Source organism: Streptomyces sp. NPDC043726, from assembly GCF_056436565.1.
Map to the genome: position 1 here is coordinate 451,536 of NZ_JBWKCI010000003.1, position 57,671 is coordinate 509,206.

General features: G+C 70.1%; 52 protein-coding genes and 3 tRNA genes (2 of these 55 cut by a window edge). 25 read left to right on the forward strand and 30 right to left on the reverse strand.

Annotated features, from left to right (window positions below; all coding sequences use genetic code 11):
* The 6 genes from AC068Z_RS10990 to AC068Z_RS11015 form a co-directional block, all read right to left on the reverse strand.
* Positions 1-834, reverse strand: partial view of an AfsR/SARP family transcriptional regulator gene (locus tag AC068Z_RS10990; RefSeq protein WP_478554324.1) — the start only. It extends 1,641 nt beyond the left edge of the window; 834 of the gene's 2,475 nt are visible here — the first part of the coding sequence; its start codon is at positions 832-834; its stop codon lies off the left edge, out of view.
* Entirely contained in the window at positions 831-1,088 is a 258-nt protein-coding gene (locus tag AC068Z_RS10995; protein WP_478554325.1) for a hypothetical protein, read from the reverse strand. Before AC068Z_RS10995 ends, AC068Z_RS10990 begins: the two co-directional genes overlap by 4 nt.
* On the reverse strand, positions 1,085-2,074 hold the full coding sequence (locus AC068Z_RS11000) for a helix-turn-helix domain-containing protein (RefSeq protein WP_478554326.1): 990 nt from the start codon (positions 2,072-2,074) through the stop codon (positions 1,085-1,087). Before AC068Z_RS11000 ends, AC068Z_RS10995 begins: the two co-directional genes overlap by 4 nt.
* 167 nt (positions 2,075-2,241) lie before the next feature.
* Entirely contained in the window at positions 2,242-3,612 is a 1,371-nt protein-coding gene (locus AC068Z_RS11005; protein WP_478554327.1) for a class II 3-deoxy-7-phosphoheptulonate synthase, read from the reverse strand.
* Between the two features lie 597 nt (positions 3,613-4,209).
* Positions 4,210-4,551 carry a LysR family transcriptional regulator gene (locus AC068Z_RS11010; RefSeq protein WP_478554328.1) on the reverse strand — a complete coding sequence of 114 codons (342 nt, stop codon included), beginning with the start codon at positions 4,549-4,551 and terminating at the stop codon, positions 4,210-4,212.
* A gap of 49 nt (positions 4,552-4,600) precedes the next feature.
* A complete protein-coding gene (locus AC068Z_RS11015) occupies positions 4,601-5,266 on the reverse strand; it encodes a ScbR family autoregulator-binding transcription factor (protein WP_478554329.1) in 666 nt (221 codons plus the stop codon).
* A gap of 159 nt (positions 5,267-5,425) precedes the next feature.
* Here AC068Z_RS11015 and AC068Z_RS11020 point away from each other — a divergent pair, with 159 nt between their 5' ends.
* The gene (locus AC068Z_RS11020) at positions 5,426-6,421 is read left to right on the forward strand and encodes a ScbA/BarX family gamma-butyrolactone biosynthesis protein (RefSeq protein ID WP_478554330.1); all 996 of its coding nucleotides are present in this window, start codon (positions 5,426-5,428) and stop codon (positions 6,419-6,421) included.
* 547 nt (positions 6,422-6,968) lie between these two features.
* On the opposite strand, the gene AC068Z_RS11025 is transcribed toward AC068Z_RS11020, so the two are convergent.
* Positions 6,969-7,733, reverse strand: a complete 765-nt coding sequence (locus AC068Z_RS11025) for an SDR family NAD(P)-dependent oxidoreductase (RefSeq protein ID WP_478554331.1) — start codon at positions 7,731-7,733, stop codon at positions 6,969-6,971.
* A 158-nt stretch (positions 7,734-7,891) separates the two neighbouring features.
* Here AC068Z_RS11025 and AC068Z_RS11030 point away from each other — a divergent pair, with 158 nt between their 5' ends.
* Together AC068Z_RS11030 and AC068Z_RS11035 are read left to right on the forward strand one after the other, a co-directional pair.
* On the forward strand, positions 7,892-8,878 hold the full coding sequence (locus tag AC068Z_RS11030; RefSeq protein WP_478554332.1) for an NAD-dependent epimerase/dehydratase family protein: 987 nt from the start codon (positions 7,892-7,894) through the stop codon (positions 8,876-8,878).
* Positions 8,879-9,187: 309 nt separating this feature from the next.
* Positions 9,188-10,408, forward strand: a complete 1,221-nt coding sequence (locus tag AC068Z_RS11035; protein WP_478554333.1) for a beta-ketoacyl-[acyl-carrier-protein] synthase family protein — start codon at positions 9,188-9,190, stop codon at positions 10,406-10,408.
* A 124-nt stretch (positions 10,409-10,532) separates the two neighbouring features.
* On the opposite strand, the gene AC068Z_RS11040 is transcribed toward AC068Z_RS11035, so the two are convergent.
* Positions 10,533-10,616, reverse strand: a tRNA-Leu gene (locus AC068Z_RS11040).
* A gap of 417 nt (positions 10,617-11,033) precedes the next feature.
* Between AC068Z_RS11040 and AC068Z_RS11045 the strand changes: the two genes are divergently transcribed.
* From AC068Z_RS11045 to pknB, 6 genes are all read left to right on the forward strand, one after another.
* Positions 11,034-11,897, forward strand: coding sequence for an FhaA domain-containing protein (locus AC068Z_RS11045; RefSeq protein ID WP_478554334.1), 864 nt, complete (start codon positions 11,034-11,036; stop codon positions 11,895-11,897).
* 10 nt (positions 11,898-11,907) lie between these two features.
* Positions 11,908-12,426: an FHA domain-containing protein FhaB/FipA gene (locus AC068Z_RS11050; protein ID WP_478554335.1), complete on the forward strand. Its 519-nt coding sequence runs from the start codon at positions 11,908-11,910 to the stop codon at positions 12,424-12,426.
* A gap of 96 nt (positions 12,427-12,522) precedes the next feature.
* A complete protein-coding gene (locus tag AC068Z_RS11055; protein ID WP_478554540.1) occupies positions 12,523-14,109 on the forward strand; it encodes a Stp1/IreP family PP2C-type Ser/Thr phosphatase in 1,587 nt (528 codons plus the stop codon).
* A gap of 27 nt (positions 14,110-14,136) precedes the next feature.
* On the forward strand, positions 14,137-15,585 hold the full coding sequence (locus tag AC068Z_RS11060) for an FtsW/RodA/SpoVE family cell cycle protein (protein WP_478554336.1): 1,449 nt from the start codon (positions 14,137-14,139) through the stop codon (positions 15,583-15,585).
* Positions 15,582-17,054 (forward strand): peptidoglycan D,D-transpeptidase FtsI family protein, encoded by a 1,473-nt coding sequence (locus tag AC068Z_RS11065; RefSeq protein WP_478554337.1) that lies wholly within the window; start codon positions 15,582-15,584, stop codon positions 17,052-17,054. Before AC068Z_RS11060 ends, AC068Z_RS11065 begins: the two co-directional genes overlap by 4 nt.
* A gap of 171 nt (positions 17,055-17,225) precedes the next feature.
* The gene (gene pknB, locus AC068Z_RS11070; protein WP_478554338.1) at positions 17,226-19,226 is read left to right on the forward strand and encodes a Stk1 family PASTA domain-containing Ser/Thr kinase; all 2,001 of its coding nucleotides are present in this window, start codon (positions 17,226-17,228) and stop codon (positions 19,224-19,226) included.
* 68 nt (positions 19,227-19,294) lie between these two features.
* On the opposite strand, the gene AC068Z_RS11075 is transcribed toward pknB, so the two are convergent.
* The 6 genes from AC068Z_RS11075 to AC068Z_RS11100 are packed head-to-tail and all read right to left on the reverse strand — an operon-like array spanning position 19,295 to position 23,437.
* Positions 19,295-20,035 carry a class E sortase gene (locus AC068Z_RS11075; protein WP_478554339.1) on the reverse strand — a complete coding sequence of 247 codons (741 nt, stop codon included), beginning with the start codon at positions 20,033-20,035 and terminating at the stop codon, positions 19,295-19,297.
* A gap of 13 nt (positions 20,036-20,048) precedes the next feature.
* Positions 20,049-21,092: a class E sortase gene (locus tag AC068Z_RS11080; RefSeq protein ID WP_478554340.1), complete on the reverse strand. Its 1,044-nt coding sequence runs from the start codon at positions 21,090-21,092 to the stop codon at positions 20,049-20,051.
* Entirely contained in the window at positions 21,089-21,727 is a 639-nt protein-coding gene (locus AC068Z_RS11085) for an aminodeoxychorismate/anthranilate synthase component II (protein ID WP_451718270.1), read from the reverse strand. Before AC068Z_RS11085 ends, AC068Z_RS11080 begins: the two co-directional genes overlap by 4 nt.
* Entirely contained in the window at positions 21,724-21,885 is a 162-nt protein-coding gene (locus AC068Z_RS11090) for a hypothetical protein (protein ID WP_478554341.1), read from the reverse strand. Before AC068Z_RS11090 ends, AC068Z_RS11085 begins: the two co-directional genes overlap by 4 nt.
* Before the next feature lie 54 nt (positions 21,886-21,939).
* A complete protein-coding gene (locus AC068Z_RS11095) occupies positions 21,940-22,638 on the reverse strand; it encodes a class E sortase (RefSeq protein ID WP_478554342.1) in 699 nt (232 codons plus the stop codon).
* A 19-nt stretch (positions 22,639-22,657) separates the two neighbouring features.
* On the reverse strand, positions 22,658-23,437 hold the full coding sequence (locus AC068Z_RS11100) for a DUF881 domain-containing protein (RefSeq protein WP_478554343.1): 780 nt from the start codon (positions 23,435-23,437) through the stop codon (positions 22,658-22,660).
* A 141-nt stretch (positions 23,438-23,578) separates the two neighbouring features.
* On the opposite strand from AC068Z_RS11100, the gene crgA reads away from it, so the two are divergent.
* Positions 23,579-23,833, forward strand: coding sequence for a cell division protein CrgA (gene crgA / locus AC068Z_RS11105; protein WP_362246877.1), 255 nt, complete (start codon positions 23,579-23,581; stop codon positions 23,831-23,833).
* Between the two features lie 280 nt (positions 23,834-24,113).
* On the opposite strand, the gene AC068Z_RS11110 is transcribed toward crgA, so the two are convergent.
* Positions 24,114-25,004 (reverse strand): rhomboid family intramembrane serine protease, encoded by an 891-nt coding sequence (locus AC068Z_RS11110; RefSeq protein ID WP_478554344.1) that lies wholly within the window; start codon positions 25,002-25,004, stop codon positions 24,114-24,116.
* Between the two features lie 127 nt (positions 25,005-25,131).
* Positions 25,132-25,659, reverse strand: coding sequence for a peptidylprolyl isomerase (locus AC068Z_RS11115; RefSeq protein WP_478554345.1), 528 nt, complete (start codon positions 25,657-25,659; stop codon positions 25,132-25,134).
* A gap of 307 nt (positions 25,660-25,966) precedes the next feature.
* Between AC068Z_RS11115 and AC068Z_RS11120 the strand changes: the two genes are divergently transcribed.
* The gene (locus AC068Z_RS11120; protein WP_478554346.1) at positions 25,967-26,662 is read left to right on the forward strand and encodes a DUF5324 family protein; all 696 of its coding nucleotides are present in this window, start codon (positions 25,967-25,969) and stop codon (positions 26,660-26,662) included.
* Between the two features lie 474 nt (positions 26,663-27,136).
* Here the strand turns inward: AC068Z_RS11120 and AC068Z_RS11125 are convergent.
* Positions 27,137-27,209, reverse strand: a tRNA-Ala gene (locus tag AC068Z_RS11125).
* A gap of 183 nt (positions 27,210-27,392) precedes the next feature.
* On the opposite strand from AC068Z_RS11125, the gene AC068Z_RS11130 reads away from it, so the two are divergent.
* A complete protein-coding gene (locus AC068Z_RS11130; RefSeq protein WP_451718250.1) occupies positions 27,393-27,941 on the forward strand; it encodes a helix-turn-helix domain-containing protein in 549 nt (182 codons plus the stop codon).
* A 129-nt stretch (positions 27,942-28,070) separates the two neighbouring features.
* The gene (locus AC068Z_RS11135; RefSeq protein WP_478554347.1) at positions 28,071-29,423 is read left to right on the forward strand and encodes a serine/threonine-protein kinase; all 1,353 of its coding nucleotides are present in this window, start codon (positions 28,071-28,073) and stop codon (positions 29,421-29,423) included.
* A gap of 99 nt (positions 29,424-29,522) precedes the next feature.
* Here AC068Z_RS11135 and AC068Z_RS11140 read toward each other — a convergent pair whose 3' ends face one another.
* A complete protein-coding gene (locus AC068Z_RS11140; protein WP_478554348.1) occupies positions 29,523-30,671 on the reverse strand; it encodes a hypothetical protein in 1,149 nt (382 codons plus the stop codon).
* A gap of 348 nt (positions 30,672-31,019) precedes the next feature.
* Entirely contained in the window at positions 31,020-31,148 is a 129-nt protein-coding gene (locus tag AC068Z_RS11145) for a DLW-39 family protein (RefSeq protein WP_003999697.1), read from the reverse strand.
* 328 nt (positions 31,149-31,476) lie between these two features.
* Between AC068Z_RS11145 and AC068Z_RS11150 the strand changes: the two genes are divergently transcribed.
* The 3 genes from AC068Z_RS11150 (at position 31,477) to AC068Z_RS11160 (ending at position 33,138) form a co-directional block, all read left to right on the forward strand.
* Positions 31,477-31,842: a DUF6344 domain-containing protein gene (locus tag AC068Z_RS11150; protein ID WP_478554349.1), complete on the forward strand. Its 366-nt coding sequence runs from the start codon at positions 31,477-31,479 to the stop codon at positions 31,840-31,842.
* Between the two features lie 115 nt (positions 31,843-31,957).
* Positions 31,958-32,326, forward strand: coding sequence for a hypothetical protein (locus AC068Z_RS11155; protein WP_478554350.1), 369 nt, complete (start codon positions 31,958-31,960; stop codon positions 32,324-32,326).
* A gap of 8 nt (positions 32,327-32,334) precedes the next feature.
* Positions 32,335-33,138 carry a glycosyltransferase family 2 protein gene (locus AC068Z_RS11160; protein WP_478554351.1) on the forward strand — a complete coding sequence of 268 codons (804 nt, stop codon included), beginning with the start codon at positions 32,335-32,337 and terminating at the stop codon, positions 33,136-33,138.
* Here AC068Z_RS11160 and AC068Z_RS11165 read toward each other — a convergent pair.
* Together AC068Z_RS11165 and AC068Z_RS11170 are read right to left on the reverse strand one after the other, a co-directional pair.
* Positions 33,075-33,269, reverse strand: a complete 195-nt coding sequence (locus tag AC068Z_RS11165) for a ferredoxin (RefSeq protein WP_478554352.1) — start codon at positions 33,267-33,269, stop codon at positions 33,075-33,077. The genes AC068Z_RS11160 and AC068Z_RS11165 overlap by 64 nt on opposite strands.
* 90 nt (positions 33,270-33,359) lie before the next feature.
* Positions 33,360-34,583 (reverse strand): amidohydrolase family protein, encoded by a 1,224-nt coding sequence (locus AC068Z_RS11170; RefSeq protein ID WP_478554353.1) that lies wholly within the window; start codon positions 34,581-34,583, stop codon positions 33,360-33,362.
* Positions 34,584-34,984: 401 nt separating this feature from the next.
* Between AC068Z_RS11170 and AC068Z_RS11175 the strand changes: the two genes are divergently transcribed.
* Entirely contained in the window at positions 34,985-38,929 is a 3,945-nt protein-coding gene (locus AC068Z_RS11175; protein ID WP_478554354.1) for an nSTAND1 domain-containing NTPase, read from the forward strand.
* A 213-nt stretch (positions 38,930-39,142) separates the two neighbouring features.
* Here the strand turns inward: AC068Z_RS11175 and AC068Z_RS11180 are convergent.
* The 9 genes from AC068Z_RS11180 to dnaA all read right to left on the reverse strand — a co-directional run bounded on the left by AC068Z_RS11180 (position 39,143) and on the right by dnaA (position 51,883).
* Positions 39,143-39,219: transfer RNA gene (locus AC068Z_RS11180), tRNA-Ile, on the reverse strand.
* Between the two features lie 112 nt (positions 39,220-39,331).
* A complete protein-coding gene (locus AC068Z_RS11185; protein ID WP_478554355.1) occupies positions 39,332-40,054 on the reverse strand; it encodes a DUF3566 domain-containing protein in 723 nt (240 codons plus the stop codon).
* Positions 40,055-40,071: 17 nt separating this feature from the next.
* Positions 40,072-42,657, reverse strand: coding sequence for a DNA gyrase subunit A (gyrA, locus tag AC068Z_RS11190; protein ID WP_478554356.1), 2,586 nt, complete (start codon positions 42,655-42,657; stop codon positions 40,072-40,074).
* Positions 42,658-42,699: 42 nt separating this feature from the next.
* Positions 42,700-44,784, reverse strand: coding sequence for a DNA topoisomerase (ATP-hydrolyzing) subunit B (gene gyrB / locus AC068Z_RS11195; protein WP_478554357.1), 2,085 nt, complete (start codon positions 44,782-44,784; stop codon positions 42,700-42,702).
* A 362-nt stretch (positions 44,785-45,146) separates the two neighbouring features.
* Positions 45,147-45,677: a DciA family protein gene (locus tag AC068Z_RS11200; protein ID WP_478554358.1), complete on the reverse strand. Its 531-nt coding sequence runs from the start codon at positions 45,675-45,677 to the stop codon at positions 45,147-45,149.
* A complete protein-coding gene (recF, locus tag AC068Z_RS11205; protein WP_478554359.1) occupies positions 45,674-46,795 on the reverse strand; it encodes a DNA replication/repair protein RecF in 1,122 nt (373 codons plus the stop codon). The genes AC068Z_RS11200 and recF overlap by 4 nt, the downstream gene beginning before the upstream one ends.
* Positions 46,796-46,836: 41 nt before the next feature.
* On the reverse strand, positions 46,837-47,712 hold the full coding sequence (gene gnd / locus AC068Z_RS11210) for a phosphogluconate dehydrogenase (NAD(+)-dependent, decarboxylating) (protein ID WP_478554360.1): 876 nt from the start codon (positions 47,710-47,712) through the stop codon (positions 46,837-46,839).
* A gap of 145 nt (positions 47,713-47,857) precedes the next feature.
* On the reverse strand, positions 47,858-48,988 hold the full coding sequence (gene dnaN / locus AC068Z_RS11215; protein ID WP_451718213.1) for a DNA polymerase III subunit beta: 1,131 nt from the start codon (positions 48,986-48,988) through the stop codon (positions 47,858-47,860).
* Between the two features lie 906 nt (positions 48,989-49,894).
* Positions 49,895-51,883 carry a chromosomal replication initiator protein DnaA gene (gene dnaA / locus AC068Z_RS11220; RefSeq protein WP_478554361.1) on the reverse strand — a complete coding sequence of 663 codons (1,989 nt, stop codon included), beginning with the start codon at positions 51,881-51,883 and terminating at the stop codon, positions 49,895-49,897.
* A gap of 386 nt (positions 51,884-52,269) precedes the next feature.
* On the opposite strand from dnaA, the gene rpmH reads away from it, so the two are divergent.
* The 8 genes from rpmH to AC068Z_RS11260 all read left to right on the forward strand — a co-directional run.
* Positions 52,270-52,407, forward strand: a complete 138-nt coding sequence (rpmH, locus tag AC068Z_RS11225; RefSeq protein ID WP_015659252.1) for a 50S ribosomal protein L34 — start codon at positions 52,270-52,272, stop codon at positions 52,405-52,407.
* A 21-nt stretch (positions 52,408-52,428) separates the two neighbouring features.
* On the forward strand, positions 52,429-52,800 hold the full coding sequence (rnpA, locus tag AC068Z_RS11230) for a ribonuclease P protein component (RefSeq protein ID WP_478554362.1): 372 nt from the start codon (positions 52,429-52,431) through the stop codon (positions 52,798-52,800).
* Entirely contained in the window at positions 52,797-53,150 is a 354-nt protein-coding gene (yidD, locus tag AC068Z_RS11235; RefSeq protein WP_478554363.1) for a membrane protein insertion efficiency factor YidD, read from the forward strand. Before rnpA ends, yidD begins: the two co-directional genes overlap by 4 nt.
* Before the next feature lie 3 nt (positions 53,151-53,153).
* The gene (gene yidC, locus AC068Z_RS11240; RefSeq protein WP_478554364.1) at positions 53,154-54,422 is read left to right on the forward strand and encodes a membrane protein insertase YidC; all 1,269 of its coding nucleotides are present in this window, start codon (positions 53,154-53,156) and stop codon (positions 54,420-54,422) included.
* A 15-nt stretch (positions 54,423-54,437) separates the two neighbouring features.
* The gene (locus tag AC068Z_RS11245) at positions 54,438-54,950 is read left to right on the forward strand and encodes a R3H domain-containing nucleic acid-binding protein (RefSeq protein ID WP_186287963.1); all 513 of its coding nucleotides are present in this window, start codon (positions 54,438-54,440) and stop codon (positions 54,948-54,950) included.
* Between the two features lie 126 nt (positions 54,951-55,076).
* Positions 55,077-55,793: a 16S rRNA (guanine(527)-N(7))-methyltransferase RsmG gene (rsmG, locus tag AC068Z_RS11250; protein ID WP_478554365.1), complete on the forward strand. Its 717-nt coding sequence runs from the start codon at positions 55,077-55,079 to the stop codon at positions 55,791-55,793.
* Between the two features lie 305 nt (positions 55,794-56,098).
* A complete protein-coding gene (locus AC068Z_RS11255; protein WP_478554541.1) occupies positions 56,099-57,172 on the forward strand; it encodes a ParA family protein in 1,074 nt (357 codons plus the stop codon).
* Positions 57,169-57,671, forward strand: partial view of a ParB/RepB/Spo0J family partition protein gene (locus AC068Z_RS11260; RefSeq protein WP_478554366.1) — the 5' end (the start) only. 586 nt of this gene lie beyond the right edge of the window; the window shows 503 of its 1,089 coding nt (coding positions 1-503); it begins with the start codon at positions 57,169-57,171; its stop codon lies off the right edge, out of view. Before AC068Z_RS11255 ends, AC068Z_RS11260 begins: the two co-directional genes overlap by 4 nt.

The window sequence follows — 57,671 nt, forward strand, 5'->3', positions numbered from 1 at the left end:
CGGGGGCGGCGCGGGCCGCCGTACGACCACCGCCTGGTCCGCCTTCCCGGCGGGCGGCAGGACCTCGCGCAGTATGTCCTGCTGCAGCTTGCGCACCCGCTCGCTCGGCTCGATGCCCAGCTCGTCGACGAGCCGCTGCCGCAGCCGCAGATAGGCGTCGAGCGCCGTGCTGCGCTGTCCCGACCGGTGCGCGGCGATCATCAGCTGGGCGGTGAACCGCTCGTCGAGCGGATGGTCCACGGTGAGCCGGCGCAGCTCCGCCACCAGCGCCTGGTGGCGGCCGAGTTGCAGATCGGCCTCGATCCGCAGCTCCAGCGCGCCGAGCCGGGCCTCACCGATCTGCGCGATCCGCGCGGTGAGCAGCGGACCGGCCTCCAGACCGGCGAACGGGTCCCCGCGCCACAGCGCGAGCCCCTCGCGCAGCAGCCGGGCGGCGTCCTCGGGGGCGCCGGAGGCGAGCGCGGCCCGGGCGCGGGTCGCCCGCTGCTCGAACTCCCAGAGGTCCAGCTCTCCTTGCCGGGCGGTCAGGCGGTAGCCGCCGGGCCCGGTCTCCAGGCGCTCGCCGGAGCCGTCGGCGCCGGGGAACCTCAGGGCCTGACGCAATTGGTAGATGTAGGTCTGCACGGTCTTGCGGGCGAGCCGCGGCGGCTCCTCGTCCCACAGCTCCTCGACGAGGGCCTGCGTGGACACCAGATGGTTGGCGTCCAGCAGCAGTACGGCCATGGCGCGCCGCGCCATCGGGGCGGTGAGGGTGCGCCGCTCGCCGCCCACGTGGATCTCGAGCGGGCCGAGCACCTTGATGCGCAGTTCGGGCAGGCCGGTGGCGGTGGTCATGTCGTCCTCCTCCGGCCCTGGCCCTTGCCCCGCTCGCGGGCGGGCGGATTCTGATGGGTCACGGTCCGCGCGGAGACCAGCCGGCCGGGGCAGGACGCCTCCGGCTCCAGTCCGCCGGGCAGCAGCAGGCCGAGGAAGTGCTCGACGGTTCCGTAGCCCGCCGTCGCACTGCCCGCCGTGGCACCGCCCGCGGTCGTCAAGTCCGCCGCCGTCCGGTCCGCCGCCGTACGGACGGCGTCGGTGGGCGCGCTCACGGCCGGGCTCCCGAGTTCGCGGGGCCGGCGTCCAGGTGGTGGTCCATGGCGCGGCGCTCCTTCCGGAACTCGCTCGGGGTGACCCCGTACCGGCCCCGGAAGAGGCGGCTGAAGTGGGAGGCCCCGTACAGTCCCGCCCGCTCGCCGATCAGCGCGACGGGCAGATGGTCGAGGGAGGCGTCGGCCAGTTCGGAGCGGCAGCGGGCGAGCCGCTCGTCGCGGATCCAGCGGGCCGGGCTGACGCCGAACTCCTGGAAGATCTTCTGGAGATAGCGCAGGGAGATGTTGTGCCGGCGGGCGATCTCGATCGGGCTGAGGCTCGGCTCGGCCAGGTGCTCGCGCACATGGGCCTGGATCCGCAGCATCAGCGCCTGACGGGCGATCTCGCTGTCGGCGCCGACCTCGCGCATCCGCTCGGCGAACAGGACGGCGGTCAGCTGGGCGACGCTCCCGCCGAGCAGGTCCACGGCCGTCTCGACTTCCTCGCCGTGCCGGCCGAGCCCTTCGAGCAGGCTGCTCAGCAGGGCGGCGGCGCCCTGGTCGCCGCTCCAGGCACGGGCGGTGAGCCGCTGGGTGTCCGCGGGGGTGAGCCCGACCAGGGAGTGGGTCACCATGACGTCGACCATCCGGAACTCCTCCGGCATGATCACCTTGAACGGGCGTCCGGTGTCGAAGGAGATCAGCTGCGGCGGCCGTACGACACCGTGCCGGCCGTCCTGGAAGACCCAGACCTCGCCGTGCAGCGGCCGGCACATCCGCAGCCGGGCACCCTCGCCGGCGCCGATCAGCCGACCGGGGCGGACGAGCTCACGCGGCCCGCCCTGCACGAGCGAGACGGTCACCTCGCCGAAGCGATGGCGGGCGGTCGTCCCCTCGAGGATCTCCTGATGGTTCTTGACGATCTGCAGTCCGCCGCGCTCGGCGGGCGGCGGATCGGCGGTGCACCTGCGTACCTGCCGCGGCTTCACCTCACTGACACGTTGCATCGCGTACCCCCTGTTTCCGATGTCGGAGCTCTCGCTGAAGCACTCATAGAGAAACATACCCGCATGCGGGTTTTCTACTTCGATCGAGAGTTTCGATGGATACGAGGGGTCGGGCGGCCGGTGAGGCCGGGTCGGCGCCGGCCTCACCGGGCCAGGGTCGGACCAGGTCAGGCCGCCTGCGCGATCCGCGGCCGCGGCACGGCCGGGACGGCGCGGTCGGCGTACAACTCCGCGACCTGGAAGGCGAGATCGAGCGCCTGGTAGCGGTTGAGCCGGGGGTCGCAGGCGGTCTGGTAGCGCCGGTGCAGATCCGTCAGACCGATCGGGTGGCCGCCGCCCACGCACTCGGTCACGTCGTCCCCGGTCAGCTCGATGTGGATGCCGCCGGGGTGGGTGCCGAGCTCGCGGTGCGCCTCGAAGAAGCCGGTCACCTCGTCCAGTACGTCGTCGAAGTGGCGAGTCTTGTGGCCGCTGGCCGCCGAGAAGGTGTTGCCGTGCATGGGATCGCAGATCCAGGCGACGGGCGCCTCGGTCTCGCCCACGATCTCGATGAGGGAGGGGAGCAGGTCGCGCACCTTCTCGCGCCCCATGCGCGTGATGAACGACAGCCGGCCGGCCTCCCGCTCCGGGTCCAGCCGGTCGATGAGCGAGAGCACCTCGTCCCGGGTGACCGTGGGACCGAGCTTGACGGCGACGGGGTTGCGGACCCTGGCCGCGAACTCGATGTGCGCGTGGTCGAGTTGCCGCGTCCGCTCACCGATCCAGACCATGTGCCCGGAGACGTCGTAGGCGTGTCCGGTGCGGGAGTCGATGCGGGTGAGGGCGGCCTCGTAGTCGAGCAGCAGCGCCTCGTGGCTGGAGTAGAACTCGGCGAGGTGGAACTCACCGGGGTCGGCGCCGCAGGCGGCGAGGAAGGTCAGCGCGCGGTCGATGTCCCGGGCGAGGGCCTCGTAACGGGCGCCGATGGGGGAGGAGTTGACGAAGTCGCGGTTCCACTCGTGCACCTGCCGCAGATCGCCGTAGCCGCCGGTCACGAAGGCCCGTATGAGGTTCAGGGTGGAGGCGGAGGCGTGGTACATGCGTTTGAGGCGTTCCGGATCCGGGCGGCGGGCCTCGGGGGTGAACTCCTGTCCGTTGACGGCGTCGCCGCGGTAGACGGGCAGGGTGACGTCCCCGCGGGTCTCGACGGGCCGGGACCGGGGCTTGGAGTACTGCCCGGCGATCCGCCCGATCTTCACGACGGGGACGGAGGTGGCGTACGTGAGCACGGCGGCCATCTGCAGCAGCGTCTTGACCTTGTCCCGCACCTGGTCGGCGGTGACCCCGTCGAAGGTCTCGGCGCAGTCGCCGCCCTGCAGCAGGAAGGCCTCGCCCTTGGCCACCCGGGCGATGCGCTCGCGCAGCTGGTCGCACTCCCCGGCGAACACGAGCGGCGGGTAGGACGCCAGTTCTTCGAGTACGCCCTTGAGGGCGTCCGGGTCGGGCCAGTCGGGCTGCTGGGCGGCCGGCAGCAGGCGCCAGGAGTCCACGTCCGTCATGCGCTGATCAGCATTCATGTTGGGCTGAGCCTCACTCTTGTCCGGGGAAGGGTTCGTGGGTCCGGGGGTGGGGTCGGGGCGGTTCGCGGGCCCGGGGCCCCGGGGTACGGAGCGGCCCTCCCACCGCCGGGACGCTCCTCGCCGGGGGATGTACGAGGAGGGCACCGGTCGACGGGAGGGCCGCGACTCGGGGGGCGAGCGGCATCCGGCCCGCCTACGGCCCCGGACTCACCGCGATACCCCCGACTCTACGAACCCCTCCACCCCGCTGGTTGCCGCACCGCGCACCACCCTTTGCCGAAACACGCGCGACCGGCCCCGCCCCCGGAACTTCATATTCCGGAGAGCGGGAAGGGGAAGGAGGGATCAATTGGAAGCCTGTATTCCGCCGAAGCACCCCGGGGAGATCCCCCAGGGAGGACTTTTTCCGGCCATACAGAAATGGCGATCACCTGACGGAACCGAGAATTCCGCGAACAAAACCAAAACCACAACCCCAGGAATGACCAATTCCGCGGGAGAGGGACGCGGGCAGACAAAGACCCGGCGCCCACATTCCCGGGCACCGGGCCACCGCCACGCAAGCCGGAACTCGCCCTACCGCGCACCACCCCTGGCAGGTTCGCGCACACCCGCTCGCCGAGCCCGGCCCCGGTGCCGCACCGGCGCCGTGCACACCTCGCCCCCCTCCACCGCCGCCCGCCGCCCCGCCTCCGCCGCCTCGATGATGATCTCGACGTACGGCAGCAGCCGCACCCCCGCCTCCGTCAACGCCAACTGCCGCCGGCTCCGGTCGAACAGCGCCGCCCCCACGGACTCCTCGAGGTTCTGGATCTGTGCCGTCACCGTGGACTGCGCGTAGTTGAGGTTCCGCGCCGCCCGCGTCACGCTCAACTCGGCGGCCACCTCACGAAATGCCCGAAGCTGCTGGATCTGCACTTGCCGCTCCCTTCGAAGGCGGCCTGCGAAGGGCCGCCCCAGAACTGCCTCAGACGGAGCTGTGGACCGCCGCCCCACGCGTCAGGAACTTCCCCCGGTCCGCGGTGATGTCGAGCAGCGCGTACACCTCGGGCCGGGCCAGCGAACGGGCCATCAGGTCGTAGAGCACCGCGATCCGCTCCTCCACGTCGGCCCGGTTCGTCATGACCTCCGACAGCAGCTGCACCCCGGTGAACGCGCCCACCGCCGCCTCCGACACCGGCGCCACCTCGATGCCCGGCACCAACTCCCCGCGTTCCTGGGCCTCTCCGAGCAGCCTCGAGCTGACCTCGATCCAGGCCTGGTACGGCACCTTGCGGTCGATCACGTCATGCCCCTGGTCGACCGCGAGGCGGATGCTTCCCTGGAGCATGCGGTCGAAGGTGAGCCGGTGCGCCACGAGCAGCGTCACGTCCACCCACTCCTGGAGCTTCGGCGCCCCCGGCTCCTGCGGCGGCGCGAAGTACCTGATCTGCTCCGCCACTTGCTCGTCCAACACGGCCTGCGCCAGCTCGGCCTTGGAGGTGAAGTGGAAGTAGAAGGCGCCCTTCGTCACACCGCACCGCTGGTAAACGTCCGAGATCCTCGTGGCGGAGTACCCGCACTCCGCGAACACCTCGCCCGCCGCCTCCAGAATCGCCTGGCGTGTCCTGATGGCTCGATCCTGCTGTGCCACGGGGCCCCCTTCCGTCGTCGTTGTTGATGATGGCTGTCAGCGGGTTCGTATGCGGAACCACCCGCTCTCATTGAAAAACATACCCGCATGCGCGTATCTTACCGGCGGGGTTGGAACCAGTCACCCGTCATGCACCTTCTCGTTCCAGAAGGAAGAGCAATGACCACGAACATTGGTATTCACAGGGGCCGACGCCGCCACGGGGGGATAAGGAAGACCGCGTTTCCGGTCCGGCCGGTCATACCGGCCAGGCCCGTCATCCTGCCGCCCGCGGCGTCGATCGACACCAGGCTCGTACATCGCACGCACCGGAAGGACGTACTGCCCACCGGCATCACCCAGCACGACGCCCTTCACTACACCGTCTCCACGCAGTGGCCCGCGGATCACCGCCGATTCACCGACGCACAGGGCGACTTCCTGCCCTCGCTGGTCATCGAGAGCGTCCGCCAGGCCGTGATCCTGGTCGCCCACGAGGGACTCGGAGTCCCGCTCGGCCACCAGTTCCTCGTCTCGTCCGCCCACCACCGGGTGGACCCCGGCCGGCTGCGCGCGCCCGACGCGCCCGCCCGCCTCGATCTGGACGTCTCCATCCACGACCTCAAGCACCGCCGCGGCGTTCCCTCGTCCCTGGAGGCCCGTGTGGTCCTCCGCGTGAACGGCGAGATCATCGGCACCGGCGGCGGCGAGTGCTCCGTCATGACCGCGGAGGTCTACCGCCGGCTGCGTCGCGGCCGTACCGAGACCGCCTGGCCCGCCGCGCTCGCGGCTCCGCTGCCCGCACCGGTGCCCCCGCACACGGTCGGCCGCGCCCTCGCGTCCGACGTGGCCCTGGCCCCCGGGGAGCGTCCCGGCGAGTGGCTGCTGCGGGCCGATGTGTCGAACGAGCTGATGTTCGACCACCCGAACGACCACATGCCCGCGATGGTTCTCCTCGACGCCGCGCAGCAGGCCGCGCACGTGGTCTTCGGACCGCGCCCCTTCCGGCCCTCCTCGTGCGTCGTCTCGTGCTCCCGCTACGTCGAGTTCGACTCCCCCTGCGTCGTCCGGACCGACCTCGAGGAAGAGGCCGGGCACGGATACGTCCTGTCCGTGACGGGACATCAGAACGGCGAGCAGGTCTTCGAGATCCTGTTCCGAGAAGCGGACCGCTAAGGGTCGTCCCTCGACCGACGCGCCGTCGCGGCAGGTCGCGTCCTCGCGGCGGAGCCGCACCCCGATGCGGCCCCACGCCGCTCCCGGCGCCTTCGGACCGCCCGCCCCTAATGCGCGCACAGTCGGCAGACCCTCCCCGACACCGCCGGTCCCTCACCGGCCGTACGGTCCCCGTCCCGGCAGCGTCGCCGCGACGACCCTCCACCGACACCCACGCGCTCGTGCCGTCCGATCCGCACGTCCGTGCCCCGGCATGTGTGGCGCCGTGCGTGATCCCGCCGACTACCGCCCATCCACCCTCACCACCCTCACCCTCGATCCCCCAGTTGCTTCGATCACCCGCCCCGACCCGTGACCCGCCGTGTGCGCGGCGGCCCGGGCGGGCGGGCCCCCGGCCCGCGCCGGACCCGCACCGCGTTCCACCGTCAGCACAGGAGCCCGTCCCATGACCCGCACCGACGGAACCCGCACGGCACGACCTGCCCCCGTGGTCCCTCGGCGCCGGCTGCCCACCAGGCACCGTCGCTCCCTCTCCCCGTCACCCCGCTCACCGCACCGTCCAGCCGCCGTCCACCGGCACCGTCGCGCCGACCACGAAGGACGCCCGGTCGCTGCTCAGCCAGGCCGCCGCCTCGGCGATCTCCTCCGGCACGGCGATCCGCGGCAGCAGCGCCGCCCGCTCCAGTTCCTCCGCCACTCCGGGAACAGCGGCCATCCACGCGTCCGTCATTTCGCTGTGGGTCGCCCCGGGAACAATGGCATTGACCCGAATTCCACGCGCCGCATATTCCGCTGCGACCGCTTTCGTCAATCCGATGACGGCATGCTTGGCAGCGATATAGGGCGCGGCCACCGGCGTCGCCACAAGACCGGCCGTACTGCTGGTGTTCACAATGGCGCCGCCCCGCTGGAGCATTGCGGCGACTTCCTGGCGAAGGCAGTTCCACATTCCGCGGACATTGGTGTCCATGACGGTGTCGTAGACCTCATCGCTCATCATGTGCATGGGCGTGCCCTCGGCCGCGACGCCGGCGTTGTTGAACGCCACGTCAAGCCTGCCGAATCTCTCCACCGCCCGCGCCACCCCCTCCGCCACCTGCTGGTTTCTCGCGACATCGACCACCACGTACTGCGCCTGGAAGCCCTCGGCACACAGCTCGTCGACCAGCGCCGCGAGCCGTTCCTCACGACGCGCGGCCAATGTGACCGCGGCGCCCTCCCGGCAAAAGACCCGGGCCGCGGCCGCTCCGATTCCACTGCTCGCACCCGTGATGAACGCGTGCTTTCCCTGAAGAAGTCCGCCGTGCCACATGGCCTCACGCTACCCGTAATGTAAGTCCCTGATTCGCGCCGCACTAGATCCTGGCTCGAATTCTTCATCGTCTCTGTATCGAGAGACCCGCCCCCCCACGCCCCGTTTTTCTTCCCCCCTCCGTTCCACACTTCCCGAGACGAGATCGGAAAGAAGACATGGCACCGACGCGACGGATCCTCATCACCGGCGGGACCGGGTTCGTGGGCTCCCACGTGACCGGTCTGCTCTCCACCGGCACCGACCCGGCGGACGCCCCCTCCCTACGTCTCCTGGTCCACAACCGCCCGCCCGCTCCCGACGGCACGGGCCGGGTGGAGGTGCGCCGCGGTTCACTCCGCGACCCCCGCTCCCTGCGCGGGGTCTGCGACGGCGTGGACACCGTGCTCCACCTGGCCTCACGGATCGGCGGCAGTCCCGCCGAGTGCGCGGCCGTCAACGACTCGGGCACCGAGGCCCTGCTGGCGGAGGCCGCTCGCGCGGGGGTCGAGCGGATCATCCAGCTGGGCACCACGGCCGTCTACCGGGACGAGCCGCACACCGGCGCCAAGGAGGGCGAGCCGGAACTCGGCCCCTCGTCGCCGACGAGCGTCAGCAGGCTGGCGGGGGAACAGCGCGTCCTCGCGGCCGGCGGTCTCGTCCTGCGCCCGCATCTCGTCCACGGTCCCGGGGACGTCTGGGTGGTCCCCGCGCTGGTGGACTTCCTCACCGCCTTCCCCCGTTGGATCGACGCCGGGCGTGCCCGTACGTCCGTGATCGGTGTGCACGACCTGGCCCGGGCCGTGGCCGCGCTGGCCGTGCGGCCCGAACTGCCGCGCGGTGCGGTCCTGCACGCCGCCCGGCCGGAGCCGGTGTCCGTGCGGGACCTGGTCGAGACGGTCTGCCGGGAGTTGCGGCTCCCGCTGCCCCAGGGAGAGGTGTCCTACGCCCGGGCCGCCGCCCTGACCGGCGCCGACCGGGACCGTCTGGTCCGGCGGCGTCTGTCGTTGCTGGCGGTCGACCACTGGTACGACAGCTCCCGTCTGTGGCAGTTGCTCGGGACGGCGCCCGCGAGCGACTTCGCCCGTGACTTCGCCGTCGGTGCCACCTGGTACCGGTCGCTCCTGGCCCGCCGTACGGACGGCGAGCTGTTCCCCACGAGGTGACGACCGGTCGGCCGGCGCACCCGGCCGCGAACCCCACCGGACTGTCCCCGGCCCGGTGGGGCCTGCTGCACCGGTGCTCAAGTTAAGGGGCGCGGGCGCGATCTTCTCGCCCGGCCGCGCACGCCCTGTGGCACATCCGCGCACGACGGCGCGGGTGCCGGAACGCCGGGTTGACGTGCCGGTACCCCGTGCCACGTTCACGCAGGATCTCTGGCCCGTTCGCGTCCGGCGGGCCCGCCCGGCCACCGGCCGGGCGATGGTGACAGGACGTATCGACGATGGGCCCCGCCGGATCCGAGGAGACATGAGATGGCGCCGCACGGTGACGACGTACTGGTGACGGGTGTCGGTGCGCTGACACCGCTGGGCGCGACCGCCGCCGCGTCCTGGGAGGGACTGCTGGCCGGGCGCTCCGGCATCCGCGATCTCGGGCCCGACTGGCCCGCTGACCTCCCGGTGCGCATCGCCGGCACCGTGGAGAGCGACCCGGCCGAAGAGCTCGGCCGGGCGCAGGCCCGCAAGCTGGACCGCGGCGAGCAGCTGGCCGTGGTCACCGCGCGCCAGGCCTGGCAGGACGCGGGCGCCCCGCAGGTCGAGCCGGAGCGGCTGGCCGTCGTGGTCGGCACCGGCATCGGCGGCGTCCTCACCACCCTGTCCCAGTACAACCTCTACGAGGGCTCCGGGATGCGTCGCCTGTCACCCTTCGCGGTGCCGATGCTGATGCCCAACGGCCCCGCCGCCTGGGTCTCCATGGAGCTCGGCGCCCGGGCCGGCGCCCGCGCCCCCGTGAGCGCCTGTGCGTCCGGAGCGGAGTCGATCGCGCTGGGCCTGGACCTGATCCGGGCGGGCCGCGCCGACGTGGTGGTCGCGGGCGGCACCGAGGCCACCCTGACCCCGTTCATGGCCGCCGCCTTCGGCCAGATGAAGGCGCTGTCCGTCCAGGGCGGCGACCCGGCGGCGGTGTCCCGCCCCTTCGACGCGGACCGCTCCGGCTTCGTGATCGCCGAGGGCGCCGCCCTGGTCGTACTGGAACGGGCGGAGTTCGCCCGCGCCCGCGGCGCCCGGGTCTACGGCGCCGTCGCGGGCGCCGCCGTGCACTCCAGCGCGCACCACATCACCTCCTCCGACGCGGAGGGCCAGGTGCAGGCGATGCGGACGGCGCTGGCGGACGCCGGCCTGGAGGCCCGGGACATCGGGCACGTGCACGCGCACGCCACCTCCACCCCGAGCGGTGACCTCGCGGAGGGCGAGGCGCTGGCGAAGGTGGTCGGCGAGGGCGCGGCGGTCACCGCCACCAAGTCCATGACGGGCCACATGCTCGGCGCCTCCGGGGCCTTCGGTGCCCTGTCGACCCTGCTCTCGCTGCACCACGGAGTGGTCCCCGCGGTCCGCAACCTCGACCGCCAGGACCCGGAGATCCGTCTTGACGTGGTCCGCGGTGAGAACCGCACCGGCAGCTGGGACGCGGCCCTCGCCAACTCCTTCGGCTTCGGCGGGCACAACGTGAGCCTGGTCATGAGGCGCGCCTGAGAGCTTCCTCACACGCGGGCCGGCGGCACGGTGAGAACCGCCGCCGGTCCGCGCGAGACAACCGTCACAGTCCCAAGGGACAACGAGAAAGGGCGGCATCTGATCGATGCCGCCCTTTCGACGGTGCGCGAGGGGGGAGTTGAACCCCCACGCCCTTGCGGGCACTGGAACCTGAATCCAGCGCGTCTGCCTATTCCGCCACCCGCGCATTGGGTGTGTCCTCGGGCTCCGTTCCTTGCGGTGCGGCGCCTTCCGACATCCAGAACATTAGCACGCCGGCCAGGGTGGGTTCACATCCCTTCTCCCCGGGCAGCAGCCCGACGACGGCCCCTGTCTCAGGCCGTGTCTGTTCACGTATCAACCTCGTACCGGTCCGGCTCGTCTGCCCAGGAGCCGGTCCGGGTCCACAGTCAGGTGCGGGACACTGGTCTGCGGCCGCCTCTACGATCCTGGGCAGGAGTACGTCCGAGGAGAGTTCGAGGGCGCGCTCCACAGGGAACTTCGTCCAGCGTCGACACCCGTCGGCCGGGCCGGACAGGGGGAACCAGCCGATTCACCGGCGCGTGGATACGATCAGTAAGCAGTACGAGGCGTACGACGGAAGCAGCTACGGAGGAGGTGCCCCATGGGAGTCCTGAAGAAGTTCGAGCAGCGTCTCGAAGGTCTGGTCAACGGCACCTTCGCCAAGGTGTTCAAGTCCGAGGTCCAGCCCGTGGAGATCGCGGGCGCGCTGCAGCGCGAGTGCGACAACAACGCGACGATCTGGAACCGCGACCGCACGGTCGTTCCCAATGACTTCATCGTCGAGCTGAGCACGCCGGACTTCGAGCGTCTGAGCCCCTACTCCGGGCAGCTCGGCGACGAGCTCGCCGGCATGGTCCGCGACTACGCCAAGCAGCAGCGCTACAGCTTCATGGGCCCCATCAAGGTCCACCTGGAGAAGGCCGACGACCTCGACACCGGCCTGTACCGCGTGCGCAGCCGCACGCTGGCCGGCTCCACCGACCAGCAGAGCGGCGGCCCGCAGCCCCCCGCCCCGGCCGGCCGGCCCGGCGGCTACGGCTACCCGCCCGCCGCCGCTCCCCCCGCGCCCGCGGGAGCCCCGCCCATGCCGAGCGCGCCGCCCCCCGGCGGCGCCCGCCCGGGCGGCTACGGCTACCCGCAGCCCGCCGCGGGACAGCGCCCCACGGCGCCCGCGGCCGGCGGCCGCACCCGCTACTGGATCGAGATCAACGGCACCCGCCATCAGATCTCCCGCGCGACGCTGGTGCTGGGCCGCAGCACCGACGCCGACGTGCGGATCGACGACCCCGGCGTCTCGCGCCGGCACTGTGAGATCCGGACCGGAACGCCCTCGACGATCGCGGATCTCGGGTCCACCAACGGCATCGTGGTGGACGGGCAGCACACCACCCGCGCTACGCTCCGCGACGGCTCGCGGATCGTCGTGGGCAACACCACCGTTATCTATAGGCAAGCCGAAGGGTGAAGCGGGGGCAATGTCAGAGCTGACCCTCACGGTCATGCGGCTGGGTTTCCTGGCCGTCCTGTGGCTGTTCGTGATCGTGGCCGTGCAGGTCATCCGCAGCGACCTGTTCGGTACGCGCGTCACCCAGCGCGGCTCGCGCCGGGAAGCGGGCCGGGCCCAGCCGGCCGCCCGGCAGGCCGCCGCGCCGCCGCAGCAGCGCCAGCAGGCCGCAGGGGGCGGCCGCCAGCGCCGTAACGCCCCCACCAAGCTCGTGGTCTCCGAGGGGACCCTCACCGGCACCACGGTCGCGCTGCAGGGCCAGACCATCACGCTGGGCCGGGCGCACGACAGCACGATCGTGCTGGACGACGACTACGCCTCGAGCCGGCATGCCAGGATCTACCCGGACCGCGACGGGCAGTGGATCGTCGAGGACCTGGGCTCCACCAACGGCACATATCTCGACCGGAACCGATTGACGACTCCCACGCCGATCCCGCTGGGCGCGCCGATCCGCATCGGCAAGACCGTCATCGAGCTGCGGAAGTAGCTGCATCATGAATGAGCGCGAGCGGAGCGAGCACGCGGTGGCGGCCCCCACGACGGGCCCCGGCGCGCTCCCGACCGGAGGGTGGGCACCGTGCGGATGTACCCGGAGCCGACGGGCGAGGTGCGCATGAGTCTGTCACTGCGCTTCGCCGCCGGATCGCACAAAGGCATGATCCGGGAAGGCAACGAGGACTCCGGATACGCCGGTCCCCGCCTGCTCGCGATCGCCGACGGCATGGGCGGCGCCGCGGCCGGTGAGGTCGCCTCCTCCGAGGCCATCTCCACGATCGTCGCCCTCGACGACGACGTCCCCGGCTCCGACATCCTCACCTCGCTCGGCACCGCCGTGCAGCGCGCCAACGACCAGTTGCGCTCGATGGTCGAGGACGACCCGCAGCTGGAGGGCATGGGAACCACGCTCACCGCCCTGCTGTGGACCGGGCAGCGGCTCGGTCTGGTGCACGTCGGCGACTCGCGCGCCTATCTGCTGCGCGACGGCGTGCTCACCCAGATCACGCAGGACCACACCTGGGTGCAGCGGCTGGTCGACGAGGGCCGGATCACCGAGGAGGAGGCCACCACCCACCCGCAGCGCTCCCTGCTGATGCGCGCGCTGGGCAGCGGCGACCATGTCGAGCCGGACCTGTCGATCCGCGAAGTCCGGGCCGGCGACCGGTACTTGATCTGCTCCGACGGTCTCTCCGGGGTGGTGTCCCACCAGACCCTGGAGGAGACCCTCGCCAGCTACCAGGGCCCGCAGGAGACCGTGCAGGAGCTGATCCAGCTCGCGCTGCGCGGCGGCGGCCCCGACAACATCACCGTGATCGTCGCGGACGTCCTCGACCTGGACACCGGCGACACCCTCGCCGGGCAGATCTCCGACCAGCCCGTCGTGGTCGGCGCGGTCGCCGAGAACCAGCACCCGCTGCACGACAACGGCATCATGCAGACCCCCGCGGGCCGCGCCTCGGGGCTCGGCCGCCAGGTGCCCGGACAGGGCGGCGGGGGCGGCGAGTTCGGCCCGCCCGGCTCCGGTGGCGACATCACCGGCTACATCGACACCTCCGGCTTCGGCGACTACTCCGACGACGACTTCGTGAAGCCGCGCAAGAACCGCAAGTGGCTGAAGAGATCCTTCTACTCCGTGCTCGCGCTGGCCGTCCTCGGCGGCGGTCTGTACGGCGGCTGGAAGTGGACGCAGACCCAGTACTACGTCGGCGCCAACGGCGAGCACGTCGCCCTGTACCGCGGCATCAACCAGGACCTGGCCTGGGTCTCGCTGTCGGAGGTGGAGAAGGATCACCCCGAGATCGAACTCAAGTACCTCCCGCCGTACCAGCAGGAGCTCGTCGAGGCCACGATCCCCGAGGGGGGCCTGAAGGCCGCCCAGCGGAAGATCGACGAACTGGCCCTGCAGGCCTCCGCGTGCAAGAAGCAGGCGGAGCGGCAGGCGGCCGCGAGCGAGCAGAACTCGAAGACCGGCGAGGGCGAGGCCGGAGGCACCACGGGAACCACGCGTACCTCCCTCACGTCCAAGGCGACACCGACACCGAACCCGTCGGACAAGCCCTCGGGTTCCCCGTCGACCTCCCCGTCCCCGTCCACGACCGCACCCACGCCCACTCCCGGCCCCACACTCTCGGAGGAAGAGCAGAAGGTCGTCTCGAAGTGCGGTACGCAGTAGGCAAGCCGTGAGAGGCCCCGTCACACGATGAGCAGTACTTCCAACCCGTCGACGCACCACACGTCCACGATCGGCTCCATCGGAGCGCCGAGCCGGCGCAACACCGAGCTCGCGCTGCTGGTGTTCGCGGTCGTCATCCCGGTCTTCGCCTACGCCAACGTCGGCCTCGCGCTGAACGACGAGGTGCCGGCCGGCCTGCTGGCCTACGGCCTGGGCCTCGGCCTGCTGGCCGGCGTCGGCCATCTCGCCGTACGGAAGTTCGCCCCGTACGCGGACCCGCTGATGCTGCCGATCGCCACTCTGCTCAACGGCCTGGGCCTGGTCGCCATCTGGCGACTGGACCAGTCCAAGAAGCTTCAGGCGAGTCAGCAGTACGTCGAGGCCGCACCGCGCCAGCTGCTGTACTCGGCGATGGGCGTCGCCCTGCTCGTGGCCGTGCTGATCTTCCTGAAGGACCACCGCGTCCTGCAGCGCTACACGTACATCTCGATGGCCGGCGCGCTGGTGCTGCTGGTGCTGCCGCTCGTGCCCGGACTCGGCGCGAACGTCTACGGCGCCAAGATCTGGATCAAGATCCCCGGCCTCGGCACGCTGCAGCCCGGTGAGTTCGCGAAGATCGCCCTGGCGGTGTTCTTCGCCGGCTATCTCATGGTCAAGCGAGACGCCCTGGCCCTGGCCAGCCGCCGCTTCATGGGCCTGTACCTGCCGCGCGGCCGCGACCTCGGTCCGATCCTCGTGGTCTGGGTGATGTCGATCCTCATCCTGGTCTTCGAGACCGACCTCGGTACCTCGCTGCTGTTCTTCGGAATGTTCGTCATCATGCTGTACGTCGCCACCGAGCGGACCAGCTGGATCGTCTTCGGTCTGCTGATGTCCGCGGTCGGCGCGGTCGGCGTGGCGAGCTTCGAACCGCACATCCAGACCCGTGTGCAGGCCTGGCTCGACCCGATGCGCGAGTTCACGCTCAGCCGGGAGGGCGTCCAGGACGGCATTGTCCACTCCGAGCAGGCCATGCAGGCGCTGTGGGCCTTCGGCTCCGGCGGCACCCTCGGCACCGGGCTCGGCCAGGGCAACTCCGACCTCATCGGCTTCGCCGCCAACTCCGACTTCATCCTCGCCACCTTCGGCGAGGAGCTGGGCCTGGCCGGCGTCATGGCCATCCTGCTGCTCTACGGTCTGATCATCGAGCGCGGCATCCGCACCTCCCTCGCGGCCCGCGACCCGTTCGGCAAGCTGCTCGCGATCGGCCTGTCCGGCGCCTTCGCCCTCCAGGTCTTCGTGGTGGCCGGCGGTGTCATGGGCCTCATCCCGCTGACCGGTATGACGCTGCCCTTCGTGGCCTACGGCGGTTCGTCCGTGATCGCCAACTGGGCCCTGATCGGCATCCTGATGCGGATCAGCGACACCGCGCGCCGCCCGGCGCCCTCCCCCGCCCCCAACCCCGACGCCGAGATGACCCAGGTGGTCCGACCGTGAACAAGCCCCTGCGCCGTATCGCGATCTTCTGCGGACTCCTGATCCTGGCCCTGCTGGTCCGCAACAACTACCTGCAGTACGTCAAGGCCGACGACCTGGCCGACGACGACGACAACCGCCGCGTCAACATCGAGCGCTACTCGACCCCGCGCGGCAACATCATCGTCGAGGGCAAGGCCATCACCGGCAGCGTCGAGAGCAAGTCCGGGGACTACAAGTACAAGCGCACCTGGACGAACGGCCCGATGTGGGCGCCGGTCACCGGGTACTCCTCGCAGGCCTTCGGCGCCAACCAGCTGGAGAAGCTCGAGGACGGCATCCTCACCGGCAACGACGACCGGCTCTTCTTCCGCAACACCCTCGACATGCTCACGGGCAAGCCGAAGGAGGGCGGCAGCGTCGTCACCACCCTCAACGCCGCCGCGCAGAAGGCCGCGTACGAGGGGCTCGGCGACAAGAAGGGCGCCGTCGCCGCGATCGACCCGGCGACCGGCAAGATCCTGGCGCTGGTCTCCACGCCGTCGTACGACCCCTCGAAGTTCGCCGGGACGCAGGACTCCGACGCCAAGGCGTGGAACGCCGTGCAGAAGGCGAACAACCCCGACGACCCGATGCTGAACCGGGCGCTGCGCGAGACCTACCCGCCGGGCTCCACCTTCAAGGTGGTCACCGCGGCCGCGGCCCTGGAGAACGGCGAGGTCTCCGGGATCGACGACGCCACCAAGACGCCGGACCCGTACCAGCTGCCGGGGACCACCACCGATCTCACCAACGAGCACGGTGAGTGCAAGAACGCCTCACTGAAGTACGCGCTCATGGTGTCCTGCAACACCGTCTTCGCGAAGATGGCCGACAACGTCGGCAACGAGAAGATGATCGAGCAGGCGGAGAAGTTCGGCTACAACGACGACGAGCTGGACACCCCCGTCCGCGCCGCCGAGAGCATCTACCCCGAGGACAACGCCCCGCAGAACGCCATGGACGGCATCGGCCAGGCCTCCAACCGGGCCACCCCGCTGCAGATGGCCATGGTCGCCTCGGCCGTCGCCAACGACGGCAAGCTGATGAAGCCGTACATGGTCGACCAGCTCAAGGCCGCGAACCTCGACACGATCGCCACGACCGACCCGGAGGAGCTGTCCCAGGCGGTCTCCTCGGAAACCGCGCAGAAGCTCCAGGAAATGATGGAGACGGTCGTCAACGACCCGCAGGGCACGGGCGGCAACGCGAAGATCGACGGCGTGACGGTGGGCGGCAAGACCGGTACCGCCCAGCACGGCCTGAACAACAGCGAGAAGCCGTACGCCTGGTTCATCTCCTACGCCAAGCTGTCCGACGGAAGTTCTCCGGTGGCCGTGGCCGTCGTCGTCGAGGACGGCTCGGCCAACCGCGACGACATCAGTGGTGGCGGTCTCGCCGCTCCGATCGCAAGGGACGTGATGAAGGCAGTCGTCGACAGCAAGAAGTGACCCCGCTCACGTCGCCTTCACATCGGTGCACGTTGCGATACCGGTCCTGTATCGGCTGACGGGCTTGGCCAGGTCACACAAAGCGAGCCGGGTACGGTAGGCCCGGACGGCAGCCTCCGAACCGTACGAACGTGCGGGTCGGGACCGACGGAGAGGGCTGGTAGGTAGCTTATGGAAGAGCCGCGTCGCCTCGGCGGCCGGTACGAGCTGGGCCAGGTGCTCGGCCGTGGTGGCATGGCCGAGGTATACCTCGCGCACGACACCCGGCTCGGCCGCACCGTGGCGGTGAAGACGCTGCGCGCGGACCTCGCGCGCGACCCGTCCTTCCAGGCCCGCTTCCGCCGGGAGGCCCAGTCGGCCGCCTCGCTCAACCACCCCGCGATCGTGGCGGTCTACGACACGGGCGAGGACTACATCGACAACGTGTCGATCCCGTACATCGTCATGGAGTACGTCGACGGCTCCACCCTGCGTGAGCTTCTGCACAGCGGCCGCAAGCTGCTGCCGGAGCGCTCGATGGAGATGACCATCGGCATCCTCCAGGCGCTGGAGTACTCGCACCGCAACGGCATCGTCCACCGCGACATCAAGCCGGCGAACGTCATGCTGACGCGCAACGGCCAGGTCAAGGTCATGGACTTCGGCATCGCCCGCGCCATGGGCGACTCCGGCATGACGATGACCCAGACCTCCGCGGTCATCGGCACGGCCCAGTACCTCTCTCCGGAGCAGGCCAAGGGCGAGCAGGTCGACGCACGCTCCGACCTGTACTCGACCGGCTGTCTGCTGTACGAGCTGCTGACGGTACGGCCGCCCTTCGTGGGCGACTCCCCGGTGGCGGTGGCCTACCAGCACGTCCGCGAAGAGGCCCAGCCGCCGTCGGTCTTCGACCCCGAGATCACGCCCGAGATGGACGCCATCGTCCTCAAGGCACTGGTCAAGGACCCGAACTACCGCTACCAGTCGGCCGACGAGATGCGGGTCGACATCGAGGCCTGCCTCGACGGCCAGCCGGTCGCGGCCACCGCGGCGATGGGCTCGGTCGGCTACGGCGGCTACCCCGACGACCAGCCGACGACGGCCCTGCGCTCCACGGACGCCGGCGCCACGTCGATGCTGCCGCCGATGAACCCCGACGACGGCGGCTTCGGCTACGACGACCGCCCGGACCGCCGCCGCCAGAAGAAGAACAACACCTCCACGATCCTGCTGGTCGTGGCGGCGGTGCTGGTCCTCGTCGGCGCGATCCTGATCGGCCGGTGGATCTTCGACAACGAGGGTGTGGCCAACGACACCACGAAGGCACCGGCCCTGATCGGCGAGACGCTGGACGAGGCCGAGCGGCTGGCCAAGAACGCCGAAGTGCAGCTCGTCCCCACGGAGAAGCCCTGCGAGGACCAGCCCAAGGGCAAGATCTGCACCCAGGACCCGAGGCAGGGCACGTCGGTCAAGAAGGAGTCCACCATCAACGTGGTGGTCTCGACCGGGGCACCGAAGGTGGCCGTGCCGAGTGTCCTCGGCGACGACTTCGACGAGGCCAAGTCCACGCTGGAGGGCGACAAGTACCAGTTCGACGTCAAGAAGGTGGAGGAGGTGTCGTCGGAGCCGGAAGGCACCGTGACGGCACAGGACCCCGAACTCGGCGAGGAGGTCGAGAAGGGTTCCACGATCACCCTCACAGTCGCCAAGGCCGAGGAGAAGGCCACCGTCCCCGACGTCGTCGGCAAGACCTGTGACGAGGCCAAGGCCCAGATGACGGCCAGCGAGCTGGTCGGTGAGTGCACCGAGGTCGACACCCAGGACCCGAACCAGGTGGGCAAGGTCATCACGACCACCCCGGCGGCGGGCCAGGAGGCCGACCCGGGCTCCAAGGTCAACATCCAGGTCGGCAAGCAGGCGAACACCCAGGTTCAGGTCCCGCAGATCCAGGGCCAGAAGCTGAAGGACGCCAAGAAGATGGTGGAGGACGCCGGCCTGGTGGTCGGCAACGTCCAGGGCTCCCAGGACGACAACGCCACTGTCTTCAGCTCCGACCCGGCCCCGGGAAGCACGGTCCAGAAGGGTTCGGCCGTCAACATCATCGCGGTCGACAGCGGCCAGGGCGACGGCGGCAACGACAACGGCGGCATCTTCGGCGGCGTGAACGGCGTGGCCTACCGCACCGAGAACTGATCCACCGCCACAGCACGTAAGAGGGCCCCGGCTCCCCTGCAGAGGGGGGAGCCGGGGCCCTCTTACGTCTAGCGAAGTTCCTTCGGCGGGGTGCGGCGGCTGTCCACCTTCTCCACCCGCTCCAGCTCGCCCCACACGATGTAGCGGTAGCGGCTCGTGTAGACCGGGGTGCAGGTCGTCAGGGTGATGTAGTGGCCGGCCTTCCGCTTGCCGGATTCCTCGGGGACGGCGCCGAGGACCTTGACGTTGTACTTCGAGGTCTCCGGGAGCGCGGCGTAGACCTTGTAGACGTACCACTTGTCCTTCGTCTCGAAGACGATCGGGTCGCCCTTCTCCAGCTTGTCGATGTTGTGGAACTTCGCGCCGTGGCCGTCGCGATGGGCGGCCAGCGAGAAGTTGCCCTTCTTGCCGGAGGTGGGCAGGACCGCCTTGACCGGGTCGGTGTAGTAGCCGGCCACGCCGTCGTTGAGGATCTTCGACGCCGTGCCCTTCTCGACCAGGATCTCGCCCTTGCTCATGTCGGGGACGTGGAGGAAGCCGACGCCGTTCCCGGAGTCGTAGGCGACCGGGCCGTCCCCGTCCTGCTGCGCCCAGCCGTCGCGGACCTTGTCGCCCTGCCGGTCCGCCTTGCGGTCCGCTATGACGTTGGTCCACCACAGCGAGTAGACGACGAACAGGCCCAGCACCAGGCCCGACGTGATGAGGAGTTCACCGAAGACGCTGATCGCCGCGGCGATCCGGCCGGAGCCCCGGCGGCGCGGCGCGGCGGGGGGATCGACGAGCTCTTGCTGCTCGGTGGTGGCTGCCACTGTTCATCTGCCCTTACTGCACGAGCGCATCCGGCTTGCCCTTGCTGCGCGGCCGTTCCTCGACCATCTTGCCCCAGACGATCAACCGATACTTGCTGGTGAACTCCGGCGTACACGTGGTGAGCGTGATGTAGCGGCCGGGGCCGGTGAAACCCGAACCCGGCGGGACCGGCTCCAGCACGCTCACATTGCTCGGCGCCGTCGACGGCAGCATCGACGCCATCTTGTAGACGAAGTACTCGTCCTGGGTCTCCACCACGATCGGGTCGCCCGGCTCGAGCCGGTTGATGTACCGGAACGGTTCCCCGTGCGTGTTGCGGTGGCCCGCCAGACCGAAGTTGCCCGACTTGGCCTGCGGCATCGCCGTCTTCAGCGCGCCCTCGGCGTAGTGCCCGACCATCCCCCGGTCCAGCACCTTCTTGCTGCTGATCCCCTCGGCGATCGGGACGACCACGTCCAGCTTGGGGATGTGCAGGATCGCGAAGCCCTGGCCCGGTTCGAAGGTCCCCGGGTTGCGCTTGCCGCTCGCCCAGTCCTCCTGGAGGGAGTCCTTCGCCTTGTCGGCCTGCGCGTGCGCCCGGACGTTCGTCCACCACAGCTGGTAGCTGACGAACAGCAGCATCAGCACACCGGTCGTGATGAACACCTCGCCGATCGCCCGGCTGGCCACCACTCCCGCGCTGGGCTTGCGCGCCCGCGCCTGCCGGCGCGCCTCCACGCGGGAAAGCGGACGTCCGTCCCGCGGCGTCGGCTCCTGGGGTGCGCCGGGTGCGCCCCCGTGACGCCCGTGGCGCCGCTTGGCGGCCTTTCTGCGGGCCGCGCGGCCCCCGTCCGGGCTCCCGGAGGGGGAAGCGGCGGAACGGCCCTCAGACGCGGATATTCGCTGCGCCGGAGACGGATCCGGAACCCGCAGCGCCACCGTCTCCTCGTCGGCCGGCTGCGCCCAGGGCTCACCCGCCCCGGCGCTGCCGTACCACTCCCCGAGCGCACCGGAGTCCCCGTACGGCTGCTCCCCGTACGAGGCACCGGACTCGCGCTCGGGGCGCAGTTGGGTCACGCCGTGGCCCTGCCCACCACCGGGGCGAGCCCCGCCGACCTCGCCACGGCGCCCTGGTCACCGCACTCCACCAGCCAGTTCGCCAGCATCCGGTGGCCGTGCTCGGTGAGCACCGACTCCGGGTGGAACTGCACGCCCTCGACCGGGAGTTCACGGTGGCGCAGGCCCATGATGATGCCGTCGTGGGTGCGCGCGGTGACCTCCAGCGCGTCCGGCACGGTGGCCGGCTCGGCGGCCAGGGAGTGGTAGCGCGTCGCCGTGAAGGGGGAGGGCAGGCCCGCGAAGACGCCCTTGCCCTCGTGCTCGACGGGCGAGGTCTTGCCGTGCAGCAGCTCCGGCGCGCGGTCCACGACACCGCCGTACGCCACCTGCATCGACTGCATGCCCAGGCAGACGCCGAAGACGGGGACGCCGGTGGCGGCGCAGTGGCGGACCATCTCGACGCAGACGCCCGCCTCTTCGGGGGTGCCGGGGCCCGGGGACAGCAGGACGCCGTCGAAGCCGTCCTGGGCGTGGGCCGTGGAGACCTCGTCGTTGCGCAGGACCTCGCACTCGGCGCCCAGCTGATACAGGTACTGGACCAGGTTGAAGACGAAGCTGTCGTAGTTGTCGACGACGAGAATGCGCGCGCTCACTGGTTGTCCACCGTCACATCACCGAAGGGAAGAAGAGGCTCGGCCCACGGAAAGACGTACTGGAAAAGGAGGTAGACCACGGCGACGACCAGCATGAGGGAGAGCAGCGCCTTCACCCACGCGTTTCCCGGCAGATGCCGCCAGATCCAGCCGTACATGCCGTCCCTTCCGTTGCGCCACGGCACCGGTCTCACGCCGTACCGCCCACCAGACTAACGGCGCAGGGCCGCTGGTTTCCCGGCCTCCACGGGCTGTGTGGCGTCCAGGTGCGCCCAGACGATCAGCCGGTGACTGTGCCCCCACTCCGGATCGCATGTGGTCAGCGTCAGGTAGCGCCCCGCGCGCGTGTACCCCGATTTACGTGGCACAGGGTCGATCACCTCAATGTCCGACGGCACGGTTTTGTAGGGACCTTTGTCGATGCGATAGGTGAACCAGGTCGTCCCGTCCGTCAGCACCACCGCGTCCCCGGGCCGCAGCCTGGGGAAGTCCTTGAACGGGTCTCCGTACGTCCGCCGATGGCCCGCGACGGAGAAGTTGCCCTGCTGCCCGAGCCGCGCGGTGTGCGCGTAGTGGCCGAGCCCCTTCTTGAGGGTGCCGGTCGCCGTGCCCTCCAGCACCGGCTTGTTCCACGTGAAACCGAGCCGGGGGATGTACATGATGGCGAACGGCTTCCCGCTCCGGTACGCCACCGGCTCGGGCGGGCTGGTGGCCGCGGCGCCGGGAGCGCCGGGTGATCCGGTGGGTTTCACGCTCCCCCGCGCCCACTGCTCTTCCAGCTGGTCGATCTGGTCGTCCATCACATGGTCGGCCTTCACGCCCGTCCAGAAGAGCACATAGACCACGAACAGCACGATCACGGTGCCGACGGTGATGCACAGCTCGCTGACGGTCCTGACGACAACGCGCACCGGCAGCTCCCGGTCGGTCTCACTCCACGGGCTGGGCGTACTGCAGATCCACTGTGCCCGAGTAACCGGGCAGAGTCACCGTCCCGTCCTCGGTCACTTTCCAGCCGAGTCCGTACACGTTGACGTAGACCATGTAGTTCTGGATCGCCGGACTCTCCGCGAGCGCCTGCTGCAGCTTCTCGGGCTCCCCGACAGCCGTGATCTTGTACGGCGGTGAGTAGACGCGGCCCTGGAGGATCAGGGTGTTGCCCACACAGCGGACGGCGCTGGTGGAGATCAGCCGCTGGTCCATGACCTTGATGCCCTTGGCGCCGCCCTCCCAGAGCGCGTTCACCACGGCCTGGAGGTCCTGCTGGTGGATGACGAGGTAGTCGGGCTGCGGCTCGGGATAGCCCGGCAGCTTCGCGGTGGCGTCCGGCGGGGCGTCGTTGAGCGTGACGCTTATCGCCTCGCCCTTCAGTTTCTGGGTGCCCGCGCTCTTCTCCAGGCCGGCGAGCTTCTCGTCCTCGGCCTTGGTGCTGCCGTCGTCCCGCTCGGCGAGCGTCTCCACGTCCTGGCGCAGGGCCGCGTTGGACTCGTCCAGCTCCCCGTTCTTCAGGCTGCGCTCGTGGATGAGGTCCGACAGCTTCAGCAACGAGTCATCCGTACGGATATTGGTGCCCTTGGCCGTGTTGAAGCTGGTGAAGAAAATGAGGCCCGCGAGCGCGAAGACGGCAGCGGTGAGCACCCGCACGGGCCGGAAGCGGCGCTCGGGGCCAGGACTGGATCCCGGTGGGGGAAAGTCGGCAGAATTGCTCAACGTACCCTTATCTCCTTCGGCGCCACGGAAGCACTACGCTAACGGACGCCCGGGGGAGCACTAAGAGTCCCCAGTTACGCTGCCCCGAGCCAGCCCCAGTTCCCTGCGCGGCCACGCAGCGCATCGACAGGAGAGACCCTCGTGCCGAAGTCACGTATCCGCAAGAAGGCCGACTACACGCCGCCGCCGGCGAAGCAGGCGACCGCCATCAAGCTGAACAGCCGCGCCTGGGTCGCACCCGTGATGCTGGCCATGTTCGTGATCGGGCTGGCCTGGATCGTGGTGTTCTACGTGACCGACGGCTCGCTGCCCATCGACGCTCTGGGCAACTGGAACATCGTGGTCGGTTTCGGGTTCATCGCCGCCGGATTCGGTGTCTCCACGCAGTGGAAGTAGCGGCCACGGCCCGGTGAACACACCTCTGCCCAGGGCTATCCACTGAGTTATCCACAGCCGTTGTCCACACGGAGTGGAAAAGAAAGACGATCTGTGGATAACCCCCGGGCCGTTGACGCCGGTGTGACGGAAGTACCGGCAATCGAAAACGCGTTCGCCCCCTGCCTGACCTGCGGAAACACCGGTCAGTGACAGGGGGCACAGTTGTTCCCGCACAGTGTGCACAAGATCCGGCACATGCTGTGGACAACAGGGCCGCTCAGCTGTGGATACGCGAGGCTCAGGTGAGCTGGGCGGTCCGGAGCACGGTGAGGCCGACGACCACGGCCAGCACGACGGCGGCGATGCCGTACTGGACGAGGGCACGGCGCTCGCGCGGGGCGTGGACCATGCCGTACCCGACCAGGACGCCCGCGACGAGGCCGCCGATGTGGGCCTGCCAGGAGATGTTGAAGCCCGGGCTGAAGGTGAAGATCAGGTTGATCGCCAGCAGCGCGATGATCGGGCGCATGTCGTAGTTCATGCGCCGCATCAGGACGGCGGTGGCTCCGAACAGGCCGAAGATGGCACCGGAGGCACCGAGGGTGGCGGTGTTCGGTTCGGCCAGCAGATAGGCGAGGGCGCTGCCGGCCAAGCCCGATACGAAGTAGAGGACGAGGTAGCGGGCGCGTCCGAGGGCGGCTTCCAGCGGGCCGCCGAGCCACCACAGGCTGAGCATGTTGAACAGCAGGTGGATGACGCTGCCGTGCAGGAACATCGACGTCAGCAGCCGGTACGACTGGCCTTCGGCGACGCCCTCGACATCGCCGAGGTGGGGGACGAAGGCCCGTCCGATGAGGTCGAAACTGTCCGTGAAGCGGTCGCCCACGGCCATCTGGACCAGGTAGGCCGCGACGCAGACACCGATGAGGATCTTGGTGACCAGGTGCGGGTCGGCCGTCAGGTTGCCGCCCGCCATCGTGCGGGGACGGTTGGCGGCGGGCGGGTGCCCGGTGCCGGAGCCGGTGCGGACGCAGTCGGGGCACTGGAAGCCCACGGAGGCGCTGACCATGCACTCGGGGCAGATCGGGCGCTCGCAGCGAGTGCAGCGGACGCCGGTCTCGCGGTCCGGGTGCCGGTAGCAGCCGGGCAGGCCCTGGGCCTGGTGCGCACTGTCTGGCGCCTGGTCCATGAGATCCCCTAAGTCGTCGTCCGGCATGCGTCCGCCCCGCCCATGTTTACGGATGAGCGGGGCGTTTGGTTCCCTTCGGACAACGCCGTGGGCCGTCGGCCGGGCGGCTCGGCCGGTCTTGAGCGGCTCAGCGGGTCTCGACCACGACCGAGTCGATGACGACGTCGTTGACCGGGCGGGCGGTGCGCGGGTTGGTCTGGGTGACGGCGATGGCGTCCACGACCTTCTGGCTGGCCGGGTCGGTCACCTCGCCGAAGATCGTGTGCTTGCGGTTGAGGTGCGGGGTCGGGGCGACGGTGATGAAGAACTGCGAGCCATTGGTGCCCGGGCCGGCGTTGGCCATGGCCAGCAGATACGGCCGGTCGAAGCGCAGGTCCGGGTGGAACTCGTCCTCGAACTCGTAGCCGGGGCCACCGATGCCGGTGCCGAGGGGGTCGCCGCCCTGGATCATGAAGCCGCTCAGCACGCGGTGGAAGATCGTGCCGTCGTACAGGGGGTTGCTGGAGCGCTCACCGGTGGCGGGGTTCGTCCACTCCCGTTCCCCCGTGGCGAGCTCGACGAAGTTCCGGACCGTCTTCGGGGCGTGGTTCGGCAGGAGCCGGACCTCGATGTCGCCCTGGGTGGTCCTCAGGGTGGCGTAGAGCTGCTCGGCCACGGTGTGCCTTCCGTCGTCCTGCGGTGATTCCCCGATCCTCGCACGGTCCTCGCGGCCCGTCGGTGCCCTGACGTCCTCTTCCCGGCGCACTCCGGGGACTTTCGCCAGCGGAAATCCGGCCGAGTCGCGCCGGGCCGGGGGCGCGGACGGGCGATCCGTGGCATTGTCGTCGACAAGCTCCTGTTGTCCTTATTCGTCTCTGTGACCCGGATGCCCGCCCGCACATGCCCCCCTGTCCATTGACAGGCATGATCCCTAAAAGGGTGGAAAGTCGAAATACCGTAACGCCACCGAGGAGGAGGATCCCGTGACCCGCAAAGACAGCGTGCGCGCCGCAGCCGGCTCGGCGAAGGACAGCGTGCGGCACGCCGCGGACGTGGTGGCGCCCTACGCCGGCACGGCCAAGGACACGGCCGCGCACTACGCACACGAGGCACGTGTACGACTCGCGCCGAAGGTGTCCCAGGCCGCCGAACAGGCCCGCGTGCAGTACGACACCCATGTCGTGCCGCGCCTGGAACAGGCCCGTACCCATGTGCCGCCGAAGGTCGACCATGCCGCCCATGAGGCCGCCGCCCGCACCATGGTGGCTGCCCGGCAGGCGGCCGATTATTCGCGGCCACGGCTGGAGCATGCCGTGGCAGTGGCAGTGCCCGTGAGGGACGAGGCCGCCGCCCGTGGTGTGGCCGCGCTGGCCGCGCTGCGCGGTCAGGTCACGCCCGAGGAGATCCAGAAGCTGGTCCGCAAGCACGACCGGCGGGCGAGGGCGGGCCGGTTCGCGAAGACCCTGCTGGTGCTGGGCGCGGTGGCCGGCGGCGCGTTCGCCGCCTGGAAGTGGTGGGACAAGCAGGCCAACCCGGACTGGCTGGTCGAGCCGCCCGCCGCGACGGAGGTCCCGGAGTCGGGCCACCTCACCTCGGTGGACGGCAGCGCCCCCCTCGACCCCGAGGTCCAGGCGAAGCAGGCCGAGGAAGAAGCCGCGAACCGCGACGACCGCCAGTGACCTGAGCCCGCACCCCCAAGCGCCCCGTGGGGCGGGAGACCTGTCGGGGGTTTCCCGCCTCGCGGGGCTGTTCCTTTGGGACGAGGTCGTCGGGCCGGCCGACGGATTCCAGCGGCATGTCCTGCTGGGTGGCGTCCCGCGTGAACGATTTCCCCCGCCTGCGCATCGTCGCGTCGGCCCCACGGCACGCGCGGTACATCTCGCTGTTCCCCTCGGGGCGGGGCATTGGCTCCGTCCTCGCCCGCGAGGTCTACGCCCAGTGCGAGACAGCCCGCCGCGCAGGATCGGCCACTGGGCGGCCATGTCGTGGACCAGGTGGAGGTCGCGGCCGCGGGTCTTCCAGCGGTGCTTGAGCACCTGGGCGGCGACGCCGTCGGTGCTGAGGCAGGTGATCGGGCCCTGACCGCGCCCGCCCACGGAACACAAAGACCCCTCCGACCGCGCGTTTGCGCAGGTGGGAGGGGTCTCGGGCTGTGGAGCCTAGGGGAGTCGAACCCCTGACATCTGCCATGCAAAGACAGCGCTCTACCAACTGAGCTAAGGCCCCGGGAAAGGCGACGTCCGCCGGAAGAACCACTTCTCCGGTGGGCGCCGCGAACCAGAGTACCGGGTCACCCCCGGTATCCCGCAAAAAGATTGGGGGTCCCGATGGCCGACCACTCTCCGTAAGATGCTCGGCGTGGTTCGCGACAGCGAACCGCGGTTCATGGGGAAGCGATGGGGAGACGCAATGGACGCCGCACAGCAGGAAGCCACCGCAAGAGCGCGGGAACTGCAGCGGAACTGGTACGGGGAGCCGCTGGGGGCGCTCTTCCGTAAGCTTATAGACGATCTTGGTCTGAACCAGGCTCGTCTGGCGGGGGTACTGGGACTGTCCGCACCGATGCTGTCCCAGCTGATGAGCGGTCAGCGGGCGAAGATCGGCAATCCGGCCGTGGTGCAGCGGGTGCAGCTGCTCCAGGACCTGGCGGGGCAGGTCGCGGACGGCAGCGTGAGCGCGGCCGAGGCCACCGAGCGCATGGACGAGATCAAGAAGTCGCAGGGGGGCTCGGTGCTCAGCAACGCCACACAGTCGACGAACAGTTCGGGGGCGCCCACGGTCAAGCGGGTGGTCCGCGAGATCCAGTCGCTGCTGCGCTCGGTCGCCGCCGCCGGCGACATCATCGACGCCGCGGACACCCTCGCCCCGACCCACCCGGAGCTGGCGGAGTTCCTGCGCGTCTACGGCGCGGGCCGCACCTCCGACGCGGTCGCGCACTACCAGTCGCACCAGAGCTGACCCCTGGTCCCGGTCGCCGAAGGGGGTTCGGCAACCGGGCGGACGGCAAAGCGGCGCGAGGGGGAGTCGTTTCTCCCGTCGAGGGGGAAGCAAGGGGGGTAAGCGGAGGGGGAGGAGCGGCGCACAGCCATGGGTGAGGTCTTCGCCGGGCGGTACGAACTGGTCGACCCGATCGGTCGCGGAGGGGTGGGCGCCGTCTGGCGCGCCTGGGATCACCGCCGCCGCCGGTACGTGGCCGCCAAGGTGCTCCAGCAGAGCGACGCCCACTCGCTGCTGCGGTTCGTCCGCGAGCAGGCCCTGCGGATCGACCACCCCCATGTCCTCGCCCCCGCCAGCTGGGCCGCCGACGACGACAAGGTCCTGTTCACCATGGACCTGGTCGCCGGCGGTTCGCTGGTCCACCTGGTCGGCGACTACGGCCCGCTGCCCCCGCCCTTCGTGTGCACGCTGCTCGACCAACTCCTCGCGGGGCTCGCCGCGGTGCACGCGGAGCAGGTCGTGCACCGCGACATCAAGCCCGCCAATGTGCTGCTGGAGGCCACCGGCACCGGCCGCCCGCGGCTGCGGCTGTCGGACTTCGGCATCGCGATGCGGCTGGGCGAACCCCGGCTGACCGAGACCAACCTCGTGGTGGGAACGCCCGGTTACCTGGCGCCCGAGCAACTGCTGGGCGCGGAACCGGACTTCCCCGCGGACCTGTTCGCCGTAGGGCTGGTGGCGCTGTATCTGCTGGAGGGCGCCAAGCCGGACGCCAAGGCGCTCATCGAGTACTTCGCCGCGCACGGCACACCGGGGGCGCCAAAGGGGATTCCGGAGCCGCTGTGGCAGATCGTGGCGACGCTGCTCCAGCCGGACCCCCAGGCGCGGTTCCGCACCGCGACCGGCGCCCGAAAGGCCCTCGCCTCGGCCGTCGAACTGCTCCCGGAGCCGGGCCCCGACGACGAGCTGATCGAGATCTTCGACCAACTCGGGTCCCTGCCGGAGGGCTACGGGCCACAGGGCCCGCTGAAGAAGGCGCCCGGGGTGGAGCGCACCACGACGACGAAAGCCCTGCCCAGCATGTCGGACACGGGCAGCTTTCCGCCGGCGCCCCCGCGACCGCCGGCCGAGCCCCGGCCACCAGCTCAAGCACAGCCGCAGTCCCACCCCCAGGCCCACCCCGAGCACCGCCAACAGCCTCAGGAACAGCCCGGCTCCTCCCCGTACGGACCCGCCCATGTCCTGTCCTCCCCCCGTTCGTACACCCCGGCCCCGCAGTACCCCGCGCAGCCCCCGACCCCGGTTCCGCACCGGCCGCCCGAGACTGCCTCTACTGCTTCGTACACCGCTCGGGTCCCGGAGGTTCCCACTCCCGTAGGCCCGCGCACGGCCCGCCGCCGCGCAGCCCGCCGCACGGGACCGCCCGCGAAGGTCGCGATCCCGCTGCTGCTGTTCGCCGTGGCCTGTTACATCGCGGGGTTCTGGGCGCTGGCTCGTATCTGAGGGGCACGTCGAGAGGGCTTCTGCAGGGCCCCGACAGGGCCTCGACAGCTCACAGCCACCAGCCCCGGCGAACGCCCCGACAGCTCACAGCCACCGCCCCTAGAGCGACGAAACCTTCCGCCGCCCCACAGCCGCCCACACCCCGAGCACGGCCAGGATCACGGTCCCCCCGCCGATCCCGCTCACCGCGACGATGGTCATGACCGTGTCGTCCTCCCCGCCCCCGCCGCCCCCGGAGGGCACCGCGTCCGACTCCCCCGGACCGGCCACCGGCGCGAACACGCCCTGCGGCTCGAACCGCCCGTCGTACGCCGGACCGGACTGCTCCGGGCCCTCGACCCGGACCCGCAGCGTCAACGCGAACGGGCCGTCCCCGAACCGCTCGGCCACCTGCGCGGACAGATGCGCCACCAGGTAGTAGGAGCCCCCGAAGCGCATCCCCGCGACCCGGTCGGTGCCGCCGTAGCGGTTGCCGTACGCCACCGGCGGCAGCGGATCCAGCGACACGGCCCGCCGGCTGCCGGTGTAGTTGAGGCTCGCGTCGTCGAGCGGGGCGCGCACCGGGTTGTGCAGCGACAGCTCCAGCGCGCCCACCACCACCCGGGAGCCCGCCGCGGAACCCGCCAGCTCCGCGGTGGCGTACACCTGCTCGCCCCAGCCGACCGGCACCTTGTAGAAGACGGTCCGGCCGGGCGGGAGGTCGGAGCTCCAGACGCCCTGTCCGATGGGAACGGCCGAGGAGAACCCCGCGCCACCGGGCCGCCGTACGGCCTCGTCCGGCAGCGGCCGGGGAGCGGCGGAGTCCCAGGCCTCGGGGGCCGTGGTGGCCGCCGCCTCCGCGAGGGGAGGCTCGGAGAAGGTGGCGAGTTCCAGGTCCCAGGCGACATCCTCCGGAGCCGTCGTACCGACCCGCTCGACGACCACGTAGTACGTGCCCGCCGCCGCGCACCGCGAACGGGACGCGGACGGCTCGCGCAGGCCCACGGCGGTGATCGGCCGCGCGCTGCTGCCGCCGCCGAAGTTCTCCGTCTCCGCGCCGCAGGAGCGCCCGTCGGCGTCCTGGACGGACACCCGGATCCCGTCGGAGGCGGAGACGACGGCGTCCGCCGGAGGGACCGCGGTGGCGGAGACGTAAGCACTGGAGGTGGCGTCGAGTTCGAGGCGGTAGTAGACCTGTTCGCTCACCGGGAGCGAACTGCGGTATGTCCGCCCGGACTCCAGACGGGTGGCGTCCGCGGTTCCGGCCACGCCAGGGACGGTCGTGGCGTCCGGCGAGAAGCCATACGGCGTCGGCGTCCCCGCCGCAACCGCGGACGGTCCACCGGTCCCGGCGACGGCCGCCCACAGCACCGCCCCCGCCACAGCCACGCGGCACACCGCACGCCGCCCCATCACGCACCGCCCCCTGCCCTCGCCGGCCTGTCGTCAGGCCTTCGTCAACGCGGCCTGTGCCATCAGACCCTCGACATCGCGAGCCCCGCCACCGCCGGGCCCCGGAACGTGCCCCATCCTGCCCACCCGGGCCGCGCCCCACCCGCCCAACAACACAAAACCCCGACCGCAACCACGGCCGGGGTCTGTTCTCAGATCAGGTTGTCACGAACCCGTGGGCACGGAGTCAGTCGCCTCCGTCCACAGATCCTGCTCGGCGCGATCCGCCTGGATCTGGCGGTACACGAGGAGCCCGCCGATGGCGGCCAGTGCGACCAGGAGAAGCTTCTTCACCGCGCGACCTCGTCTTTCCTTGACGTAGGGGACCTCTGGCGCCCGACTATACACACCGACCGATATCGATCGGTGACCTGTGCGGAGCCCTCAACTCACCACTCGCGGACCGCAGTAGAAGCGGAGACCGCCGCTCCGATCTGAGGGTGATCACACCCCTACAGACGGTGACTTTGAACCCCCTTCTCCACTTTTCAGGCTGCTTGCACCCATCCGGGTGGTGTTCATCTGAACATCGACGCGCCACGGGCGTAGGTCCACCACTTCGCGGCCCCCATACACATCATGAGGAAAGTACGCAAATCGCCCAACCCGAAAGTGAGGGGCCATGGCCCGGAACAAGGTCATGAAGCTGTGGACCGCCATCGTCACCGCCTTCCTCGCGCTGTGCACGGCGCTCGGACTCGTCACCACGACCGCCGCCGCGGCCGTACCGCAGACCGAGTCGGCTCGTGAGACCGGCAGCGAGAGCGGCACCGAGTTCACGGTGCCGGCGATGACCCACTGGGCCTGGGCCTACGCCCGGTCACTGCCCCCCACGATGAAGCAGCGCATCCGCGCCGAGGCCCACGGCAAGACACCGAGCTGCCGCCACCGCCCGGTCGAGGACACCGAGGCGGACCAGGCCGCGCCCGTCGACTGCGACGCCGCCGCGCCCCCGGCCGAGGACACCCTCATCCCGCTGCAGCGCTGACAGGGCCTTCGCGCACTCCGTCCCCCCATCCCCCCGTCCATCCGGCGAACTTGCGTACGCCTCACCAGGCCCGGCCACCCGGAAGAGTGGCCGGGCCTCGTCGTAGCCTGAGCCCATGCCTCGCACGCCCGCCGTCCGCGACAGCCGACGCCATCAGTGGCAGAAGAACCGGGTGCGCCGCCCGTGCGCGGAGCGGACCGGCCCCGGCACCACCGAGCACGACACCGGCCTGGACTGCTCCGATCTGGTCTTCCACGCCGAGTACGAACGAGCCGCCGATAGCGCCTCGTTCGGCCTGGTCACGAGCTTTCTGCCGCGCGACATGATCGCGGCCGGGGTACTGGAACTGCCCGCGAGCGCCCCGGTGCTGGTGCTGCGCAAGGCGTCGTACGACATCCAGGACCGTGTCGTAAAGGTCTCCCGCGTGACGCTCCCCGGCGACCGCACCGAACTGCTGTTCACCACCGAGCTGGAAAGGTGGTGAGGGCGGCCGTGCGCCGGCGCATCATCATCGTGACCGCCGTCCACGGCCCCTCGGCCCGCTTACTCCCGGAGGCCCACGCGTCGCTGTGCGCGCAGGAGCTGCCGGACGGCTGGGAGTGGCACTGGCTCGTCCAGGAGGACGGCACCAGCGACGCCGTGGCGCCGTACGTCCCCGACGACGCCCGCGTCACCTTCCGGCAGGGCCGCTCCGGCGGTCCCGGGGTCGCCCGGACCATCGCGCTGGCGCACGCCGAAGGGCCGTACGTGAAGGTGCTGGACGCCGACGACCGGCTGACACCCGGCGCGCTCGCCCGTGATCTGGCCGTCCTGGAGAGCGATCCCGGCATCGGCTGGACGACCTCGCGGGCCCTGGACCTGCTGGCCGACGGCTCCACCGTGGGCTTCCCCGGCGATCCCGGCGACGGTCCCGTCGAGCGGGGCGCGGTGCTCGAGCACTGGCGGGCGCACGACTTCCGCGCCCAGGTGCATCCGGCCACGCTCTGCGTCCGCCGGGACCTGCTGCTCGCGCTCGGCGGCTGGATGGCGCTGCCCGCGTCCGAGGACACCGGGCTGCTGCTGGCGCTGAACGCCGTGAGCCGGGGCTGGTTCACCGCCAAGGCCGGGCTGCTGTACCGGAAGTGGGAGGGGCAGGCCACGGGCCAGGCCTCGCACGTCGATCCGGCGGAGCGGGCGGCGCGGATGGCCGTGGCGGAGGCCCGGGCCCGGGCGCTGGCCGCCACCGGCTGGACCTACGGCCCGCCGAGCACGATCGCCTGCGACGGACACCGCTCCGCCGCCTCCCGCACCTCCTGATCGTCCCCGCGGTCCTCCCGCCCGGCGATGACGGCCCCGAACCCGTCCGCCACGGTGAAGACGGACGGCACCCGGTAGACGCACTCGCCGGAGCCGTAACACAGCTCCGGATCCACGGAGACCTTCGACATCCGCACTCCCGTCTCTCACCGGGTGCCTGCCCGGGCCGCGGGCCCGTCAATCAGCGGCCTCCCGCGACCTCGGGTTCACCGACCCGGGTTTCACCGGTCGAAGGGCAGATCCAGCATCCGGATCGCGTTCCCGCGCAGCAGCTTGTACGTCACCTCGTCGGACAGACCCGCCACATGCTCGGCCGCCACCTGCTTGGTGTGCGGCCAGGTCGAGTCGACGTGCGGATAGTCCGTCTCGAAGGTGGCGTTGTCCACCCCCACCGTGTCGATCGCCTCGATGCCGTGCCGGTCCCGGAAGAAACAGCAGAAGATCTGCCGGTAGTAGTACGTCGACGGCGGTTCCGGAATCAGGTCCTTCACCCCGCCCCAGGCCCGATGCTCCTCCCACACGTCGTCCGCGCGTTCGAGGGCGTACGGGATCCAGCCCATCTGTCCCTCGCTGTAGGCGAGTTTCAGCCGCGGGAACTTCACCAGGACTCCGGAGAAGAGGAAGTCCATCATCGACGCCATGGCGTTGTTGAAGCTCAGCGAGGCCTGCACGGCGGGCGGCGCGTCCGGGGAGGCGGCCGGCATCTGCGAGGAGGACCCGATGTGCATGTTCACGACCGTGCCGGTCTCCTCGCAGGCCGCGAAGAAGGGGTCCCAGTAGCCGGAGTGGATCGAGGGAAGTCCGAGATACGTCGGGATCTCGCTGAACGTCACCGCGCGCACCCCGCGGGCGGCGTTGCGGTGGATCTCCGCGACCGCCAGGTCGATGTCCCACAGCGGGATCAGACAGAGCGGGATGAGCCGGCCGCCGCTGTCGCCGCACCACTCCTCGACCATCCAGTCGTTGTAGGCGCGCACACAGGCGAGCCCGACCTCCTTGTCCTTGGCCTCCGCGAAGGTCTGTCCACAGAAGCGGGGGAAGGTGGGGAAGCAGAGCGAGGCCTCGACATGGTTCATCTCCATGTCCTCCAGGCGTGCCTTGGGGTCCCAGCAGCCCCGCCGCATCTGCTCCCGGGTGATCCCGTCGAGCGTCATCTCGTCCCGGGAGAACCCGACCGCCGCGATGATCCGCTTGTACGGGAAGAACTCGCCCTCGTACTCCCACCAGTCGGTGATCTGTCCGTCCGGATCGGTGGTGAACCGGTACTTTCCGCCGACGTACTCGAGCTCACCGATCCCGGCGGTGAATGGTTTGGGGCCTTTGTCCCGGTACTTGGCCGGGAGCCAGGTCTCGAAGAGGTGCGCGGGCTCGATCACGTGATCGTCCACGCTGATGACCTTGGGCAGTTCCCTGGTGCCGTCCACGCCGGCTGCCTCCCACCGCATATCTGACGGTTCGTCAGATACGAAGGTACGGCGGGACGCGGGCAGCGGCAAGAAGCGGGAGGTGTCGGCACACGGGTGCCGCGTCGTTCGGCACCGGTCCCTCCCCTCGCGGGGACCGGTGCCAAACGACGCGCCGGTGTCGGTCCCACGCCGTGGCGCGGACCGAAGTCGGGTTGGTCGGGAAGGCTCGCGGACGGGATCGTTCTTCCGTCACGGCGGCAAAGGCTGCGGACGCGGGCAGCCTCCCCGGACGACGCGCGGTTGACTGGCTACGCGGTGTGATCCTGCCAGTTGGGGCCCGTTCCGAGGAGGTTCCGGTTTTCAACCCTGGGCTTCCTCGCAGGTCAGCCGTATAAAGTGAGTTTTCCGGTCCGGACGTCCAGGCGCGGGTGAAGTAAGGGGTGGACGCCTTGAGTTCCGACTCAGGGGCACGCACGGCCTTCGCGGAACGCCTTGCGCTGTTGTACCGGGAGGCCGGCAACCCGCCCCTGAAGCGGGTGTCCGAGGCGGTCGTCCAGCTCCAGCGCATGGACGAGCGAGGGCGCCCGGTACGGGTGTCCGCGCAGCGCATCAGCGACTGGCGGCGCGCGAAGAACGTACCGGCGCAGTTCGCCGCCCTGGCCGCCGTCCTCCAGGTCCTCATCCCCCAGGCGCGGCGCGCGCGGGCGACGGCGGTCTCGCCCGGCCTGTACGACATGACGCAGTGGCAGCTCCTGTGGGAGCGCGCCGTGGCCGATCCGGTCGTCGCCGAGGAGCCCGCGTCCGAGGCGCCGGCCATGGAGACCGTCTGCCCCTACCGGGGCCTCGCCTCCTACCGGCAGGAGGACGCCCGCTGGTTCTTCGGCCGGGAGCGCAGCACCGACGCGCTCGTCTCCCATCTCCGGGCCGCCGAGCGGACCGGCGGACTGCTGATGCTCGTCGGCGCCTCGGGGGCCGGGAAGTCCTCCCTGCTCCACGCCGGCCTGGTGCCCGCATTACGGGAGGCGGGCGGGGAGGTGCTCCAGCTCGTCCCGGGAGCTGATCCGCTGGGGGAGCTGAGCCGTCGCGTCCCGGGGCTGCCTGGCGTTTCACGTGAAACATCGCGTCCCGAGGACGAGCCCGGCAGCCCGCAGTTCGGGACCGCCGTCCGCGAGGCCTTCGCGGCGGCGGCCTCGGGTGCCCCGCTGGTCGTCATCGTCGACCAGTTCGAGGAGGCGTTCACGCTCTGCGCCGAGGAGCGCGACCGGCACGCCTTCATCCAGCTCCTGCACGCCGCCTCCACCCCGGCGGCCGACGGCACCCCGGCCCCCGCGCTCGTCGTCCTCGGCATCCGTGCCGACTTCTACGAACAGTGCCTCGGCTACCCCGAACTCGCCGACGCCCTCCAGCACCGGCACATGGTGCTCGGTCCGCTGACCGCCACCGAGCTGCGGGAGGCGGTGACCGGACCGGCCAAGGCCGTCGGTCTGGAGCTGGAGCCCGGCCTCGCCGAGCTCATCGTCCGCGAGGTCAGCGCCGACGGCCCGCGCGGCGCCCATGACGCGGGCGTGCTGCCGCTGCTCTCGCACGCCCTGCTGGCCACCTGGCAGCGCCGCAAGTCGGGACGGCTGACCCTGGCCGGATACCGGGCCGCCGGCGGCATCCAGGGAGCCGTCGCGGCCACCGCCGAACGGGCTTGGTCGAGCCTGGACCCGGCGGCCCGGACCGCGGCCCGGCTGCTGCTGCTCCGCCTGGTGCGCCTCGGCGAGGACACCCAGGCCACCCGCAGGCGCGGCACCCGGCGTCAGCTGGCGGCGGAGTCGACGGACCCCGACAAGACGGAGGAGTCCCTCGAGGCACTGGTCCGCGCCCGGCTGGTCACCCTCGACGCGGAGACCGTGGAGATCACCCACGAGGCCCTGCTCCACGCCTGGCCGAGGCTGCGGGAGTGGATCGACGAGGACCGGGGCGGCAATCTGCTGCGCCAGCGACTGGAGGAGGACGGCCGCTCCTGGGAGGACTCCCACCGCGACTCCTCCCTGCTCTACCGGGGCTCCCGGCTGGAACAGGCGGACGGCTGGGCGAAGTCGGCCGGGGACACCCTGCTGACCCGCAGCGCGGTGGAGTTCCTGGCCGCGTCCGTACGGCTGCGCCGGCGCTCCCAGTGGATCCGGCGGGGCGCGGTGTCGGCGCTGATGGTGCTGGCCCTGGTGGCCGTCGGTTCGGCGGTGGTGGCCTGGCAGCAGCGCAACGACGCCGTGTTCGAGCAGGTGGTCGCCGAAGCCGACCGCGTCCAGTACACCGACCCGTCGCTGTCGGCCCAGCTCGACCTGGTCGCGCACCGGCTGCGCCCGGACGACGAGGGCACCAACAACCGGCTGGTGTCCATCGTGAACGCTCCGCTGGCCACCCCCCTCCTCGGCCACACCGGTGCCGTCTACCTCACCTCCTTCAGCCCCGACGGCAAGCTCCTGGCGACCGCCAGCTACGACCGCACGGTCCGGCTGTGGGACGTGTCGAACCGGGGCCGCCCGAAGCCCCTGGGCAAGCCCCTGATCGGCCATACGAGCTGGGTGAGCAGCGCGGTGTTCAGCCCGGCCGGCCGGACCCTCGCCAGCGCGGCGGACGACGGCACGATCCGCCTGTGGGACGTGACGGACCCGGGCCGGCCCAAGCCGCTGCGCACCCCCATGACGGGGCACGAGGGCACCGTCTACCTGGTCGCGTTCAGCCCCGACGGTCGCACCCTGGCCTCCGCCAGCGAGGACCGCACCGTCCGCCTCTGGGACGTCTCCGGCCCGGACCGCCCGAGGACCATCAGCACCCTGACCGGCGCCGGCGCCGCCGTCCGCTCGGTAGCGTTCAGCCCGGACGGCGACACTCTGGCCGCGGGCGGCGACGACGACACGATCCGCCTGTGGAACGTGACCGACCCGCGCCGCCCGAAGCCGTACGACAGCCGGCTGACCGGCCACACCGACCTGGTGCACTCCGTCGCCTTCAGCCCCGACGGGCGGACCCTCGCCAGCGGCGCCGCCGACGACACCGTACGGCTGTGGGACGTGGCGGACCCCGGTGACGCGTCCGCGCTCGGCCCGCCCCTGACCGGCCACACCGGCCCCATCTGGTCGGTGGCCTTCAGTCCGGACGGCGCGACGCTCGCCGCGGCCAGCGCCGACAGCACCGCGAGCCTGTGGAACGTCAGCGACCCGGCGTACCCCGCCCGGGTGGGCGAGCCGCTCGCGGGCAGCAGCGGCGAGATGTACGCCCTGGGCTTCAGCCCGGACGGCAGAACCCTGGCCACGGGCAGCGGCGACAGCAAGGTGCGGCTGTGGTCGATCCCCACGTCCGACATGTTCGGCCGCAGCGGAGCCTTCCGGCCCGACGGACGGGTCCTCGCCACGGCCGCACGCGACGGCAGCGTACGGCTGTGGGACGTGCGCACCCCGGACCGGCCCATGGCACTGAACAAGCCGTTCATGCCCGACGACGGCGGCCAGCGCTCCCTGCAGTTCGCGCCCGACGGCCGCACCCTCGCGGTGCTGACGGGCAACCGCTCGGTGTACCTGTGGAACGTCTCCGACCCCACCCGCCCGGTCTCCCACGGCCCGCCCCTGACCCTGCGCACCCGCTTCATGGGCCCGGACGCGCTGGCGTTCAGCCCCGACGGCCGCACCTTGGCCACCGCCTACGACGACCGCACCCTCCAGCTGTGGAACGTCTCGGACCCCTCCCGGCCGACCCCGTACGGCGCTCCCCTCACCGGCCACCGCGGCTACGTCAACACCCTCGCGTTCTCCTCGGACGGCCGCACGCTCGCCAGCGGCAGCGCGGACGGCACGATCCGCCTGTGGAACACCGCGGACCCCCGGCACACGACCGCGCGGGGAGGCTCGCTCACCGCCCACGAGGGCCCCGTGAACATGGTCGCCTTCAGCCCGGACGGCAGGACCCTCGCGAGCGGCAGCGACGACGACTCGGTGCGCCTGTGGGACGTGACGGACCCCGCGGGGGTGAGCGAGCCGGTGGCCACGCTGACCGGTCACACCGAGGCGGTCGTCTCCCTCACCTTCAGCCAGGACGGCCGCACCCTCGCCAGCGGCGGCAACGACAACACGGTCCGGCTGTGGAACGTCTCCGCGCCCGCCGACGCCGCCCCCATCGGCCAGTCGATGAGCCCCAACGCCAAGACGGGCAACTTCCTGTCCTTCAGCCCCAAAAGCCAGATGCTCGGCGTCTCCAGCGGCACGGACACCGTCCGCCTGTGGAACCTCGACGTGGACCGCGCCGTCCGCCGGATCTGCTCCACCACCCGAGGCGTCCTGACCGAGGAGAAGTGGGACGAGTACCTGCCCCGCCTCTCCTACGACCCCCCGTGCGACCACTGACCAGGACGTGATCCCGCTCACATAGACCACCCGGTCCCGAACGGCTGCCTCCCGCCGTTCAACCAGCCTTGTTACTGTTGGCCACAGCCCGATCGCTGGTGCATCCCCCGTCGCCAGCGATCGGGCGTTTTCGTACCCCTGCGATCAACAGGCAACGCGGTCGACCACCAACGCAAAAGACCCCCGGTCCTGATGGACCGGGGGTCTCTTCGCTGGTGGGGCTAACAGGATTTGAACCTGTGGCCTCATCCTTATCAGGGATGCGCTCTAACCAACTGAGCTATAGCCCCGCCGCGCTCTGCGGGGTGTGTCCCGCGCGCTGACTCCTGAAGATTAGCGCACGTGGTGCGCAGTCCCAAAATCGGTTGTCGGGGAACCGTCAGGAGAGGTTTGAACAGGCGCTCACTCGTCTTCGGCCAGCGTCAGTTCGACACCGCCCACGAAGCCGGCGGAGAGGTTGTAGATGAACGCGCCGAGCGTGGCCAGAGCCGTCGCGAGGACGACGTCGATGACCGCGATGATCGCCGTGAACATCAGGACGTTCGGCAGGGACAGGAACGACTGGAGGTCGAAGCCGTTCGACTCGTTGGAGCCGGTCGCCTCCGAGATCGTGCCGCCGACCGTGGAGAAGACGCCCATGGCGTCCATGACCATCCACAGCACCGCCGACGCGACGATCGTGCAGATGCCGAGCGCGATGGAGAGCAGGAAGCTGACCTTCATCACCGACCACGGGTCGGCCTTGGCCACCCGCAGCCGCGCCTTACGGGTCCGCGGCACCGTCCGCGCCCCCGTGCGCGGCCTGCGCACCGCACCGGACGGCGCGGCCGCCGGGTACGCCTGCGGCGGGTGGTAGGGCCCGGAGGAGGGCTGCGGCTGCCGCTCGCCGGGCAGCGGCGAAGCCGGGGGCGCCTGTTGCGCCGGCTGCTGCTGGTTCGCCGGGGCCGGGCCGGCCGCGTACTGCTGGGCCTGCGGGCCTCGGGTGTCCGTCACAGTTCCCCCCTGGGATCCATGCGTGTCGGGTGAGGGCGAGTCACTGGTCTGCGCGGCGGAGCCACGGCCGCCGCCGTTCGTCTCCGTACCCGTAGAGGTACCGGCCGATCCGGCGCCCGTGGCTCCGCTCACGTGACTCACTCCTCGTGCTACTCGGCCGAGGGCGCCTCACCCTCGTCCGTGCCGGCGGTCTCGGCGGTCTCGTCGTCGGCGATGTCGCCGTCGACCTCCTCCGCCTCGCGCCCCGCTTCGGCGTTACGTGCGATGCCGACCACGGCATCGCGCTTGCCCAGGTTGATCAGTTGGACGCCCATGGTGTCACGGCCCGTCTCCCTGACCCCGTTGACTCGCGTACGAATCACACCGCCGGACAGCGTGATGGCGAGGATCTCGTCCGTCTCCTCGACCACCAGCGCACCGACGAGCGATCCACGGTCCTCAACGATCTTGGCGGCCTTGATACCGAGGCCGCCGCGCCCCTGGACGCGGTACTCGTCGACGGGAGTCCGCTTCGCGTACCCGCCGTCGGTTGCAGTGAACACGAACGTACCGGGTCGAACAACATTCATCGAGAGCAGCTCGTCCCCCTCGCGGAAACTCATGCCCTTCACACCCGAGGTGGCACGGCCCATGGGCCGCAGCGCGTCGTCCGTGGCGGTGAACCTGATCGACTGGGCCTTCTTGCTGATCAGCAGCAGATCGTCCTCGGCCGAGACCAGCTCGGCACCGATCAGTTCGTCGTCGGAACCGTCCGCCGTCTCTCGAAGATTGATCGCGATGACACCGCCGGAGCGCGGCGAATCGTAATCCTTCAGAGGCGTCTTCTTCACCAGACCGCCCTTGGTGGCGAGCACCAGGTACGGCACCGCGTCGTAGTCGCGGATCGCGAGGATCTCGGCGATGGCCTCGTCCGGCTGGAAGGCCAGCAGGTTCGCCACGTGCTGCCCGCGCGCGTCACGCCCCGCGTCCGGGAGCTCGTACGCCTTCGCCCGGTACACCCGGCCCTTGTTGGTGAAGAACAGCAGCCAGTGGTGGGTGGTCGAGACGAAGAAGTGGTCGACGATGTCGTCTTCCTTCAGCTTCGCCCCGCGGACGCCCTTGCCGCCGCGCTTCTGCGCCCGGTAGTCGTCCGTCTTGGTGCGCTTGACGTAGCCGCCGCGGGTGACGGTGACCACGATGTCCTCCTCGGCGATGAGGTCCTCGATGGACATGTCGCCGTCGTAGGGGACCAGCATCGTCTTGCGGTCGTCGCCGTACTTCTCGACGATCGCGGCGAGTTCCTCGCTGACGATGCCGCGCTGGCGGACCGGCGAGGCGAGGATCGCGTTGTACTCGGTGATCTTCGCCTGGAGTTCGTCGTGCTCCTGGATGATCTTCCGGCGCTCCAGGGCGGCCAGTCGCCGCAGCTGCATCTCGAGGATGGCGTTGGCCTGGATCTCGTCGATCTCCAGGAGCTCCATCAGGCCCGTGCGCGCGATCTCGACCGTGTCACTGGCCCGGATCAGCGCGATGACCTCGTCGATGGCGTCCAGGGCCTTCAGCAGGCCGCGCAGGATGTGCGCCCGCTCCTCGGCCTTGCGCAGCCGGAAGCGCGTACGGCGGACGATGACCTCGATCTGGTGCGTCACCCAGTGCCGGATGAACGCGTCCAGGGAGAGGGTGCGCGGCACGCCGTCGACGAGCGCCAGCATGTTGGCGCCGAAGTTCGACTGCAGGTCCGTGTGCTTGTAGAGGTTGTTCAGTACGACCTTGGCGACCGCGTCCCGCTTCAGCACGATGACCAGGCGCTGGCCGGTGCGGCTCGACGTCTCGTCGCGGACGTCCGCGATGCCGCCGATCTTGCCGTCCTTCACCAGGTCGGCGATCTTCTGCGCGAGGTTGTCCGGGTTGGTCTGGTAGGGCAGCTCGGTGACCACCAGGCACTGGCGGTTCTGGATCTCCTCGACCTCGACGACGGCCCGCATGGTGATCGAGCCGCGGCCCGTGCGGTACGCCTCCTCGATGCCCTTGCGGCCGACCACCAGCGCACCCGTCGGGAAGTCCGGGCCCTTGATGCGCTCGATGAGGGCGTCCAGCAGCTCCTCGTGCGAGGCCTCCGGGTTCTCCAGGTACCACTGGGCGCCCGACGCGACCTCGCGCAGGTTGTGCGGCGGGATGTTGGTGGCCATGCCGACCGCGATACCGGCCGAGCCGTTGATCAGCAGGTTCGGGAAGCGGGCCGGCAGGACGGTCGGCTCCTGGGAGCGGCCGTCGTAGTTGTCCGTGAAGTCGACGGTCTCCTCGTCGATGTCCCGGACCATCTCCATCGACAGCGGCGCCATCTTGCACTCGGTGTAGCGCATGGCCGCCGCCGGGTCGTTGCCCGGAGAGCCGAAGTTGCCGTTGGAGTCCACGAGCGGCATGCGCATCGACCACGGCTGGGCGAGGCGCACCAGGGCGTCGTAGATCGAGGAGTCGCCGTGCGGGTGGTAGTTGCCCATGACGTCGCCGACGACGCGGGCGCACTTGTAGAAGCCGCGCTCGGGGCGGTAGCCGCCGTCGTACATGGCGTACAGGACCCGGCGGTGGACGGGCTTGAGGCCGTCCCGGACGTCCGGCAGCGCACGCGAGACGATGACGGACATCGCGTAGTCGAGGTACGAGCGCTGCATCTCCGTCTCGAGCCCGACGGGCTCGATGCGCATCGCGAGTTCGCCGCCCTCTTCAGGGGTGACAGGGGTGTTCTCGTCGGCCATTGCTGGTGAAGATCCTTCCTGGTGCGGTCAGCTGAGACCGACTCAGATGTCGAGGAAGCGGACGTCCTTGGCGTTGCGCTGGATGAAGGCGCGGCGGGCCTCGACGTCCTCGCCCATGAGGACCGAGAACAGGTCGTCGGCCTGGGCGGCGTCGTCGAGGGTGACCTGGCCGAGGACGCGGTGCTCGACGTCCATCGTGGTCACCCGCAGCTCCTCGGCGTTCATCTCGCCGAGGCCCTTGAAGCGCTGGATGGAGTCCTCGCGGACCCGCTTGCCGCGCTGGCGGCCCATCTCCAGCAGCGCGTCGCGCTCCCGGTCGGAGTACGCGTACTCCACGTCGTCCCGACCCCACTTGATCTTGTACAGCGGCGGACGCGACAGGAACACATGGCCGGCCTCGACCAGCGGCCGCATGAAGCGGAACAGGAAGGTCAGCAGCAGGGTGTTGATGTGCTGGCCGTCGACGTCGGCGTCCGCCATCAGGATGATCTTGTGATAGCGCAGCTTCTCGATGTCGAAGTCCTCGTGGACCCCGGTGCCGAAGGCCGAGATCAGCGCCTGGATCTCCTGGTTCTGCAGGATCTTGTCGATCCGCGCCTTCTCGACGTTGAGGATCTTGCCTCGGATCGGGAGGATCGCCTGGTACTGCGGGTTGCGGCCGGACTTGGCCGAGCCGCCGGCGGAGTCACCCTCGACGATGAAGATCTCGCACTTGGTCGGGTCGTTCGACTGGCAGTCCGAGAGCTTGCCCGGCAGCGACGCCGACTCCAGCAGGCCCTTGCGGCGGGTCAGGTCCCGCGCCTTGCGGGCCGCCACGCGCGCGGTGGCCGCCTGGATGCCCTTGCGGACGATGTCGGCCGCCTCGACCGGGTTGCGGTCCAGCCAGTCGTTGAGGTGCTCGTAGACCGCCTTCTGCACGAAGGTCTTGGCCTCCGTGTTGCCCAGCTTGGTCTTCGTCTGGCCCTCGAACTGCGGCTCGCTGAGCTTCACCGAGATGATCGCCGTCAGACCCTCGCGGATGTCGTCACCCGTGAGGTTGTCGTCCTTCTCGCGCAGCAGCTTCTTGTCGCGCGCGTACTTGTTGATCAGGTTGGTGAGCGCGGCGCGGAAGCCCTCTTCGTGCGTACCGCCCTCGTGCGTGTGGATGATGTTGGCGAAGGAGTACACGCCCTCGCTGTAACCGCTGTTCCACTGCATCGCGACTTCGAGGGACAGGGCCTTGTCCTTGTCCTCCGCCTCGAGGTCGATGACCGAGGGGTGCACCGCGTCTCCCTTGCGGGAGTTGAGGTACTTCACGAAGTCGACGATGCCGCCTTCGTAGTGATACGTGACGTGCTTGACCTCGGCCTTCTCGTCGGCGCCCGCCTCGTCCGCCCCGGACGTGGCCTTCGCCGACTCGCGCTCGTCAGTGAGTTTGATCGTCAAACCCTTGTTGAGGAACGCCATCTCCTGGAAGCGCCGCGAGAGCGTCTCGAAGGAGTAGTCGGTGGTCTCGAAGATGTCGCCGTCGGCCCAGAAGGTGACCGAGGTGCCGGTCTCCTCGACGGCCTCGTGCTGGGCGAGCGGCGCCGTGGGGACGCCCATCTTGTAGTCCTGCGTCCAGCGGTGACCGTCCGTCCTGACCTCGACGGAGACCTTGCTCGACAGGGCGTTGACGACGGAGACGCCCACGCCGTGCAGACCGCCGGAGACCGCGTAGCCGCCGCCGCCGAACTTGCCGCCCGCGTGCAGCACCGTCAGCACGACCTCGAGGGCCGGCTTGCCCTCGGAGGGCACGATGCCGACCGGGATGCCACGGCCGTTGTCGACGACCCGCACACCGCCGTCGGCCAGGATCGTCACGTCGATGGTGTCCGCGTGGCCGGCCAGCGCCTCGTCGACCGAGTTGTCGACCACCTCGTAGACGAGGTGGTGCAGACCGCGCTCGCCGGTGGAGCCGATGTACATACCGGGGCGCTTGCGGACCGCGTCCAGGCCTTCGAGGACGGTGATGGCGCTGGCGTCGTACGAAGCTGTGGCCTCGCCGGTCGACGAGGTCACAGCGCCGTTCTCGCCGGCGTCGGTGGACGGGATGTTCTCGTTGGGGTTGCCGGAATCGGCCACGAAGCGCCCTTTCTGGCACAGCACGAGCCAGGCTCGTCGGCGGTTGCCGGAGCGGCTGCGGCATGTTGCGTTGGTAAGCCTTGATCAGCGTTGCTCAGCTTTTCCCGGACGGTCCCCACGTTTGGGGCGGGATTAGCTTCCAGTCTACCGGTAGCACCGACAGTGATGGGGGTTTGCCGGTACCTGAGTCCGCATGTGCCGCCCTGAACCGGTCTCTCCCGACTCCCCATATGCAGAGCGGGGCTCCAAGAGGCTCACAGCGGCACTCAGAGCTTCGGGGTGTCAACCCTTTGCTACTTGGGAGTCAGGTAGGCGGCGCGCCGGGATCCGCCGGCATGTCCAGGTGTACGACGGGACCGCTCCGACGTGCCAATACGTGATGTACGTCACCCGTAAGTGTCACCGGGGCCAGTGCTGCCCGGGGCGCGCAAGGGGCCGTAGCGGCGCTCGGGGCCGCCGGGGCCCAGGACCTTGATCGCCTTGACCGTGCCGTGCCCGAGATCCTCGTTCAGCCGGGCCACCAGCTGCGGGGCGAGCAGCCGCAGATTCGTCGCCCACGCCGTCGAGTCGCACCGCACGACCAGCACCCGCTCGTCCTCGTCGTATGTCACCGGCTCACAGTGGTTGGCCAGATCCGGCCCCACGATCTGCGGCCAACGGCCCATCACGCCGCCCACCGCGGCCGGCGTCTCCCAGCCGCGCTCGTTGATCAGCCGGTTGATGGCGGCGCCGAGCGCCATGGGGTCGCGGCCGTCGGCGCGCGCGCCGGAGCGCAGACCGCCGCCGCGGCGCGCCTGCTTCTTCTGCGCCTGAGCGTCGCCCCGCGCGCGTGCCTGCTCCTTGGCCGCCCGCAGCGCCACGCGCGCGAGGTCGACACCGGACGGCTCGGCGGACTTCTTCGGCTCCTCGGCGGTCATACGCGCTCCACCGTCCCCTCGGACACGGTGTACCGCGCCCCCGCCAGGACGTGCGGCACGTCGTCGTCGACCGCCGCCGTCACCAGCACCTGCTCCCCGGGCGCGACCAGCTCGGCCAGCCGCTCCCGGCGGCGGGTGTCCAGCTCGGCGAAGACGTCGTCCAGGACGAGCACCGGCTCATTGCCCTCGGCGCGCAGCAGGTCGTAGGAGGCCAGCCGGAGCGCGAGGGCGTAGGACCAGGACTCGCCGTGCGAGGCGTACCCCTTGGCGGGCAACTGCCCCAGCTTGAGCAGCAGATCGTCCCGGTGCGGTCCCACGAGGGTGACGCCCCGCTCGATCTCCTGCTTGCGGGACTCCGCGAGCGCGGACATCACCTGCTCGTACAGATCCTCGCGCGTGTGCGCCTCGCCGGGCGCGGACGGCTTGTACTCCAGCGCCAGCGGGCCGCCGCCGGGCGCGAGTTGCTCGTACGCCTTGTCCGCCAGCGGCTGGAGCGTGGCGATCAGGTCGAGGCGCTGGGCGAGCAGTTCGGCGCCCGCGCGGGCGAGGTGCTGGTCCCAGACGTCCAGGGTGGACAAGTCCATGGCGCGTCCGCCGTGCCGCCGGGCGAGCGCGGCCGTCTTGAGCAGGGTGTTGCGCTGCTTGAGGACCCGGTCGTAGTCGGAGCGCACCCCGGCCATGCGCGGGGAGCGCGCGGTGATCAGCTCGTCCAGGAAGCGGCGGCGCTCACCGGGGTCGCCCTTGACCAGGGCCAGATCCTCCGGCGCGAACAGGACCGTCCGCACGATCCCGAGGATGTCCCGGGGCCTGACCTGCGAGGACCTGTTGATCCGGGCGCGGTTGGCCCGGCCCGGGTTCAGCTCCAGCTCCACCAGCTGCTGCCGCTCGCCCTGCCGGACCTGGGCCCGGATGATCGCCCGCTCGGCGCCCATCCGGACGAGCGGCGCGTCGGAGGCGACGCGGTGGCTGCCGAGCGTGGCGAGATAGCCGACGGCCTCGACGAGATTGGTCTTGCCCTGGCCGTTCGGGCCCACGAACGCGGTGACGCCCGGGTCGAGCGGAACTTCGACCCGGGCGTACGAGCGGAAGTCGGCCAGCGACAGATGCGTGACGTGCATGGTGGTGCGCCGACCTCCCCCGGTCTCGTGTGGTGCTGGAGTTACTTCTTCTCGACCGCGTGGCCGCCGAACTGGTTCCGCAGCGCCGCGATCATCTTCATCTGCGGAGAGTCGTCCTGCCGCGAGGCGAACCGCGCGAACAGGGAGGCCGTGATCGCGGGCAGCGGCACGGCGTTGTCGATGGCGGCTTCCACAGTCCAGCGGCCCTCGCCGGAGTCCTGTGCATAACCGCGCAGCTTCTCCAGGTGCTCGTCCTCGTCGAGGGCGTTGACCGCCAGGTCCAGCAGCCAGGAACGGATGACCGTGCCCTCCTGCCAGGAGCGGAAGACCTCGCGCACGTCCGTGACGGAGTCGACCTTCTCCAGCAGCTCCCAGCCCTCGGCGTAGGCCTGCATCATGGCGTACTCGATGCCGTTGTGGACCATCTTCGCGAAGTGGCCCGCGCCGACCTTGCCGGCGTGCACCGAGCCGAAGTCGCCCTCGGGCTTGAGGGCGTCGAAGATCGGCTGCACCTTGGCGACGTTCTCCGCGTCGCCGCCGTACATCAGCGCGTAGCCGTTCTCCAGGCCCCAGACGCCGCCGGAGACACCGCAGTCCACGAAGCCGATGCCCTTGGCGGCCAGCTCCTCGGCGTGCTTCTTGTCGTCCGTCCAGCGCGAGTTCCCGCCGTCCACGACGACGTCCCCGGGCTCCAGGAGCTCGGCCAGTTCGTCGACGGTCGACTGGGTCGGCGCACCCGCCGGGACCATCACCCAGATCACGCGCGGGCCCTCGAGCTTGCCCACAAGCTCTTCCAGGCTGTGGACATCCGCGAGGTCCGGGTTGCGGTCGTATCCGACGACGGTGTGGCCCGCGCGGCGGATCCGCTCGCGCATGTTGCCGCCCATCTTGCCGAGGCCGACGAGACCGAGCTCCATCAGTTGTTCCTTAGGTTGCTGTGGCGTGAGTGGCACCTTCGTACCTACGTCCGAGCCTAAACCCGGACTCTCACGCACAACTGTGGGCATAGCCGCTCAGATGACCTGGCCGACTGAGCCCGCCCCCGGTCGGCCCCGACGCAGGTCAGCCGCTCAGCCGCACCGGCATGATCAGGTACTTGTACGCCTCATCGGCCTCGGCATCCAGCGCCGGCTTGCCGGACAGCAGGGCGGGCTTGGTGGACGTCGTGAACGACAGCTGCGCCACCGGGGAGTCGATCGCGCTCAGCCCGTCCAGCAGGAAGGTCGGGTTGAAGGCGATCGAGATGTCGTCGCCCTCGAGCTGCGCGTCGACCCTTTCCACAGCCTGTGCGTCGTCGCTGGACCCGGCCTCCAGGATCAGCACGCCCTGCTCGAAGCTCAGCCGCACCGGGGTGTTCCGCTCGGCCACCAGCGCCACACGCTTCACGGCCTCCACGAAGGGCGCCGTCTCGATCACCGCGACGGAGTTGAACTCGGTCGGGAACAGCGTCCGGTACTTCGGGAGGTCGCCCTCCAGCAGCCGGGTGGTGGTCCGCCGGCCCGCACCCTCGAAACCGATCAGGCCCTCGCCCGAGCCGGAGCCGGACAGCGCCAGCGTCACGCTGTCACCGCTGGTCAGCGCCTTGGCCGTGTCCAGGAGGGTCTTCGCGGGCACCAGGGCCACCGCGGACGCGTCCGGGTTCTCCGGCTTCCACAGGAACTCACGGACCGCGAAGCGGTACCGGTCGGTGGAGGCCAGCGTGACCCGGTCGCCCTCGATCTCGATGCGCACACCGGTCAGCACCGGCAGCGTGTCGTCACGGCCCGCCGCGATGGCCACCTGGGAGGCGGCGGAGGCGAAGACCTCACCGGGGACCGTGCCGGTCGCCGACGGCATCTGCGGCAGCGCCGGGTACTCCTCCACAGGCAGGGTGTGGAGTGTGAATCGCGAGGAGCCGCAGACCACGCTCGCCCGTACACCGTCTGTGGAAATCTCCACCGGCCGGTTCGGCAGCGCACGGCAGATGTCGGCGAGCAGCCGGCCGGAGACGAGGACCGTGCCCTCCTCCTCGACCTCGGCGTCCACCGAGACCCGCGCGGAGACCTCGTAGTCGAAGCCGGACAGGCTCAGCTGGCCGTCCTCGGCCTTCAGCAGCAGGCCGGCGAGGACAGGCGCCGGCGGACGGGCCGGGAGGCTGCGTGCCGCCCAGGCCACGGCCTCCGCGAGTACGTCGCGTTCCACCCGGATCTTCACTGTTGCCGCCTCCTGCTGCTGCCGGCGCTTCTCGCCCTGCCTGGCTTCGTCGTCTGTCTCGGTGCGTCGGTCCCCGTGTCATCGGTTCCTGTGACGGGAAGGACACCGGGGAACAGTCTGACGCACGGCACTGACAGTAGGTGCCCCTCGGGGTCAAGTCGTGACGAGGGCCAGCCGGGAGCCGGACAGCGAGTTGTGCACAGGACCCCCTTCGAAACGAATTCCCCGCTCTCTCTAGTTGTCGGTAGTAGTAGGGCCTGTGGAAACCGTGGATAACCACGTTTGCCCAGCTCAGAGCGGGAATTTTGTCCACTGCCCCTGTGGGCGGAGCCGGTGGACAACCGGGCGCTTCTGTGGAGAACAGAAAGTTCTGCACACCCCGTGCACAGGCCGGGGCGAGTTCTCCCCAGCGTCGTCCCCAGCTTTACCCGCCTTTCCCACAGGGCAACCCGGCACCTTCGTGTGACGCCTTTCACTCGACCCGGTGAGAAGGCGCGTCGGGTTGCCGAACAGTGGACAGTCATGTGGAGAAGTCGCTGATCGCTGGGGACAACCGGCCTCATCCTGTGGGTTGCCGGTGGACAACTCGATGCACAGCCTGTGGACCATCTCGCTGTCCACAGTCTGTGGAGATCCTTCGTCCACGAATCCACAACCGGCTGAGCTGGGCTGATGGTCTGTCAACCGCACAGCTGTGGATGACGATCTGGACAACTCCACAGTCCCCAGGATGTGGACGGAAGAAAGTCCCCGAATCTGTGGAGAGAGGCCGTAACCCGGCGGGTAATCGAACAACGGGTGATGTCGGTGCTGGGCGGCCGGAGCGCCCGCGGTGCCCCGGCACAGCGAAGGGCGCCCCCCGGATCTGCTCCGGAGGGCGCCCTGGACGCCGTGTCGAGCGGGCTGTCAGCCGGCCTTGATGCGGTTGGTGAGCTCGGTGACCTGGTTGTAGATGGAGCGCCGCTCGGCCATCAGATTGCGGATCTTGCGGTCCGCGTGCATGACCGTGGTGTGGTCGCGGCCGCCGAAGAGGGCGCCGATCTTCGGCAGGGAGAGGTCCGTCAGCTCCCGGCACAGGTACATGGCGATCTGGCGGGCCGTCACCAGCGCGCGCCCGCGCGAGGTGCCGCACAGGTCCTCGACGGTGAGGCCGAAGTAGTCGGCGGTGGCGCTCATGATGGCCGTGGAGGTGATCTCCGGCGCCGAGTCGTCGCCGCCCGGGATCAGGTCCTTCAGGACGATCTCCGTCAGGCCCAGGTCCACCGGCTGCCGGTTGAGCGAGGCGAACGCCGTCACGCGGATCAGCGCGCCCTCCAGCTCACGGATGTTCCGCGAGATCCGGGAGGCGATGAACTCCAGCACCTCCGGCGGGGCGTTCAGCTGCTCCTGCACCGCCTTCTTGCGCAGGATCGCGATCCGGGTCTCCAGCTCGGGCGGCTGGACGTCGGTGATCAGTCCCCACTCGAACCGGTTGCGCAGCCGGTCCTCCAGCGTGACCAGCTGCTTGGGCGGCCGGTCGCTGGAGAGCACGATCTGCTTGTTGGCGTTGTGGAGCGTGTTGAAGGTGTGGAAGAACTCCTCCTGCGTCGACTCCTTGTCCGCGAGGAACTGGATGTCGTCGACGAGCAGGATGTCCATCTCGCGGTACCGCTTGCGGAAGCTGTCGCCCTTGCCGTCGCGGATGGAGTTGATGAACTCGTTGGTGAACTCCTCGGAGCTCACGTAGCGCACGCGCGTGCCGGGATACAGGCTCCGCGCGTAGTGCCCGATCGCGTGCAGCAGGTGCGTCTTGCCGAGCCCGGACTCCCCATAGATGAAGAGGGGGTTGTACGCCTTCGCGGGCGCCTCGGCGACGGCGACCGCGGCCGCGTGGGCGAAACGGTTCGACGCCCCGATGACGAAGGTGTCGAAGAGGTACTTCGGGTTCAGTCGCGCGGTCGGCTCGCCGGGTCCGGTGGCGGGCGCGGGCTGCGCGGCCAGGGGGCCGGGGGCGCCGCTGGAGGCGGGCAGCGCGGAGCCGACGGGGCCGCCGCGGTGGACGGGGCCGTGGCCGGTGCCCGGCTCCGGCAGCTCCCGTCGGGCGTCGCGCTGGTCGTAGTCGGGCCGGCCCTGGTCGTAGTCGCCGCGCGGCTTGTCGTAGTCGGGGCGCTTGCTGTCGTAGTCACCGCGCGGGCCGTCGTACTCGGAGCGCTTGCCGTCGTAGTCGCCGCGCGGGCTGTCGTAGTCGCCGCGAGGGCCTTCGTAGGGCGGGCGGTCCATCGGCTGCGGGCGGTAGTCCTGCTGCGGCTGGCCGTAGCCGTCCTGGGCGTAGCCGTCCTGGCCGTAGTCCTGGGAGGACGGGGTGGCGTACGGGTCGCGCTCGGGGAAGCCGAGGCGCTGCTGCTGCCAGCTGTACTCGTCCTGCTGCGGGCGCGGCCAGGCGCCGGGCTCGGGGCGCTGGTACTCGGCCGGGTAGGCGGGCCGGGCCGTGGGGAGCTGGTCGCCCTGGTCGGACCGGGAGGGGTAGGCGTCGCCGTCGGCGCCGCGATGGCGGCCGTAGCCCTCGTACTGGCCGGAGGGGAGCTCGGGCTCCTCGTAGCGCGGCTGGGGGCGGGCAGGGGGCGCCGGCGGGGGCTCGCCCGCGGAGTCGTCGACGGTGATCGCGATGCGGATCGGGCGGCCGCACTCACGGCTCAGGGTCTCGCTGACGATCGGGGCGAGACGGCCCTCCAGTACGCCCTTCGCGAACTCGTTCGGTACGGCGAGCAGAGCGGTGTCCGCGACCAGCGCGAGCGGCTGGCAGCGGCGGATCCAGTGTTCGTCCTTCGCCTCGACCCCCTGGCCGCGACCCTCGCCGAGGAGTTGCTCGAGTACTCGTGGCCACACTGCGGCAAGATCGGCAGGTACGTCAGCCACAGGGCACGCTCTCTCACGGGTCCCACGAACGTGTGATTGTGGGACGGGTCGGGATTCAAATCGGGTGGGACGGGCGAATCGGAGTTCAGCCACGGTAGTCAGGGCGACGGGTGCGGTTCAAGTTGTTGTCCCCAGGCTGTGGATAGTGTCTCCCGGTGACCCCTGGTTTGACCGGATGGCGTAGCCCCGCGTACCGTAACCAGGTCGAGTTGTCGATGGCTGCTGCCGCCTGCCTCCGATGGGCACAAGATCACGTCCCCGCCACGGCGGGGGTGAACCGGTGATCGGGAAGCGGTGCACTCGGGCGTAACGCGAGCTACTCGTGGGCGCACGGTGACAGCCAGGACGGCACCCGCCACCACCGATTTGATTTCTGGAGCCCCCGAGTGAGCAAGCGCACCTTCCAGCCGAACAACCGTCGTCGCGCGAAGACCCACGGCTTCCGCCTGCGGATGCGTACCCGTGCCGGTCGCGCGATTCTCGCGAACCGTCGTGCCAAGGGTCGCGCCAGCCTGTCCGCCTGATTCCGGTCAGGTCATGACGTCGTGCTGCCCACCGAGAACCGGCTGAGGCGGCGCGAGGACTTCGCGACCGCGGTACGACGAGGACGCCGGGCCGGGCGCCCGACCCTCGTCGTCCACCTTCGTAGCGGTGCCACGGACCCGCACGCGCCTGGGGAGAGCGCTCCCCCGACGCGTGCGGGTTTCGTCGTCAGCAAGGCTGTCGGCGGTGCGGTCGTACGCAACAAGGTGAAGCGCCGGCTTCGCCATCTGATGCGCGATCGAGTCGACGTCTTTCCCCCCGGTAGCCTGGTAGTCGTACGAGCGCTGCCCGGTGCGGGTGACGCCGACCATGCACAGCTGGCCCGAGACCTGGATGCCGCTCTGCAGCGGCTGCTGGGAGGGGGCGCGCGATGAAGTACCCGCTGCTGGCTCTGATCAAGATCTACCAGTGGACCATCAGCCCGCTGCTCGGGCCGGTGTGCAAGTACTACCCGTCGTGTTCCCACTACGGCTACACGGCCATCGACCGGCACGGTGCCATCAAGGGCACGGCGCTCACGGCCTGGCGCATCCTGCGCTGCAATCCGTGGTCGCTGGGCGGTGTGGACCATGTCCCGCCGCGCAAGCGCCCGCGGTGGCACGAGATGTTGCGGGGCGCATGGCGCGCACGCAAGGGCGGGCCCTCCGCCGCCGAAACGGCCACCGAAGACCATGTTTCTTCGAGCCCGGCCGCAGAGACCCCGTCCCATGCCCAAGGAGCATGATTAGTGGACACGATTGCCAGCCTCTTCAGCTTCATCACGACACCTGTCTCCTGGGTCATCGTCCAGTTCCACACGGTGTACGGCGCCATCTTCGGCGATGACACAGGGTGGGCCTGGGGCCTGTCCATCGTGTCCTTGGTGATCCTGATCCGTATCTGCCTGATCCCGCTCTTCGTGAAGCAGATCAAGGCGACCCGGGCCATGCAGACGCTGCAGCCCGAGATGAAGAAGATCCAGGAGCGCTACAAGAACGACAAGCAGCGCCAGTCCGAAGAGATGATGAAGCTCTACAAGGAGACGGGCACCAACCCGCTCTCCTCGTGTCTTCCCATCCTGGCGCAGTCGCCGTTCTTCTTCGCCCTGTATCACGTGCTCAACAGCATCGCGAACAACGAGAAGGTCGGCGTCATCAACGACCGGCTGCTGGAGAGCGCGCAGCAGGCGCACATCTTCGGCGCGCCGCTCGCGTCGAAGTTCACGGACAGCGCGTCCAAGGTCGAGGCGCTCGGCTCCACGATCACCGACGTCCGTGTCGTCACCGCGATCATGATCATCCTCATGTCGGCGTCGCAGTTCTACACGCAGCGCCAGCTGATGACGAAGAACGTCGACACCACGGTGAAGACGCCGTTCATGCAGCAGCAGAAGATGCTGATGTACATCTTCCCGGTCATGTTCGCCGTCTTCGGCATCAACTTCCCCGTCGGTGTCCTCGTCTACTGGCTGACCACCAACGTGTGGACCATGGGCCAGCAGATGTACGTCATCCGCAACAACCCGACCCCGGGCTCCAAGGCCCAGGCCGCGTACCTGGAGCGCCTGACCAAGCACGTCACGCACCAGGGCAAGGTCCGTCGGCGCGGTGAGCGCAACATCATCAAGGCGATCGTCGCCAAGGGCCGTGACCGCAACGAGTACGAGCGCAAGTTCATCAACGGCCTGAGCAAGGCGGGGCTCGCCGCGCAGGCCGACGGCACTGTGGTGAAGAGCGAGACGCCCGTCGCGGTCGCGACCGAGGACGGTACGCCCACGGCGGCGCCGAAGCGCCAGCAGCCCAAGCGGCAGAGCAAGTCCCAGCGCCAGTCCGGCGGGACCAAGGCGGCGGGCGGCGAGTCCGAGGCCAAGACGTCGCTGACCAAGTCCGACGCCCCGGAGGACGCCAAGCCCTCCACCGCCAAGCAGGACCAGAAGCCCGCGTCCGGCACCCGCAGCAAGGCCCAGTCCGGACAGCGCAAGGGTCCGCAGCGGCCCAAGTCCCCGTCCAAGAAGTAAGAAGGAGTCCATCCCGTGACGGAAGGCACCACCTCCGCCGCTGCCGAGGGTGCAGACACCCTGACCCGCCTGGAGCAGGAGGGCGAGATCGCGGCGGACTACCTCGAGGGTCTGCTCGACATCGCCGATCTCGACGGCGACATCGACATGGACGTCGAGGCCGACCGCGCCGCTGTCTCGATCATCAGCGACACGGGCGGCCGCGACCTGCAGAAGCTGGTCGGCCGCGACGGTGAGGTGCTGGAGGCACTCCAGGAGCTCACGCGCCTGGCCGTGCACCGGGAGACCGGCGACCGCAGCCGGCTGATGCTGGACATCGCCGGCTACCGCGCCAAGAAGCGCGCCGAGCTCTCCGAGCTGGGCGCCAAGGCGGCGGCCGACGTGAAGAACACCGGCGAGCCGGTGAAGCTGAAGCCGATGACGCCCTTCGAGCGCAAGGTCGTGCACGACGCGGTCAAGGCCGCGGGTCTGCGCAGCGAGTCCGAGGGCGAGGAGCCGCAGCGCTTCGTCGTCGTGCTGCCCGCCTGATCGGTCCGTACGTTCCTCCGGCCCCGTCTGCCCGGCAGGCGGGGCCGAACTTTGTCAGCCTGATAGTTCTGGTGGTTCTGGTGTCGGCGCCCGGTGCGCCGGCGCCGTACGGAAGGACGGTCCCCCGTGACGGAGGCAGCGGAGCTTCCCCCCGCGCCCGAGCAGGCGCGTGCGGTGTTCGGTGATCGCTTCGCGGACGCGGTCCGATACGCGGAGCTGCTCGCGGAGGCGGGCGTGCAGCGCGGTCTGATCGGGCCGCGTGAGGTGCCGCGGCTGTGGGAGCGGCATCTGCTGAACTGCGCCGTGCTCTCGGAGGTCGTGCCCGAGGGGGTGACGGTGTGCGACGTCGGCTCCGGGGCGGGGCTGCCCGGCATTCCGCTGGCCCTGGTCCGGGAGGACCTGAAGATCACGCTGCTGGAACCGCTGCTGCGGCGGACGACCTTCCTGACCGAGGTCGTCGAGCTGCTGGGCCTGGACCACGTGACGGTTGTCCGGGGCCGGGCCGAGGAGGTCATGGGCAAGCTCCAGCCGGTGCACGTGGTGACGGCACGGGCCGTGGCTCCGTTGGACCGACTGGCCACCTGGGGCATCCCGCTGCTGCGTCCCTACGGCGAGATGCTCGCCCTCAAGGGCGACACCGCCGAGGAGGAGCTGAAGAGCGCCGCCACGGCGCTGAGCAAGCTCGGTGCGGTGGGGACGTCCATCATGCATGTGGGTGAGGGCGTGGTGGATCCGCTGTCGACGGTCGTGCGGGTCGAGGTCGGGGAGAGCCCCGGCGGTGTGCGCTTCGCGGCGAAGCGGGCGAAGGCGGCCCGGACGGGGCGGGCGCGTCGGCGGCGCTGATCCTGTCCCGTTCGTGATTCCTGAGGCCGACGGCGCTGATCCGTCCTGAGGACGAGACGTACTCCACACAAGCTGCCAAACCTACGCATGCCGGAGTGTCGGCGACAGATCGGCCCGTGCTGCTGTGCATCGTGTTTCACGTGAAACGTCGCTCACTGCTGCACGGCATCATCAGCCGGGGCCGCGCCGCGGCCGAACCGCGCGACCGGAAGCCTCTCGGGTCACTCGGAGAGGTAACGGAGTTGTCCACAGAGGTGGAATTCTCCACAGAAGACCAGGGCTCACTGGTTCACGACCCCGAAGACATGGGAGGCTCTGTTCATTGCGAGCCTGTAGTCGAGGAGAGTGAATCCTTGCGGTCCGACGCCAACATCGCGGGACCGATGACCGATCCGGTCCCCGGTCCCCGAACCGAGTCGATGGGGGAGGATGTTTCACGTGAAACACCGCCCCCGATGGACGACACTCCCATCGGTCGTGCTGCCCAATTGGCGGTGGAGGCTCTCGGCCGTGCCGGTGAGGGTCTCCCACGGCCCGAACAGACCCGGGTCATCGTGGTCGCCAACCAGAAGGGTGGCGTGGGCAAGACGACGACGACCGTCAATCTCGCCGCGTCTCTCGCTCTGCACGGGGGCCGTGTTCTGGTGATCGACCTCGACCCCCAGGGCAACGCGTCCACCGCCCTGGGCATCGACCATCACGCCGAAGTTCCATCGATCTACGACGTGTTGGTCGAGAGCAAGCCGCTCGCGGAAGTCGTCCAGCCGGTCCCCGATGTGGAAGGCCTCTTCTGCGCCCCGGCCACCATCGATCTCGCCGGTGCGGAGATCGAGCTGGTGTCCCTGGTGGCCCGCGAGAGCCGGCTGCAGCGGGCCATCCAGGCCTACGAGCAGCCGCTGGACTACATCCTCATCGACTGCCCGCCCTCGCTCGGACTGCTGACGGTCAACGCGCTGGTGGCGGGGCAGGAGGTCCTGATCCCGATCCAGTGCGAGTACTACGCGCTGGAGGGCCTCGGCCAACTGCTGCGCAATGTCGATCTGGTGCGGGGGCACCTCAACCCCACGCTGCATGTATCGACGATCCTGCTCACCATGTACGACGGCCGGACCCGCCTGGCGTCCCAGGTCGCGGACGAGGTGCGCAGTCACTTCGGCGAAGAGGTGCTGCGGACGAGCATTCCCCGCTCGGTCCGCATCTCCGAGGCGCCGAGCTATGGACAGACCGTGCTGACCTACGATCCCGGATCCAGCGGTGCGCTGTCCTATCTTGAGGCGGCACGAGAAATCGCGCTGAGGGGTGCCGGCGTCAGCTACGACGCGACGCACGCCCGCATCGGCGCCCAGAGCGACCCGAGCATGGTGGAGGGGATCCAGTGAGCGACCGACGGAGAATTGGTTTGGGCCGTGGTCTCGGCGCGCTGATCCCCGGACCGGCGGAGCAGTCCCAGGTGGGAAGTCCCGCCCCCGCCTCCCCGGCGGCCGTCCCGGTGCTGACCGGTGACCGGGGAGTCGCCGCCGCGAAGGTGGCCGCCCTCCCGCCGGTTTCCCGTGACACCGAGGAGCCGGCCGTCAACGGCCTCGCGGAGACACCCGCGCCTCCCATGGGTGCCCACTTCGCCGAGATTCCCCTGGACGACATCACGCCGAACCCGCGCCAGCCGCGTGAGGTCTTCGACGAGGACGCGCTGCAGGAGCTCATCACCTCCATCAAGGAGGTCGGTCTCCTCCAGCCGGTCGTCGTACGGCAGGTGGGTGTGGGCCAGTACGAGCTCATCATGGGTGAGCGGCGCTGGCGGGCGTGCCGTGAGGCGGGCCTGACGGCCATCCCGGCGATCGTGCGGGCCACGGACGACGAGAAGCTCCTCCTGGACGCCCT

Bases quoted from the DNA above. Each gene is read 5' to 3' on its own strand.
- AC068Z_RS11165 (WP_478554352.1), bottom strand. From the start codon at position 33,269: ATGTCGAAGGTCTCCGTGGATCCGGAGCTGTGTTACGGCTCCGGCGAG.
- AC068Z_RS11110 (WP_478554344.1), bottom strand. From the start codon at position 25,004: ATGGACCAGGCGCCAGACAGTGCGCACCAGGCCCAGGGCCTGCCCGGC.
- AC068Z_RS11155 (WP_478554350.1), top strand. From the start codon at position 31,958: ATGCCTCGCACGCCCGCCGTCCGCGACAGCCGACGCCATCAGTGGCAG.
- AC068Z_RS11255 (WP_478554541.1), top strand. From the start codon at position 56,099: ATGGGAGGCTCTGTTCATTGCGAGCCTGTAGTCGAGGAGAGTGAATCC.
- gnd (WP_478554360.1), bottom strand. From the start codon at position 47,712: ATGGAGCTCGGTCTCGTCGGCCTCGGCAAGATGGGCGGCAACATGCGC.
- AC068Z_RS11150 (WP_478554349.1), top strand. From the start codon at position 31,477: ATGGCCCGGAACAAGGTCATGAAGCTGTGGACCGCCATCGTCACCGCC.
- yidD (WP_478554363.1), top strand. From the start codon at position 52,797: ATGAAGTACCCGCTGCTGGCTCTGATCAAGATCTACCAGTGGACCATC.
- AC068Z_RS11020 (WP_478554330.1), top strand. From the start codon at position 5,426: ATGACCACGAACATTGGTATTCACAGGGGCCGACGCCGCCACGGGGGG.
- AC068Z_RS11025 (WP_478554331.1), bottom strand. From the start codon at position 7,733: ATGTGGCACGGCGGACTTCTTCAGGGAAAGCACGCGTTCATCACGGGT.
- AC068Z_RS11130 (WP_451718250.1), top strand. From the start codon at position 27,393: ATGGACGCCGCACAGCAGGAAGCCACCGCAAGAGCGCGGGAACTGCAG.
- AC068Z_RS11200 (WP_478554358.1), bottom strand. From the start codon at position 45,677: ATGACCGCCGAGGAGCCGAAGAAGTCCGCCGAGCCGTCCGGTGTCGAC.
- AC068Z_RS11050 (WP_478554335.1), top strand. From the start codon at position 11,908: ATGTCAGAGCTGACCCTCACGGTCATGCGGCTGGGTTTCCTGGCCGTC.
- AC068Z_RS11030 (WP_478554332.1), top strand. From the start codon at position 7,892: ATGGCACCGACGCGACGGATCCTCATCACCGGCGGGACCGGGTTCGTG.
- AC068Z_RS11055 (WP_478554540.1), top strand. From the start codon at position 12,523: ATGTACCCGGAGCCGACGGGCGAGGTGCGCATGAGTCTGTCACTGCGC.
- AC068Z_RS11135 (WP_478554347.1), top strand. From the start codon at position 28,071: ATGGGTGAGGTCTTCGCCGGGCGGTACGAACTGGTCGACCCGATCGGT.
- AC068Z_RS11005 (WP_478554327.1), bottom strand. From the start codon at position 3,612: ATGACGGACGTGGACTCCTGGCGCCTGCTGCCGGCCGCCCAGCAGCCC.
- recF (WP_478554359.1), bottom strand. From the start codon at position 46,795: ATGCACGTCACGCATCTGTCGCTGGCCGACTTCCGCTCGTACGCCCGG.
- AC068Z_RS11170 (WP_478554353.1), bottom strand. From the start codon at position 34,583: ATGCGGTGGGAGGCAGCCGGCGTGGACGGCACCAGGGAACTGCCCAAG.
- AC068Z_RS11000 (WP_478554326.1), bottom strand. From the start codon at position 2,074: ATGCAACGTGTCAGTGAGGTGAAGCCGCGGCAGGTACGCAGGTGCACC.
- gyrA (WP_478554356.1), bottom strand. From the start codon at position 42,657: ATGGCCGACGAGAACACCCCTGTCACCCCTGAAGAGGGCGGCGAACTC.
- AC068Z_RS11045 (WP_478554334.1), top strand. From the start codon at position 11,034: ATGGGAGTCCTGAAGAAGTTCGAGCAGCGTCTCGAAGGTCTGGTCAAC.
- AC068Z_RS11090 (WP_478554341.1), bottom strand. From the start codon at position 21,885: ATGTACGGCTGGATCTGGCGGCATCTGCCGGGAAACGCGTGGGTGAAG.
- AC068Z_RS11035 (WP_478554333.1), top strand. From the start codon at position 9,188: ATGGCGCCGCACGGTGACGACGTACTGGTGACGGGTGTCGGTGCGCTG.
- pknB (WP_478554338.1), top strand. From the start codon at position 17,226: ATGGAAGAGCCGCGTCGCCTCGGCGGCCGGTACGAGCTGGGCCAGGTG.
- AC068Z_RS11060 (WP_478554336.1), top strand. From the start codon at position 14,137: ATGAGCAGTACTTCCAACCCGTCGACGCACCACACGTCCACGATCGGC.